The 57671-nt window shown below is 69.3% G+C and carries 46 protein-coding genes, 3 tRNA genes, 2 pseudogenes and 1 riboswitch (1 of these 52 running past the window's edge); of the genes and pseudogenes, 31 read left to right on the top strand and 20 right to left on the bottom strand.

Annotated elements, in window-relative coordinates; genetic code table 11:
• Positions 1–321 precede the first annotated feature (321 nt).
• Positions 322–891, top strand: coding sequence for a cysteine dioxygenase family protein (locus SPK54_RS09215; protein WP_330947651.1), 570 nt, complete (start codon positions 322–324; stop codon positions 889–891).
• A gap of 41 nt (positions 892–932) precedes the next feature.
• Here SPK54_RS09215 and SPK54_RS09220 read toward each other — a convergent pair whose 3' ends face one another.
• Entirely contained in the window at positions 933–2333 is a 1401-nt protein-coding gene (locus tag SPK54_RS09220) for an FAD/NAD(P)-binding protein (RefSeq protein ID WP_330947612.1), read from the bottom strand.
• Positions 2334–2482: 149 nt separating this feature from the next.
• On the opposite strand from SPK54_RS09220, the gene SPK54_RS09225 reads away from it, so the two are divergent.
• From SPK54_RS09225 to SPK54_RS09265, 9 genes and pseudogenes are all read left to right on the top strand, one after another.
• Positions 2483–3631: a glycosyltransferase family 1 protein gene (locus tag SPK54_RS09225; protein WP_330947613.1), complete on the top strand. Its 1149-nt coding sequence runs from the start codon at positions 2483–2485 to the stop codon at positions 3629–3631.
• Positions 3632–3707: 76 nt separating this feature from the next.
• Positions 3708–4163 (top strand): annotated as a pseudogene (locus SPK54_RS09230) (phosphatase PAP2 family protein); the annotation flags it as partial.
• A gap of 69 nt (positions 4164–4232) precedes the next feature.
• Positions 4233–5018, top strand: coding sequence for an SDR family oxidoreductase (locus tag SPK54_RS09235; protein ID WP_330947614.1), 786 nt, complete (start codon positions 4233–4235; stop codon positions 5016–5018).
• Between the two features lie 2 nt (positions 5019–5020).
• Entirely contained in the window at positions 5021–5848 is an 828-nt protein-coding gene (nei, locus tag SPK54_RS09240; protein WP_330947615.1) for an endonuclease VIII, read from the top strand.
• A 9-nt stretch (positions 5849–5857) separates the two neighbouring features.
• Positions 5858–7282, top strand: a complete 1425-nt coding sequence (locus SPK54_RS09245; RefSeq protein WP_330947616.1) for an aldehyde dehydrogenase — start codon at positions 5858–5860, stop codon at positions 7280–7282.
• Positions 7279–8565: a hypothetical protein gene (locus SPK54_RS09250; RefSeq protein ID WP_330947617.1), complete on the top strand. Its 1287-nt coding sequence runs from the start codon at positions 7279–7281 to the stop codon at positions 8563–8565. Before SPK54_RS09245 ends, SPK54_RS09250 begins: the two co-directional genes overlap by 4 nt.
• Complete coding sequence (gene can / locus SPK54_RS09255; protein WP_330947618.1) at positions 8562–9227, top strand: carbonate dehydratase; 666 nt, start codon at positions 8562–8564, stop codon at positions 9225–9227. Before SPK54_RS09250 ends, can begins: the two co-directional genes overlap by 4 nt.
• Positions 9224–9649: a RidA family protein gene (locus SPK54_RS09260; RefSeq protein WP_330947619.1), complete on the top strand. Its 426-nt coding sequence runs from the start codon at positions 9224–9226 to the stop codon at positions 9647–9649. Before can ends, SPK54_RS09260 begins: the two co-directional genes overlap by 4 nt.
• Positions 9650–9651: 2 nt before the next feature.
• The gene (locus SPK54_RS09265) at positions 9652–10197 is read left to right on the top strand and encodes a 3-hydroxyanthranilate 3,4-dioxygenase (protein WP_330947620.1); all 546 of its coding nucleotides are present in this window, start codon (positions 9652–9654) and stop codon (positions 10195–10197) included.
• Between the two features lie 79 nt (positions 10198–10276).
• Here the strand turns inward: SPK54_RS09265 and pnp are convergent, their stop codons facing one another.
• From pnp to ald, 13 genes are all read right to left on the bottom strand, one after another.
• Positions 10277–12382: a polyribonucleotide nucleotidyltransferase gene (gene pnp, locus SPK54_RS09270; RefSeq protein ID WP_330947621.1), complete on the bottom strand. Its 2106-nt coding sequence runs from the start codon at positions 12380–12382 to the stop codon at positions 10277–10279.
• A 161-nt stretch (positions 12383–12543) separates the two neighbouring features.
• Entirely contained in the window at positions 12544–12804 is a 261-nt protein-coding gene (gene rpsO / locus SPK54_RS09275) for a 30S ribosomal protein S15 (protein WP_190281338.1), read from the bottom strand.
• Positions 12805–12938: 134 nt separating this feature from the next.
• A complete protein-coding gene (gene truB, locus SPK54_RS09280; RefSeq protein ID WP_330947622.1) occupies positions 12939–13955 on the bottom strand; it encodes a tRNA pseudouridine(55) synthase TruB in 1017 nt (338 codons plus the stop codon).
• Positions 13939–14310, bottom strand: a complete 372-nt coding sequence (gene rbfA, locus SPK54_RS09285) for a 30S ribosome-binding factor RbfA (RefSeq protein WP_330947623.1) — start codon at positions 14308–14310, stop codon at positions 13939–13941. Before rbfA ends, truB begins: the two co-directional genes overlap by 17 nt.
• 15 nt (positions 14311–14325) lie before the next feature.
• Complete coding sequence (infB, locus tag SPK54_RS09290) at positions 14326–16938, bottom strand: translation initiation factor IF-2 (protein ID WP_330947624.1); 2613 nt, start codon at positions 16936–16938, stop codon at positions 14326–14328.
• A 116-nt stretch (positions 16939–17054) separates the two neighbouring features.
• Complete coding sequence (gene nusA / locus SPK54_RS09295; protein WP_330947625.1) at positions 17055–18542, bottom strand: transcription termination factor NusA; 1488 nt, start codon at positions 18540–18542, stop codon at positions 17055–17057.
• Positions 18543–18548: 6 nt separating this feature from the next.
• Positions 18549–19178 (bottom strand): ribosome maturation factor RimP, encoded by a 630-nt coding sequence (rimP, locus tag SPK54_RS09300; RefSeq protein ID WP_330947626.1) that lies wholly within the window; start codon positions 19176–19178, stop codon positions 18549–18551.
• A 164-nt stretch (positions 19179–19342) separates the two neighbouring features.
• Positions 19343–19419, bottom strand: a tRNA-Met gene (locus SPK54_RS09305).
• A 139-nt stretch (positions 19420–19558) separates the two neighbouring features.
• The gene (gene crcB, locus SPK54_RS09310) at positions 19559–19969 is read right to left on the bottom strand and encodes a fluoride efflux transporter CrcB (RefSeq protein WP_330947627.1); all 411 of its coding nucleotides are present in this window, start codon (positions 19967–19969) and stop codon (positions 19559–19561) included.
• A gap of 46 nt (positions 19970–20015) precedes the next feature.
• Positions 20016–20077, bottom strand: a riboswitch (Fluoride riboswitch).
• 7 nt (positions 20078–20084) lie between these two features.
• Complete coding sequence (locus SPK54_RS09315) at positions 20085–21443, bottom strand: replication-associated recombination protein A (protein WP_330947628.1); 1359 nt, start codon at positions 21441–21443, stop codon at positions 20085–20087.
• Positions 21444–21472: 29 nt separating this feature from the next.
• Entirely contained in the window at positions 21473–22090 is a 618-nt protein-coding gene (lolA, locus tag SPK54_RS09320) for an outer membrane lipoprotein chaperone LolA (RefSeq protein WP_330947629.1), read from the bottom strand.
• 107 nt (positions 22091–22197) lie between these two features.
• Positions 22198–24570: a DNA translocase FtsK 4TM domain-containing protein gene (locus SPK54_RS09325; RefSeq protein WP_330947630.1), complete on the bottom strand. Its 2373-nt coding sequence runs from the start codon at positions 24568–24570 to the stop codon at positions 22198–22200.
• Between the two features lie 45 nt (positions 24571–24615).
• Complete coding sequence (gene ald, locus SPK54_RS09330) at positions 24616–25686, bottom strand: alanine dehydrogenase (protein ID WP_330947631.1); 1071 nt, start codon at positions 25684–25686, stop codon at positions 24616–24618.
• Between the two features lie 144 nt (positions 25687–25830).
• Between ald and trxB the strand changes: the two genes are divergently transcribed.
• From trxB to SPK54_RS09360, 6 genes are all read left to right on the top strand, one after another.
• Complete coding sequence (gene trxB, locus SPK54_RS09335) at positions 25831–26784, top strand: thioredoxin-disulfide reductase (protein WP_330947632.1); 954 nt, start codon at positions 25831–25833, stop codon at positions 26782–26784.
• A gap of 45 nt (positions 26785–26829) precedes the next feature.
• Positions 26830–27978 carry a GNAT family N-acetyltransferase gene (locus SPK54_RS09340; RefSeq protein WP_330947633.1) on the top strand — a complete coding sequence of 383 codons (1149 nt, stop codon included), beginning with the start codon at positions 26830–26832 and terminating at the stop codon, positions 27976–27978.
• Positions 27975–28715, top strand: coding sequence for a leucyl/phenylalanyl-tRNA--protein transferase (gene aat / locus SPK54_RS09345; protein ID WP_330947634.1), 741 nt, complete (start codon positions 27975–27977; stop codon positions 28713–28715). The genes SPK54_RS09340 and aat overlap by 4 nt, the downstream gene beginning before the upstream one ends.
• A 111-nt stretch (positions 28716–28826) precedes the next feature.
• Positions 28827–29045, top strand: coding sequence for a translation initiation factor IF-1 (gene infA, locus SPK54_RS09350; protein ID WP_028839405.1), 219 nt, complete (start codon positions 28827–28829; stop codon positions 29043–29045).
• A gap of 144 nt (positions 29046–29189) precedes the next feature.
• Positions 29190–30218 (top strand): cysteine synthase family protein, encoded by a 1029-nt coding sequence (locus tag SPK54_RS09355; protein ID WP_330947652.1) that lies wholly within the window; start codon positions 29190–29192, stop codon positions 30216–30218.
• A gap of 68 nt (positions 30219–30286) precedes the next feature.
• Positions 30287–33325 carry an EAL domain-containing protein gene (locus tag SPK54_RS09360; protein ID WP_330947635.1) on the top strand — a complete coding sequence of 1013 codons (3039 nt, stop codon included), beginning with the start codon at positions 30287–30289 and terminating at the stop codon, positions 33323–33325.
• A 91-nt stretch (positions 33326–33416) separates the two neighbouring features.
• On the opposite strand, the gene SPK54_RS09365 is transcribed toward SPK54_RS09360, so the two are convergent.
• The 6 genes and pseudogenes from SPK54_RS09365 to SPK54_RS09390 form a co-directional block, all read right to left on the bottom strand.
• A tRNA-Ala gene (locus tag SPK54_RS09365) sits at positions 33417–33492 on the bottom strand.
• Between the two features lie 311 nt (positions 33493–33803).
• The gene (locus SPK54_RS09370) at positions 33804–34814 is read right to left on the bottom strand and encodes a serine hydrolase domain-containing protein (RefSeq protein WP_330947653.1); all 1011 of its coding nucleotides are present in this window, start codon (positions 34812–34814) and stop codon (positions 33804–33806) included.
• A 3-nt stretch (positions 34815–34817) separates the two neighbouring features.
• Positions 34818–35420: pseudogene (locus SPK54_RS09375) on the bottom strand (M15 family metallopeptidase); the annotation flags it as partial.
• Positions 35421–35502: 82 nt separating this feature from the next.
• Entirely contained in the window at positions 35503–37062 is a 1560-nt protein-coding gene (locus SPK54_RS09380; protein ID WP_330947636.1) for a serine hydrolase, read from the bottom strand.
• Complete coding sequence (gene lysA / locus SPK54_RS09385) at positions 37059–38312, bottom strand: diaminopimelate decarboxylase (RefSeq protein WP_330947637.1); 1254 nt, start codon at positions 38310–38312, stop codon at positions 37059–37061. The genes SPK54_RS09380 and lysA overlap by 4 nt, the downstream gene beginning before the upstream one ends.
• Positions 38313–38409: 97 nt before the next feature.
• Positions 38410–41406 (bottom strand): TonB-dependent receptor, encoded by a 2997-nt coding sequence (locus tag SPK54_RS09390; protein WP_330947638.1) that lies wholly within the window; start codon positions 41404–41406, stop codon positions 38410–38412.
• A gap of 236 nt (positions 41407–41642) precedes the next feature.
• Between SPK54_RS09390 and SPK54_RS09395 the strand changes: the two genes are divergently transcribed.
• The 15 genes from SPK54_RS09395 to SPK54_RS09465 all read left to right on the top strand — a co-directional run.
• Positions 41643–43076 (top strand): SH3 domain-containing protein, encoded by a 1434-nt coding sequence (locus SPK54_RS09395; protein ID WP_330947639.1) that lies wholly within the window; start codon positions 41643–41645, stop codon positions 43074–43076.
• A 10-nt stretch (positions 43077–43086) separates the two neighbouring features.
• Positions 43087–44193: a dipeptide epimerase gene (locus tag SPK54_RS09400; protein ID WP_330947640.1), complete on the top strand. Its 1107-nt coding sequence runs from the start codon at positions 43087–43089 to the stop codon at positions 44191–44193.
• A 3-nt stretch (positions 44194–44196) separates the two neighbouring features.
• Positions 44197–45051, top strand: a complete 855-nt coding sequence (locus SPK54_RS09405; RefSeq protein ID WP_330947641.1) for a MurR/RpiR family transcriptional regulator — start codon at positions 44197–44199, stop codon at positions 45049–45051.
• A 103-nt stretch (positions 45052–45154) separates the two neighbouring features.
• The gene (locus SPK54_RS09410) at positions 45155–45952 is read left to right on the top strand and encodes a hypothetical protein (RefSeq protein WP_330947642.1); all 798 of its coding nucleotides are present in this window, start codon (positions 45155–45157) and stop codon (positions 45950–45952) included.
• On the top strand, positions 45949–47205 hold the full coding sequence (locus SPK54_RS09415; protein ID WP_330947643.1) for a dicarboxylate/amino acid:cation symporter: 1257 nt from the start codon (positions 45949–45951) through the stop codon (positions 47203–47205). The genes SPK54_RS09410 and SPK54_RS09415 overlap by 4 nt, the downstream gene beginning before the upstream one ends.
• 195 nt (positions 47206–47400) lie before the next feature.
• On the top strand, positions 47401–49887 hold the full coding sequence (gene thrA, locus SPK54_RS09420; protein WP_330947644.1) for a bifunctional aspartate kinase/homoserine dehydrogenase I: 2487 nt from the start codon (positions 47401–47403) through the stop codon (positions 49885–49887).
• 5 nt (positions 49888–49892) lie between these two features.
• Positions 49893–50816 carry a homoserine kinase gene (locus SPK54_RS09425; protein ID WP_330947654.1) on the top strand — a complete coding sequence of 308 codons (924 nt, stop codon included), beginning with the start codon at positions 49893–49895 and terminating at the stop codon, positions 50814–50816.
• On the top strand, positions 50813–52105 hold the full coding sequence (gene thrC, locus SPK54_RS09430; RefSeq protein ID WP_330947645.1) for a threonine synthase: 1293 nt from the start codon (positions 50813–50815) through the stop codon (positions 52103–52105). Before SPK54_RS09425 ends, thrC begins: the two co-directional genes overlap by 4 nt.
• A gap of 95 nt (positions 52106–52200) precedes the next feature.
• A tRNA-Arg gene (locus tag SPK54_RS09435) sits at positions 52201–52277 on the top strand.
• A gap of 119 nt (positions 52278–52396) precedes the next feature.
• Positions 52397–53929: an aldehyde dehydrogenase family protein gene (locus SPK54_RS09440; protein WP_330947646.1), complete on the top strand. Its 1533-nt coding sequence runs from the start codon at positions 52397–52399 to the stop codon at positions 53927–53929.
• A gap of 9 nt (positions 53930–53938) precedes the next feature.
• Positions 53939–54238: a DUF4190 domain-containing protein gene (locus SPK54_RS09445; RefSeq protein ID WP_330947647.1), complete on the top strand. Its 300-nt coding sequence runs from the start codon at positions 53939–53941 to the stop codon at positions 54236–54238.
• A 10-nt stretch (positions 54239–54248) separates the two neighbouring features.
• Positions 54249–55304, top strand: coding sequence for a quinone-dependent dihydroorotate dehydrogenase (locus SPK54_RS09450; RefSeq protein WP_330947648.1), 1056 nt, complete (start codon positions 54249–54251; stop codon positions 55302–55304).
• The gene (gene murB, locus SPK54_RS09455; RefSeq protein WP_330947649.1) at positions 55301–56356 is read left to right on the top strand and encodes a UDP-N-acetylmuramate dehydrogenase; all 1056 of its coding nucleotides are present in this window, start codon (positions 55301–55303) and stop codon (positions 56354–56356) included. The genes SPK54_RS09450 and murB overlap by 4 nt, the downstream gene beginning before the upstream one ends.
• Before the next feature lie 38 nt (positions 56357–56394).
• Complete coding sequence (locus tag SPK54_RS09460; protein WP_330947655.1) at positions 56395–57294, top strand: DMT family transporter; 900 nt, start codon at positions 56395–56397, stop codon at positions 57292–57294.
• A 78-nt stretch (positions 57295–57372) separates the two neighbouring features.
• Positions 57373–57671, top strand: partial view of a hypothetical protein gene (locus SPK54_RS09465; protein WP_330947650.1) — the 5' portion only. It continues 268 nt past the right edge of the window; 299 of the gene's 567 nt are visible here — the first part of the coding sequence; it begins with the start codon at positions 57373–57375; the stop codon falls past the right edge of the window.

The following is a 57671-nucleotide window of genomic DNA, read 5'->3' on the forward strand; positions in this document are numbered from 1 at the left end:
TCAGCAAGTCTGCCCGGTCGGCCGTGCGCCTTTCCCCTCAGTTGGGAGAAGAACCTTTGTTTTGCCTGCAAATCGCAGGGTGGCAGTGCAGCGGACTGCAAACCCGAGTACGCTGGTTGCGGGATTTCCGCGGGTGCGGATACACACCCATCAGTCGGCATTTGATGGCAGATAATCGGCATTATCAAGTTGATCGCGGCATCCCGCCCCATCCGTCTCCCTTCACATGCCGCGACCAGGGACGGCAGCGACAGGCCTCCGGCCCCTGTGCATTAGACTCGGCGGGTGACCGATTCCCGCCCAACCGCATCCGCCCCGCAGATCGCCTTCCCCGGAAGCGCGCGCTTCCGTGCGCTGCTGGATGCCGCGGTTGCGCTGGGCGAAGTGCAGGCGGCCACTGCGGCGCTGCGCGATGCGCTGCAACAGCTGATTGCCGATCCCGACGTGCGCCTGCCAGAGTGCGTGCACGCGCCGCTGGCCGGGCACTACGCGCGGCGTGAGCTCTACCGCAGCCCCGTGCATGGCTACAGCGTGGTGGCCATGACCTGGGGGCCCGGGCAAGGGACGCCGCTGCACGACCACGACGGCCGCTGGTGCGTGGAAGGGGTATGGCAGGGCCAACTGGACATCGTCCAGTACGAACTGGCGGAACAGGCGGGCGATCGGTTCCGTTTCCGCCTCGCCGGGCGCAGCTGCGCGGGCCCCGGCAGCGCCGGCAGCCTGATCCCGCCGCACGAATATCACACCATCTGCAACGCGGAGCCGGCCGGGATCGCGGTCTCGGTGCATGTCTACCAGGCGCCATTGGAAAGCTGCGCGTGCTTCCGTCCGCAGGAAGACGGCTGGTTCGTGCGCGAATCCACGCAGTTGGCCATCGACGAAGCCGCCTGAGCCGGCCATCGCGTCCCTGGGGCGGGCCGCGCGCGCCGCGCTCAGGCGGGCGAATCCACCGGTTCTTCAAGCATCGCGCGCAGGCATTCGGCGAGCGCTTGCGCCTGTCCGCGCAACTCCGGGATGGCCAGGCTTTCCCACAGGGTGCCGATCCGCATCGCCCCCAGCACCAGCAGCGTCGGATCGGGCTGGCCGCGGGCGTCGATCACCCGGCCGGGCTCCTCGCTGGCGATGCCGATCCCGTGCGGGCCCGGCAGCACGCGACCACGCATGCGCAGCGCCCCCATCAGCGTATCCGGCCGCAGGTCGATGTGGGTTTCGACGCCGGTGGCATTGACCAGCCAGTCGGCGCGGATCGTGCACTCGCCATCGCCGTGGCGTGGCCGGTAGCGGACAGTGATGCCGCCGTCGCCACCCGCCTCGACCGATTGCAGCCGGCCGGCCAGGACTTCCAGCCGATCGCCCGCCCGCAGTGCCTCCAGCGCGTGCGCCACCTGAGGCGCGATGCGGTGCCGGTGGATGTCCCAGTAGCGCACCAGATGGCGCAAGAACCGCTGCTGCTCGACGTGCGTCAGCGAACGCCACAGGGCCTGTCCGTGCGGGCGCAGGCGATCGAACACCCATTGCCAGGGCTCGCCGGCCGCGTCCGCCGCGCGCGTCCACGCCCGGATCAACCGCAGCCGGTCGCGCAGGCCAAGCGCAAGCAGTGCATCGACCGGGGCATTGTTGGCGCCGCTGCTCCCGGCATGCGCCAACGGCATCAGGCCGTGGCGCGACAACACCCGGATGCGTCCACGGTGGCCGCCGTGGACGAGGCTGAGCACGGCATCCACCATGCTCAAGCCGGAGCCGATGATGCAGACATCGGCATCGGCGGGAATGGCAGCCACGCCTTCGTAATCCCAGGCGTCGGCCAGGCGCACGGCGCCGTGCAGCCGCGCGGCGGGAATGCGACGCGGCGTGTTGCCCACGGCCAGCACCACCGCGCGCGCAACCAAAGTGGCGCCGGACGCGAGCGTCAGCAGGTTGTCGCCATCGCGACGTTCGATATCGGTCACCCGTTCGCGCAGCCATTGCAGCGCCGGGTGGCGCGGCTGCGCGTGCAGGGTTTCGCGCAGGTAGCGACCGTATTCGCGGCGCGGCGCGAAACTGCTGGACAGCGCGTCGGCCGCGCCTGCATCGCCACCGGACAGGAAGCGCACGAAATGCCCCGGGTCTTCGGCAAACGCACTCATCCGGCCGGCGGTGACGTTGAGCAGGTGCGCGGGCTGCCCGGTGGCATAGGCGGCGCCGCGGGCCAGTTCCGCGGCGGGCTCGACGATCACGATGCGCAGGTGGCAGTCGGGATCGTCCAGCAGGCGGGTGGCGACCAGCACGCCGGCGGCGCCGCCACCGACGATGGCGACATCGACGCCGGAAGGCCTGGCGGATTCTGGGGACATGGGCAGGCGACGGCAGCTCCGGAACCGGAATTGTAATTGCCGGGCAACGGCGTCGCAGGCCGTCATCCACGGGTCATCCCGGCGACACCGGCCAGTCACCACGGTCGCTGACGCTGTACCGCGACCAGCCCGTGCTGGCGGAGTCGCCCATGCGCTACGGCATCGTCACCGAAACCTATCCGCCCGAAGTCAACGGCGTGGCACTGACCGTGCAGGGGCTGGAACAGGGCCTGCGCCAGCGCGGCCACGAGGTGGCGATGGTGCGCCCGCGCCAGGACGGCGAAACCGAACCGCCGGCGCACACCCTGCTGGTGCGCGGCGCCGCCCTGCCCCGCTATCCTGGCCTGAAGTTCGGCTTGCCCGCCACTCGGCTGCTGCATGCGCACTGGCGGCAGGCGCGTCCCGATGCGATCTACGTGGCCACCGAGGGTCCGCTGGGCTGGTCGGCGCTGCGTGCCGCGCGCAGGCTGGGCATCCCGGCCGCCACCGGCTTCCATACCCGTTTCGACGACTACGTGCGCAGCTACGGCGCACCGTGGCTGGAGGGCACGGCGCTGCGCTGGATGCGGCACTTCCACAACGGCGCGCAGGCCACCCTGGTGCCGACGCGCGAATTGCAGGGATTCCTTCAGGCCCAGCGGTTCCGCAACGTGGTCCAGCTGCCGCGTGCAGTGGACACGGCGGCGTTCCATCCCGATCACCGCGACGAGGCATTGCGACATGCCTGGGGCCTGGATCCGCATGCACTCGCGGTGATCCACGTCGGCCGCGTCGCGCCGGAGAAAAACCTGCCGTTGGCCGTACGCGCGTTCCGCGAACTGCAGCGGGTGCGCCCGGAAGCACGCTTCGTCTGGGTCGGCGACGGCCCCGCGCGCGAGGCCCTGCAACGCGAGAATCCGGATTTCGTCTTCACCGGTGTCCAGCGCGGCGAAGCTCTGGGCCGGCACTTCGCCAGCGGCGACCTGTTCCTGTTCCCCAGCCGCAGCGAAACCTTCGGCAACGTGACCCTGGAAGCGCTGGCCAGCGGCGTCCCGGTGGTTGCATTCGACTACGGCGCGGCGCGGGAATTCCTGCGCGATGGCGTCCACGGCACGGCGGTGGCGCTGCACGACGATGCCGGGTTCGTGGCCGCCGCCCTGCGCCTGGCGGGCGACGACGCGCTGCGCGCGCGCATGCGCCATGCCTGCCGCGATACGGTGGCGGGGCTGCGCCCGACGCGGGTGGCCGAGGCCTTCGACCACATCCTGCAATCGCTGGCCACCGGGAGCGCCCACCATGCTGCAACCGCCGTCTCCTGAGCGACCACTGTCCGTGGAACACGGCTGGTGCCTGCGCGCCAACGCGCTGTGCGCGCGCCGCCTGCCATTCCGCTATTTCGCCACCGTCAGCCGGCTCGGCGACGGCATGTTCTGGTACGCGCTGATGGGGCTGCTGGTGGCGCTGGAAGGGGTGGATGGCCTGCGCGCCTCGGTGCACCTGGCCGCCACCGGTTGCGTCGCGCTGTTGCTGTACCGGCGGCTGAAGCGCTGGACCCGGCGCCCACGCCCCTTCGCCAGCGATCTGCGGATCCGCGCCTGGGTGGCGCCACTGGACGAGTTCAGCTTTCCGTCCGGGCACACCCTGCACGCGGTCGCCTTCAGCGTGGTGGCGGTGGCGCACTACCCGGTGCTGGCCTGGCTGCTGGTGCCGTTCACCGTCAGCGTCGCCGTCTCTCGCGTCGTGCTGGGCCTGCATTATCCCAGCGACGTGCTGGCTGCCACCGGCATCGGCGGATTGCTGGCGGGGGCATCGCTGTGGTTGGCGCAGGTGATCGAGCTGGGTCCACCGTAGTCGCGCCAGCGGCCGTGCACGGCCGCGGCGGGCCCGCCGTTACAATCGGGGCCTGCCCAGGGAGCCCGCATGAACCTCGATCTTTCCGGCAAACACGCGCTGGTCTGCGGCGCCTCAGAAGGCATCGGCCGCGCCGCCGCCCTCGAACTGGCCGGCCTCGGCGCCGCCGTCACCGTGCTGGCACGGCGCGAGGACGTGCTGCGCGACATCGTCGCCACGCTGCCCCGCGCGCCCGGGCAAGCGCACGGCTGCCTCGCCGCCGACGTGGCCGACACCGAGGCGCTGCGCGGCGTGGTGGAGGCGCTGGCGGCCCGCGCGCCGGCGCAGATCCTGGTCAACAACACCGGCGGCCCGCCCGGCGGCACCGCGCACGCCGCGTCCATCGATGCCTACCTCGATGCCTTCCGCAGGCACCTGCTGGCCAACCAGACGCTGGTGCAGGCGCTGCTGCCCGGCATGCGCGCGGCACGCTGGGGCCGCATCGTCAACGTGATCTCGACCTCGGTGTACGAGCCGATCCCCAACCTCGGCGTGTCCAACACCATCCGCGGCGCGGTGGCGAGCTGGGCCAAGACGCTGTCGCGCGAACTCGGCCCGGAGGGCATCACCGTCAACAACGTGCTGCCCGGCTACACCCGCACGCGCCGGCTGGAGCAGATCCTGGCCGACCGCAGCGCCGCCACCGGCAAGCCGCAGGATGAAGTGGCGCGGGCGATGCTGGCGGCGGTGCCCGCAGGCCGCTTTGCCGAAGCCGAAGAACCCGGCGGCGTGATCGCCTTCCTGTGCACGCCGGCGGCGGGCTATGTGAGCGGCCAGTCCATCGCCGTTGACGGCGGCCGCATGCAGTCGATCTGACGATGCCGGAAGGCCCGGAAATCCGTCGCGCCGCCGATCGCCTGGCCGCCGCGGTGACGGGGCAAACGGTGCTGCTCGCCGAGTTCGCGTTCCCCGCGCTGAAGCACTTCGAGCGCGAACTGATCGGCCATCGCATCCTCTCCATCACGCCGCGCGGCAAGGCGCTGCTGACCGCGTTCGACAACGGCTGGACGCTGTACACCCACAACCAGTTGTACGGCGTGTGGAAGGTGACGGAACCGGGCCAGCGCCCGGACGCCACGCGCAGCCTGCGCGTCGCGCTGGAAACCGCGCACGCGGCGATCCTGCTGTACTCGGCCTCCGACATCGAGCTGTGGCGCAGCGACCAGATCGAGGCGCATCCGTTTCTGCAGGGGCTGGGGCCGGACGTGCTCGATCCGGCGCTGGACGAAACCGCCGTGATCGCGCGCCTGCAATCACCGCCGTTCCGCAGCCGCGCGCTGGGCGGATTGCTGCTGGACCAGGGCTTCCTGGCCGGCATGGGCAATTACCTGCGCGCGGAAGTGCTGTTCGACGCCGGCCTGCATCCCTCGCAGCGCCCGCGCGATCTGGATGCGGCGCAAACCGCGCATCTCGCAAAAGCACTGCTGGCGATCCCGCGCCACAGCTATGCCACGCGCGGCATCGAGCCCACGCCCGGCATGCGCGTCGACTACCTGGCGCAGGAGGGCGAACGCTTCCGCTTCCGCGTGTTCAAGCGCGAGGGGCAGCATTGCGAACGTTGTGGCACGCCGATCCTGCGCATCGCCAGCCAGTCGCGGCCGCTGTTCCTGTGCCCGCATTGCCAGCCGGAGCGCCTGCCGCAGTAAACTGGCGGGATGCGACGGTTCGGACATGTCATCGGCACGGCCCGCGGCGAATCGACCAGCACGCGCTGGCTGCCGGTGTTCGATCCCGCCCATGCGCAACCGTATGCACAGGTCGCCGATGGCGATGCGCAAACCGTCGAAGCCGCGGTCGCCGCCGCCAGCGCCGCCGCGCCCGGCTGGGCCGCGCTGCGCAACAGCGAACGCGCGCGCCATCTGGAGCGGCTGGCCGATGCGCTGGAAGCACGCCTCGATGAGTTCGCCCGTGCGGAAAGCCTCGACGCCGGCAAGCCGCTGGCGCTGGCGCGCGACGTCGAGATTCCCCGCGCCGTCGCCAACCTGCGTTTCTTCGCCCACGCGGCCACCCAGTTCGCCAGCGAATCGCACCACTTCGAGGCCGGCCTGAACTACACCCTGCGCCTGCCGCTGGGCGTGGCCGCCTGCATCAGCCCATGGAACCTGCCGCTATACCTGTTCACCTGGAAGATCGCGCCCGCGCTGGCCGCCGGCAACGCGGTGGTGGGCAAGCCTTCCGAGATCACGCCCGCCACCGCGACGATGCTGGGCGAACTGGCGCTGGACGTCGGCCTGCCGCCCGGCGTGCTCAACATCGTCCACGGCCTCGGCCCGAACGTGGGCGAACCGCTGGTCGCGCATCCGCAGGTCAAGGCGGTTTCGTTCACCGGCAGCACCGCCGTGGGCCGACGCATCGCCGGCATCGCGGGGCCGCTGCTGAAGAAGGTGTCGCTGGAACTGGGCGGCAAGAACGCCACGCTGGTATTCGCCGACGGCGACTGGCGCGCGAATCTCGACACGCTGGTGCGCAGCGCATTCCAGAACAGCGGGCAGATTTGCCTGTGCGGCTCGCGGGTGTTGGTCGAACGTGCGATCCATGATGAGTTCCGCGACGCCTTCGTCGAGCGCGCCCGCGCATTGCGCCTTGGTGCGCCACTGGAAAACGGCGTGCAACTCGGCCCGATGGTGTCGCAGGTGCATTTCGACAAGGTGATGGCGGCCATCGACCGCGCGCGCGCCGAAGGCGGCCGCGTGCTGTGCGGCGGCGAGGCAGTGGATCGCCCTGGCTGGTTCATCGCGCCCACCGTGATCGAAGGCCTCGGCCCGGGCTGCGCCACCAACCGCGAGGAAATCTTCGGCCCGGTTGCGACGCTGCAACCCTTCGACGACGACGCCGAGGCGCTGGCCTTGGCCAACGCCTCCGACTACGGCCTGTCCGCCAGCGTGTGGACGCGCGACCTCGCCCGCGCCCACCGCTTCGGCGCGCAGCTGCGGGTGGGCATCGTCTGGATCAACGCCTGGCTGATGCGCGACCTGCGCACGCCGTTCGGCGGCACCGGCAACTCTGGCCTCGGCCGCGAAGGCGGGCTGGAAGCAATGCGGTTCTTCACTGAACCAAAGAACGTGGGGATCAACCTGTGACGAGTGGAAAACAGTTTGCCTGCCTGTTCGTGCTGGCCTTGGCTGCCTGGCCCGCCATTGCCCAGGATGCGGCGGACGATCCATCGTCCACCGAAGCCTTCTTCAAGCAGTTCCATGCGCAAAAGACTGTCTTCAACCAATTCCGCTTCATGTTGAAAGTGGGAACCCCGCAGGACGAAAACCTGCGCAGCACCGTGGCGCAGATGCTGGCCACCGACTACAGCTTTCTCGGCCGCCCTAACGACGCCGTTCGCTCATACCCCTACCGCAGCGACGAAGAAGCGCCAGCCGACCTGCCCGATCCCGCAGACTACAAGGCGATGCCCGCGGCGGAATGGGTCGCCTCGCTGGCCAACGACTACCGCGTCATCATGGTCAACGAAGCCCACCATGTGCCGCAGACCCGCCTGCTGACGCTGGAACTGCTGGCGAAGCTGCGCAGGCAGGGCTACACCCACTTCGCTGCCGAGACCTTCGCGCTCATGGACAACCCGATTGCAGCGGGTTATCCCACGTTGAATACCGGCTACTACACGCGCGAACCGGTGTTCGCCGAACTCGTCCGCGAAGCCAAGCGGCTGGGCTATGTGCTGGTGCCCTACGAGCCGAACGACGACAGCGGGGATCAGTCGCAACAACAGCGTGAAACCGGCATGGCGCAAATCCTTGCCGACCTGGTGAAGAAACAGCCCGCCGCCAAGCTGCTGGTACATGCAGGCTACGGCCATATCGCCAAGAGTGCGGGTACCCAGCCCAATTCGGCCGATCCGATGGCAAGGGAATTCATTCGTCTGACCGGGCTACCAGTTCTGAGCGTCGACCAAACAGGACTGCGCTGGGAGAACGGACAAGCAGCCAAGCGACTCGCACTCGCATTCGGCATAACTGCTCCGAGCGTCCTGCTTTCCCACGACGATCTGCACACATGGAGCGAATCGTCGCGCAAACGCTACGACGCCAGCGTGCTCCTGCCCGCCACCGATGCCTCCGCGCTGCGCCCCGACTGGCTCACCCTCGGCGGCCGACGCCAATCCGTCACCCTCGATCTGACACCCTGCATCGGCCACCTGCCCTGCCTCGCCGAAGCCCGCTACGCCAACGAAGGCGACGACGCCATTCCCGCCGACCAGTTCGTGCTGCTGGCCGATGGCGAAACCGACACCCCGCTCTACCTCGCCCCCGGCCAGTACCGCCTGCGTCTGACCGGCCCCGACGACACCGTCCTCGCGGACCGGACGCTGGACGTCCCCGCGCACCGCCCATCCCCATCGGACACCCCATGAAAAAGCAACTTGAGGCGCTGCTGCGCAACAACCACGACTGGGCAGAACGCGTCACCCATGAAGACCCGACCTTCTTCGAGCGCCTGTCGAAGCAGCAGGCGCCGGAATACCTGTGGATCGGCTGCTCGGATTCGCGGGTGCCTGCCAACCAGATCATGGGACTGGCACCCGGCGAAGTGTTCGTCCACCGCAACATCGCCAACGTGATGGTGCATACCGACCTCAACTGCATGTCCACCATCCAGTTCGCGGTCGACGTGCTCAAGGTCCGGCACATTCTGGTGGTCGGCCATTACGGCTGCGGCGGCGTCGGCGCGGCCCTGCACGGGACGCGCCTTGGCCTGGTGGACAACTGGATCCGCCACGTCGGCGACGTGGCGCAGAAGCACGCCGCGCTGCTCGGCCACCTGCCTGAAGGCGAGCGCCACGACGCGCTGTGCGAACTCAATGCCATCGAACAGGCCGAGAACGTCTGCCTGAGCACGGTGATCCGGGACGCCTGGGCACGCGGCCAGCAACTGGCCGTGCACGGCTGGGTCTACAGCCTGGCCGACGGCAAGGTGCGTGAGCTGGGCATGGACGTGGATTCGGCGGAGGCGCTGGAGCCGGTCTACGCCAGAGCGGTGGCCGGCGTGGGCGGGCGCCGCGGGCAAACCGCATGAGCAGCGGCGTCCACGCCGGCGGCGCACCGAAGGCCGTCGGTCATTACCCGCATGCGCGCCGCGTCGGCGGTCTGCTGTTCCTGTCCGGGATCGGCCCGCGCAATCCCGCCGACGACTCCATTCCCGGCAACGACTACTTCGCCGATGGCCGCGTGCGCAAGTACGACATCGAAGCGCAGGCCCGCGCGGTACTGGCCAACGTGCGCGCGGTGCTGGACGCCAGCGGCGCGCGCTGGGACGACCTGGTCGACATCACCGTCTACCTCACCGACATGGCGCGCGACTTCAAGGCGTACAACGCGGTCTGGGCCGAACATTTCCCCGATGCCGCCAGCGCGCCCTGCCGCACCACCGTCGGCATCACCGCGCTGCCCACGCCGATCGCCATCGAGCTGAAGTGCATCGCCCGCATCGAGGACTGACCATGCTGCCCGCCGCCTTCAACCTGCACGCCTGGATCGAGGAACACCGACACCTGCTGAAGCCGCCGGTGGGCAACAAATGCATCGTGCAGGAGGACTTCATCGTGATGATCGTCGGCGGGCCGAACGCGCGCACCGACTACCACTACGAGGAAGGGCCCGAGTGGTTCTTCCAGCTCGAGGGCGAAATGGTGCTGCGCGTGCAGGAAGACTTCGACGGCGAGCGCGGCACGCTGCGCGACATCCCGATCCGCGCCGGCGAGATCTTCTACCTGCCGCCGCGGGTGCCGCATTCGCCGCAGCGGATGGCGGGTTCGGTGGGGCTGGTGATCGAGCGCAAGCGCCTGCCGCACGAAGACGACGCGCTGATGTGGTTCTGCGTGAACTGCAACCACAAGCTGTACGCGGAGTTCTTCCACCTCGTCGACATCGAGCGGGATTTCTTCCGCGTGTTCGAGGCGTTCTACCGCGACGACCACCTGCGCACCTGCAAGCAGTGCGGCACGCTCAACCCGAGGCCGGGGCGCTACGAGCAACCGGCCGAATAAACAGGCTGGTACGCAGGATGGGCAAACAAAAAGCGGGCCGAAGCCCGCTTTTTCGTTCCCGCTGGGGACGGCGCGGCGATTACTCGCCGGCGCCCTCGCCTTCGGTCACGGCCTTGATCGACAGGCGGATGCGGCCCTGCTTGTCGACTTCCAGCACCTTGACCTTGACCAGGTCGCCTTCCTTCAGCTTGTCGGAGACCTTCTCCACGCGCTCGCTGGAGATCTGCGAGACGTGGACCAGGCCGTCCTTGCCCGGGGCGATGGTCACGAACGCACCGAAGTCCATGATCTTGGCGACCTTGCCTTCGTAGATCCGGCCCGGCTCGACGTCCGAGGTGATCTGCTCGATGCGCGACTTCGCGGCCTGGCCGGCGGCGGCGTTCACCGAAGCAATGGTGATGGTGCCGTCGTCCTGGATGTCGATCTGGGTGCCGGTTTCCTTGGTGATCGCCTGGATCACCGAACCGCCCTTGCCGATCACTTCGCGGATCTTGTCCGGGTGGATCTTGATGGTCAGCAGGCGCGGCGCGAACTCGGACAGCTCGCCGCGCGGCGCGGTCAGCGCATTGGCCATCTCGCCGAGGATGTGCAGGCGGCCGGCCTTGGCCTGCGCCAGCGCCACCTTCATGATCTCCTCGGTGATGCCCTGGATCTTGATGTCCATCTGCAGGGCCGAGATGCCGTTGCTGGTGCCGGCCACCTTGAAGTCCATGTCGCCGAGGTGGTCCTCGTCGCCCAGGATGTCGGACAGGACGACGAAGTTGTCGCCTTCCTTGACCAGGCCCATCGCGATGCCCGCGACCGGCGCCTTGACCGGCACGCCAGCGTCCATCAGCGCCAGCGAGCTGCCGCAGACCGAGGCCATCGAGGAGGAGCCGTTCGACTCGGTGATCTCGGAGACCACGCGGATGGTGTACGGGAAGGCTTCCATGGTCGGCATCACCGCCAGCACGCCGCGCTTGGCGAGGCGGCCGTGGCCGATTTCGCGGCGCTTCGGGCCCATCATGCGGCCGGCTTCGCCCACCGAGTACGGGGGGAAGTTGTAGTGGAACAGGAAGTGTTCCTTGTACTCGCCGGCGACGGCGTCGATGACCTGGCCGTCACGGGCGGTGCCGAGGGTCACGGCCACGATCGCCTGGGTCTCGCCGCGGGTGAACAGCGACGAGCCGTGCACGCGCGGCAGCACGCCGACCTTGGAGGTGATCGGGCGCACGGTGTCGAGCGCGCGACCGTCGATGCGGACCTTGGTGTCCAGCACCGAGCCGCGCATCGTCTGGTATTCCAGCTCGCCGAATTCCTTCGAGGCTTCGGCGGCGTTCCAGCCGTTGGCTTCGATCTGCGGGGCGATCTCGGCCAGCACGGCCTTCTTCAGCGCCGAGATGGCGTCCTTGCGCTCCAGCTTGTCGCGCACCTGGAAGGCGGCCGACAGCTTGTCGCCGATGGCGGCCTTCAGCGCGCCGATCAGCGCGTCGTTCTTGGCCGGTGCCTGCCAGTCCCACTTCGGCTTGCCGGCCTCGGCGACCAGCGCGTTGATGGTGTCGATGGCCACCTGCATCTGCTGGTGGCCGAACATCACCGCGCCCAGCATCACGTCTTCGGACAGCTCGGCGGCTTCGGATTCCACCATCAGCACGGCGTCCTTGGTGCCGGCGACCACCAGCTCGAGCTGGGAGTCCTTCAGCTGGCTGACGGTCGGGTTGAGGATGTAGTTGCCGTTGCTGTAACCGACCTTGGCGGCGCCGATCGGGCCCTGGAACGGGGCCCCGGTCAGGGCGACCGCGGCGGAGCAGCCGATGAGGGCCAGGATGTCGCCGTCGACTTCCGGGTTCAGCGACATGACCGTCGCGATGACCTGGACTTCGTTCCTGAACTCTTCCGGGAACAGCGGGCGCAGCGGGCGGTCGATCAGGCGGCTGGTCAACGTTTCCTTCTCGGTGGCGCGACCTTCGCGCTTGAAGAAGCCACCCGGAATGCGGCCACCGGCGTAGAACTTCTCCTGGTAGTCAACGGTCAGCGGGAAGAAATCCTGCCCTTCGCGCTGGGTCTTGGCCGCCACGGCCGTGCACAGCACCACGGTGCCGTCGCACGACACCATCACCGCGCCGCCAGCCTGGCGCGCGATTTCGCCGGTTTCGAGGGTGACGGTCTGGTTGCCGTACTGGAAGGTCTTGCTGATCTTCGCCACTTGGGAATCCTTGGTTTGACTGGTTCATCGACGCCGCAAGCCCCGCTTGCCGCGCTGCATCGCGCCATGCGATGCGGAATATGCGGACTGGCCGCGGTCGGGTGGAACGGGTACCGCAGAAACGAACCGCGGCGCATTCCTGCGCCGCGGTGGGTGTTCGATCAGCGACGCAGGCCGAGCTTGCCGATCAGCGCCTTGTAGCGTTCCGCATCCTTCTGGTGCAGATAGTCGAGCAGGCTGCGGCGGCGGTTGACCATCATCAGCAGGCCGCGGCGGCTGTGGTGGTCCTGCTTGTGCGCCTTGAAGTGCTCGGTGAGCTGCTCGATGCGGGCGGTGAGCAGGGCGACCTGGACTTCGGTGGAGCCGGTGTCGTTGTCGCCGCGCTTGTGTTCGTTGATGACTTTCTGGGTATCGATGGACATGGTTGCCTCGTAGTCGCGTGGCCGGCAGGAACGGGCGAAAAGCACGTCGCCCGCACCGCACGGCTCGCCGTGATGATGCGGATGGAAAGGAGATTTGCCCGGATGAGCAACGGGATTATAGCCCGGGCGGGGAGTCACCGGCAATGCGGGGCGTCGGCCTGCCCGCCGGCGAAGGCCGCCCAGCGGAACAGCCGGGCCGGGCGCAGCCCGCCCTCGGCATCGACATCGCCCAGGCCCAGGCCGCGCCCCTGTTCGTCGAGGATCGCCACCTGCAGGCCGCGCGGCGGATAGGGGCCGCGCAGGCCCTGCCCGCGCCCCAGCCGCTGCGCCTGCGCCGCGTTGACCCGAACCTCCGGCCACGAGGTCATGCCGGCCTCGACCGGCAGCAGGCAGGCATCGAGCACGCGCTCCCCGGCCTGTTCGCGCAGTTCCTCCAGTGCCTTCAGCGTCCACATGCGCGGCTCGCGGAAGGGGTCCACCCACAGCCGGCGCAGTTGCGCCACGTGGGCGCCGCAGCCCAGCAGCTCGCCGAGGTCGCGCACCAGGCTGCGCACGTAGGTGCCGGAGCCGCATTCCACGTGCAGTCGCAGGTTCGGCGAAGCGCCGTTCTCCAGCTGGCCGTCCAGGAGATCGGCGGCGTTGAGCAGATCGAAGGCGTGGACATCGACCTCGCGCGGGTCCACCTGGATCACCTCGCCGCGCCGCGCCTTCGCGTACAGCGGTTCGCCGCCACGCTTGAGCGCCGAATAGATCGGCGGGCGCTGCTGGATGCGGCCGGTGAGTGTCTTCAGCGCGGCGTCGATGGCATCGATGGCGAGCGGCGGCACCGGACGCTCGCGCAGCACCTGGCCCTCTGCGTCGTCGGTATCGGTGACCACGCCCAGCCGGGCCACGGTTTCATAAGCTTTGCGCGCGCCCAGCAGGCCGCCGGCGATCTTGGTGGCCTCGCCGAAGCAGACCGGCAGCAGGCCGGTGGCCAGCGGATCGAGGCTGCCGGTATGGCCGCCCTTCTCGGCGCGGAACAGGTGGCGCACGCGCTGCAGGGCCTGGTTGGACGACAGCCCCTGCGGCTTGTCCAGCAGCAGGATGCCGTCCAGGCGGCGGAACACGGTGCGCGGGCGGCGCTCGCGCGGGCTATTCGGCGTCGCCACTGCCGCGCAGGTCAGGCAGGTCGCGCAGCAGATTCTCGATGCGTTCGCCGCGATCCACCGATTCGTCGTAGTGGAAGTGCAGCTCCGGCACGTGCCGCATCTTCACCGCCCGCGCCAGCTGGTAGCGGATCTCGGGCGCCAGCGCCTTCAGCGCCTTGACCGTCTCCCTGGCCTTGTCCGCCTGCAGGACGGTCACGAACACCTTGGCGTGCGCCATGTCGCGGGTCACCTCCACGTCGGACACACTGGAGGACGCCAGCCCGTGCTCGCGCACGGCGGCGTGCACCAGGGTGCCCAGCTCGCGGCGGAGCTGGGCGGACACGCGGTCGGTGCGATGGAAGGATTTCTGCGCCATGGCCGGAGGCACGCCTTACAGCGTGCGCTGCACCTCGATGCGCTCGAAGCATTCGATCTGGTCGCCGGGCTTGACGTCGTTGTACGCCTTCACGCCGATGCCGCACTCGGTGTTGACGCGGACTTCGTCCACGTTCTCCTTGAAGCGGCGCAGCGACTCCAGCTCGCCCTCGAAGATGACCACGCTGTCGCGCAGCACGCGGATCGGCTTGGACTTCTTGACCACGCCTTCCACCACCATGCAGCCGGCGACCGCGCCGAACTTGGAGCTGCGGAACACGTCGCGGACCTCGGCGATGCCGATGATCTCCTCGCGGATCTCCTTGCCCAGCACGTTCGACGCAACCTGCTTCACCTGGTCGATGACGTCGTAGATGATCGAGAAGTAGCGCAGGTCGATGCCGTTGCCCTCGATCACCTTGCGGGCGGAGGCGTCGGCGCGCACGTTGAAGCCGATCACGGTGGCCTTGGAGGTCACCGCCAGCTGCGCATCGGACTCGGTGATGCCGCCCACGCCCGAGCCGATCACGTTGATGCGGATCTGGTCGTTGGACAGGCCGGTCAGCGCCTCGCGCAGCGCCTGCATGGTGCCGTGCACGTCGGCCTTGACCACCAGGTTGAGCGTCTGCTGGGTCGAACCTTCGCCCATCTGCGCCATGATGTCTTCCATGCGGTTGCCCGCCGAAGCCACCAGCCGCATCTCGCGGCGCTTGGTGTCGCGCTGCTGGGCCACGTCCTTGGCCAGGCGCTCGTCGGCGACGACGACGAAGTCGTCGCCCGCCTCCGGCACGCCGGACAGGCCAAGGATCTGCACCGGGATCGACGGGCCGGCGCTGGGCACCTGGCTGCCGGTCTCGTCGAACAGCGCGCGCACGCGGCCGTACTGGATGCCGCAGACCAGGTAGTCGCCCTTGGACAGCAGGCCCTGCTGGACCAGCACCGTGGCGACCGGGCCGCGGCCCTTGTCGAGCGCGGATTCGATGACCACGCCGGTGGCGCGGCCTTCCGGCACCGCCTGCAGGTCGAGCACTTCGGCCTGCAGGCTGATCGCATCCAGCAGGTCGTCCACGCCCAGGCCGGTCTTGGCCGACAGTTCCACCATCTGCACGTCGCCGCCGAAGTCCTCGGCGACCACGTCGTGGGCGAGCAGGTCGTTCTTGACGCGCGACGGATCGGCGTCGGACTTGTCGATCTTGTTGATGGCGACGATCAGCGGCACCTTGGCCGCCTTCGCGTGCTGGATCGCCTCCACCGTCTGCGGCATCACGCCGTCGTCCGCCGCGACCACCAGGATCACGATGTCGGTCAGCCTGGCGCCGCGCTGGCGCATGTGGGTGAACGCCGCGTGGCCGGGGGTGTCGAGGAAGCTGATCACGCCCTTCGGCGTGGTCACGTGGTAGGCGCCGATGTGCTGGGTGATGCCGCCGGCCTCGCCGGTGGCGACCTTGGTGCGGCGGATGTAGTCCAGCAGCGAGGTCTTGCCGTGGTCGACGTGGCCCATGATGGTGACCACCGGCGGACGCGGGGCCTTGTCGCCCTGCACTTCCTCCGCGTGCGCCAACAGCTCGGACTCGGCGTCGCCCGCGTCGGCATGCACGGCCTTGTGGCCGAGCTCCTCGGTGACCAGCACCGCGGTGTCGTGGTCGATGGTCTGGGTGATGGTGGCCATCACGCCCATCTTGAACAGCGCCTTCACCACTTCGCCGCCCTTCAGCGCCAGCTTCTGGGCGAGGTCGCCGACGGTGATCGCGTCGCCGATGGCGATCTCGCGGACCACCGGCGCGGTCGGCTTGTTGAAGCCGGTACCCGTGCGCGACTGGTCCAGCGAGCGCTTGGCCGGCTTGCCGCGGCCACGCGGCGCATTGCTGCGACGCGCGCGGTCGGACGGGGACAGGTGCAGCTGGCCGGCGAAGCGCGCGGTGCTGTCGTCGTCCTCGACGCCGGCCTGCATGACGTGGGAGCCGCGGTGCACGGGCTTGCCCTTGGCATGCGCGGCGGCCTTGTCCGCTTCGCGCGCCGGCGCGGCGGGTTTGGCGGCATGGCCGTGGCCGTGCCCATGGCCCTTGGCCTTGCCGGTTTCCTCCAGCGCGACTTCCGCCGCGGCGGTGGCTTCGGCGGCGGCGCGCTCGGCCTCCTCCTGCTCGCGGCGGCGGATCTCGGCCAGTTCCTCGGCGCGCTGGCGGTCCTTCTCGGCCAGCGCCTGCTGCTCGGCGAGGTTGCGCGCGCGGGATTCCTCCAGCTTGCGCAGCGCATCGGCGCGCTCGGCGTCAAGCTTCTCGTTCGCGCTCAGCGGGCGGCCTTCGCCCGGCTTCAGGGTGATCTTCTTGCGGGTCACCACCTCCACGGTGCTGGCGCCGCGGCCGGTCTTGCCGCCGCCGCCGACGGTGATCTCCTGCTTGCGGCTGCGGCTCAGGGTGATCTTGCCGGGCGCGATGACTTCCTCGACCGGCTTGTCGGCCTTGCCGTGCGCGCGGCGCAGGAAGCCGTGCAGCTTGAGTTTCTCGGCGCTGGTGATGACCTGGTCGGGACCGCTGAACTTCATGCCGGCCTCGGCCAGCTGTTCCAGCAGTTTATCGACCGGCGTATTCACCAGTTCGGCCAGCTTGCGGATGGTGGTTTGCTGCGACATTCGGTTTCCGGTGTCTTTGGCCGCCACGCGGGCGACCGAATCTGTGGATTGTAGGGCGGGCCCGGGCCCACCGGCCAATCAGGCAGCGCGGGCCGGGGCCAGCGCTGTGCCAGGCATCATTCGAACCAGTGCTTGCGCGCTTCCATGATCAGGACCGCGGCGCGTTCATCGCCCAGGCCCTCGATATCGGAAATTTCGTCGGTGGCGGCCTCGGCCAGGTCCTCGCGGGTGCGCACGCCGCGTTCGGCGAGCGCATAGGCGGTGGCCTCGTCCATGCCGTCGAGCGAGAGCAGGTCCTCGGCCGGCTGGTGGCCTTCCAGGGTCTCCTCCGCCGCCAGCGCCTCGTTGAGCAGGGCGTCGCGGGCGCGCGAGCGCAGTTCCTCGACGATGTCCTCGTCGAAGCCCTCGACCGCCAGCAGCTCCGCCACCGGCACGTAGGCCACTTCCTCGACGGTGCTGAAGCCTTCGCTGACCAGGATGCCGGCGATCTCCTCGTCCACTTCCAGCTTGTCCATGAACAGCTGGCGGGCGGCGGCCTGCTCGGCCTCGGACTTGGCCTGCACCTGGTCGGCGGTCATCACGTTGAGCTGCCAGCCGGTCAGGCGGCTGGCCAGGCGCACGTTCTGGCCACCGCGGCCGATTGCTTTCGCGAGGTTCTCCTCGGCCACGGCCAGGTCCATCGAATGCTTGTCCTCGTCGACGATGATCGACTGCACCTCGGCCGGCGCCATCGCATTGATGACGAACTGGGCCGGGTTGTCGCTCCACAGGATGATGTCCACGCGCTCGCCGTTGAGCTCGTTGGTCACCGCCTGCACGCGCGAGCCGCGCATGCCGATGCAGGCGCCGATCGGATCGGTGCGGTTGTCGTGGGCAAGCACCGCGATCTTGGCGCGGTCGCCCGGATCGCGGGCGCAGCCCATGATCGAGACCAGGCCCTGGCCGACTTCCGGCACTTCGAGCTTGAACAGCTCGATCATGAATTCCGGGGCGGCGCGGCTGATGAACAGCTGCGGGCCGCGCGGCTCGCTGCGGACGTCGAACAGGTAGCCGCGCACGCGGTCGCCGGTGCGCAGCACGTCGCGCGGGATGCCCTTGTCCTTGGAGATGATCGCCTCGGCGTTGCCACCCAGGTCGACATAGACGTTGCCGCGCTCCACGCGCTTGACCACGCCGGTGACCAGCTCGCCCACGCGGTCCTTCCAGGCATCGACCACCTGCTGGCGCTCGGCCTCGCGCACGCGCTGCACGATCACCTGCTTGGCGGCCTGCGCGGCGATGCGGCCGAATTCCGGGTTCTCGATCTGCTCCTCGATGTAGTCGCCGACCTCGACCTCGTCGCTCTCGTCCAGCGCGTCCATCAGGCGCACCTGGCGGTCCGGCGACTCCATCACCACGTCGTCGGCCACCACCTCCCAGCGACGGAAGGTCTCGTAGCTGCCGTCCTTGGGATCGATCTGCACGCGCACCAGCACGTCCTGGTCGACGTAGCGCTTCTTCGCGGCCGAGGCCAGCGCGGCTTCGATGGCCTCGAGGATCACCGATTCCGGCACGCCCTTCTCGGCCGCGACCGCATCGACGACCAGCAACAGTTCCTTGCTCATGCCCGCTTACTCCGCATCGGGCGACCCGCTGGCCGCCGGCTTGTTGGTTGGATTCTTGTTCGCCGCGGGCTTGCCCGCCGCGCCTTGTTTCTTGCCCGGCTTCTGCTTGCCCGGCCGCGCATCGCGCCCGGACTTGTCCTGCGCCGGCGCCAGGCCCAGCGCCACCCAATCGGGGACCAGCCGGGCCTTCTCGATATTGACCGCGGCGACCGCGAACTCCGCGCCATCCACGTCGAACACCACGGTATCGCCCTCCACGCGCAGGATCGCGCCCTGCAACCGGCGGCGACCGTCCTGCGGCAGCTTCAGGGTGACCTTGGCGCTCTCGCCGACGAAGCGCGCGAACTGCGCCGCGCCGAACAGCGGCCGGTCGATCCCGGGCGAGGACACCTCGAGGGTGTAGTTGCCGGTGATCGGGTCCTCGACGTCCAGCTGCGCCGACACCTCGCGGCTCACCGCCTCGCAGTCCTCGATGCCGACCATGCGCGCATCGGCCTCGGCCTGCGGCACGTCGATGTAGAGACGCACGGTGGCGCCGCCCGGTGCGGGCAGGTATTCGATGCCCAGCAACTCCAGCCCCATCGATGCGACGGTGGGCGAAAGCAGCGCAGCGATGTCGTCGGCCTTGTCTGTCACGTCTTCCTGCCGGAAATCCTGGAGGATGGGAGCCGGAACCGCCGGCCAACACCCGGAAACGAAAAAAGGGCCCTCTGGGCCCTTTTCCGATGACGCTGGATTGCGAAAGCCCTGGAGATGCTTTCGCGAGCCCGAGCCTAGTGTCGAAACGCAACACTGAAACTTGGTAGCGGGGGCAGGATTTGAACCTGCGACCTTCGGGTTATGAGCCCGACGAGCTGCCAGACTGCTCCACCCCGCAGCAGAGTCGCACATTGTAGGGAAGCCGTAGCATCGATGCAAGCACTCTCAACGAAGTCATCGCCTGCCGAGCGCACGCCACGGGCGGCAACTGCCGGTGAACCGCGACCGGCATGACTTGGGTGGCCTGCGGCAGAACGTCACGCCAGCGGAAATGGCGGCCGGATCAGCGCCGCGACCCGCGTCCCCAGCCAGACCAGCAGCAATCCGGCTACCAGCGTCGTTGTGAGGTAAGTCAGCGCCATGCCCGCGCGCGGCGAGCGCGCCAGCAGCAGGCACTCCAGCATCAGCGAAGAGTAGGTAGTCAGGCCGCCGAGCAGGCCGACGATCAGGAAGGCGCGCCAGTACAGCGCCTGCGGGCCGCGGCCCTCCAGCCAGACGGCGAGGAAGCCGACCGCGAACGATCCGATCAGGTTCGCCGACAGCGTGCCCCACGGGATGCCGTCGCCCAGCCGCCGCAGCAGCGCGCCGCCCAGCCAGAACCGGCCGGCCGCGCCCAGCGCGCCACCGCACATCGCCAAGCCCAGCTGCTGCCACCAGATCGTCGCCATCGTTCGCTCCTGCTTGCATCCGGAGCGCGACTGCCGCCCGGTCGTGGGATTGGCAGGCATCATCAGCCGGGACGGCGGTTCGGGGAGGATGCCATCTCCCGTGTACGGGACATGCCTAGCCGCCGCCCTCGCCGCGAGCGCGGGCGCGCGCCTCGCGCAGGGCGTCGAGCTTCTCCTTGAGCCTGATCTCCAGGCCGCGGGCGACGGGCTGGTAATAGACGCGCTCGCCCATGGCCTCCGGGAACGCCGTCTGGCCGAGCGCAATGCCGCCGTCGACATCGTGGTCGTACTGGTAGCCGATGCCGTGGCCCAGCGACTGCATCAGCCGGGTCGGGGCGTTGCGCAGGTGCATCGGCACCGGCTGCGTGCCCAGCGCGGCGATGTCCGCGCGGGCGGCCTTCAGCGCCATGTAGCTGGCGTTGGACTTGGCGGTGCTGGCCAGGTAGATGGCGAGGTTGGACAGCGCGATGTCGCCCTCGGGTGGACCGATGCGGTCGTAGGCGTTCCACACGTTCAGCGCCATCTCCAGCGCGCGCGGATCGGCCAGGCCGATGTCCTCCACCGCCATGATGGTCATGCGGCGCAGCAGGTAGGACGGATCGCAGCCGCCGTCCAGCATGCGCGCCAGCCAGTAGATCGCGCCGTCGGGGTTGGAGCTGCGCACCGACTTGTGCAGCGCCGAGATCTGGTCGTAGAACTGGTCGCCGCCCTTGTCGAAGCGGCGGGTGCGGTCGGCCAGCACCTGGTGCAGGGTCGCTTCCGTGATCGTGCCGCCCTCGCCCTCCGCGATATCCGCCGCGATCTCCAGCAGGGTCAGCGCGCGTCGCACGTCGCCGTCGGCGGCGCCGGCAATTTCACCCAGCGCGGCGTCGTCGATGCGCAGGCCGCGCCCGCCCAGCCCGCGATCCTCGTCGTCCAGCGCCTGTCGCAACGCATGCGCGATGTCCGGCGCCGATACCGCCTCCAGCACGTGTACCCGGCAGCGGGACAGCAGCGCGGAATTGAGTTCGAAGGAAGGATTCTCGGTGGTGGCGCCGACGAACAGGATGGTGCCGCGCTCGATATGCGGCAGGAACGCATCCTGCTGCACCTTGTTGAAGCGATGCACCTCGTCGACGAACAGCAGCGTGCGGCGGCCGGCATCGAAGCGGGCCTGCGCCTGCGCCAGCACCTCGCGCACCTGCGGCAGGCCGGACAGCACCGCCGAGATCGCCACGAATTCGGCGTCGGCATGCTGCGCCAGCAGCAGCGCCAGGGTGGTCTTTCCGCAGCCCGGCGGGCCCCACAGGATCATCGAATGCAGCCGGCCGGCCTGGATCGCCCGGCGCAGCGCGGAGCCCGGTGCCAGCAGGCGGCGCTGGCCCACCATCTCGTCCAGCGTGCGCGGACGCATGCGCTCAGCCAGCGGGCGCAACGCCTCGTGCTGGGCAGCCAACAGGTCGGGAATGGCAGCGGGCGGGCGCGAACGCGACATCGTGCGATTCTACCCGCCGCTGCCTCGGCTCAATTGCCGATCACGTCCACGCCCTTGCCCGGGACATAGGCGAACGTGCCGGCGGCAAACGACGGATTCCGCTTCCAGCCGGAGAACGCGATGGCGGTGCGCTGGCCCAGGGCGTCCACGTACTCCAGCCGCGACAACTGGCCTGCGGAAAAACCCAGGCGCGCGGTCTTGAAGCCGGCGTCGGCGCTGCGCGGCGCGATGTCGAGCCAGCTGACGCCGTTGCGCGTGCCGCCATCCTTCACCGTGAAATCGCGCTCCAGCCGGGCCGGCTCCAGCAGGATCGCCAGCGGGCTGTTCGCCTCCTCCGGGCCCTGCGGGCGGCGGGTGGCCTGGTCGAGGTCCGGATCGACCACCCAGACGGTCTTGCCGTCGGCGACGATCAGCTGGACGTAGGGCCTGGTGTACTCCCAGCGGAACAGCCGCGGCGTCGACACCGCCACGCGGCCGCTCGACGCTTCCTTCTGCTTGCCGCGCACGTCGAACACCTGCTGGCTGAACTGTCCGTCCAGGCCCTTGAGGCCCTTGGTGAACGCGGCAAGGTCGTCGCGCGCGCCGGCGACGGCGAGTTGGCTGGCCAGCAGCAGCGCGGTGGCAAGGGCGGCGGGGACGATGCGCATCGGGAATCTCCTGACGGGATGCGGTGCAGTGTCGCGCGGACAAGCTGAATGAGCCGCGAGGATCGACCGGATGTCCGGCCGTCCCGCGGTGCCGGGTTGCCGCGGGCTCAGGGCCGCGGCGGCGGCGGCGCCAGCACCGTGCGGTCGCCGTTGTGCTCGGGCGTACTGACGATGCCGGCCGCCTCCATCGCCTCGATCAGGCGCGCGGCGCGGTTGTAGCCGATCTTCAGCCGGCGCTGCACGCCGGAGATCGACGCGCGGCGGGTTTCGGTGACGATCTGCACCGCCTGGTCGTACAGCGGATCGGCCTCGGGATCATCGCTGGCGGCCGCCTCGGGCAGCCCGTTCGCGCCCACGCTGCTGCCGTCGTACAGGGTCTGCGCCTCTTCCAGCACGCCTTCGATGTAGTCCGGCCCGCCGACCTGCTTCAGGTGCTCGACCACGCGATGCACTTCCTCGTCGGACACGAACGCACCGTGCACGCGCTCGGGCATCGCGGTACCCGGCGGCAGGTACAACATGTCGCCGTGGCCCAGCAGGGTTTCCGCGCCACTCTGGTCGAGGATGGTGCGGGAATCGATCTTGCTGGACACCTGGAAGGCGATGCGGGTGGGGATATTGGCCTTGATCAGGCCGGTGATCACGTCCACCGACGGCCGCTGGGTGGCCAGGATCAGGTGCACGCCGGCGGCGCGCGCCTTCTGCGCCAGCCGCGCGATGAGCTCCTCGACCTTCTTGCCGACGATCATCATCATGTCGGCGAATTCGTCGATGAACACGACGATGAACGGCAGCGGCTCCAGCGTCGGCGGCGCCTCGTCCATGCCCGGCGTGGGCTTGAACAGCGGGTCCAGCAGCGGCTGGCCGGCGTCGGCCGCGTCCTTCACTTTCTTGTTGAAGCCGGCCAGGTTGCGCACGCCCACCGCGCTCATCAGCTTGTAGCGGCGCTCCATCTCCGCCACGCACCAGCGAAGACCATTCGCGGCCTCCTTCATGTCGGTGACCACCGGCGCCAGCAGGTGCGGGATGCCCTGGTAGACCGACAGCTCCAGCATCTTCGGGTCGATCATCAGCATCCGCACGTCCTTGGCGGAGGCCTTGTAGAGCAGCGACAGCACCATCGCGTTGACCGCCACCGACTTGCCGGAACCGGTGGTGCCGGCCACCAGCAGATGCGGCATGCGCGCCAGGTCCGCCACGATCGGCTTGCCGGCGATGTCCTTGCCCAGCGCCAGCGTCAGCGGGCTGCCGGCCTTGTCGTATTCCTTCGACCGCAGCAGCTCGCTGAGATAGATCATCTCGCGATGGGTGTTCGGCGTTTCCAGGCCGATCACCGACTTGCCCGGGATCACGTCCACCACGCGCACCGACTTCACCGACAGGCCGCGGGCGATGTCCTTGTCCAGCGAGGAAATCTGGCTGACCTTCACGCCCGGCGCCGGCTGCACCTCGAAGCGGGTGATCACCGGGCCCGGATAGGCACCCACCACCTCGGCGTCGATGCGGAAGTCCTTGAGCTTGAACTCGATCTGCCGCGACAGCGTTTCCAGCGTCTGCGCGTCGTAGCCCTTCGGCTGCGGCTTGGGGTCGTCCAGCAGCGCCAGCGGCGGGATGCCGGAGCCGTCGTCGGCGTGGAACAGCGGGATCTGCTGTTCCCGCTTGGCGCGCTCGCTCTTCTCCACGGCGGGCGCCGCCGGCGGCTCGATCTTCACCTTCTCGCGGCGCAGGCGGATCTCGCTGTCCGCCTTGCGCGCGACCTCGCGCTCCTCGCGCAGCGCGCGCGCGTCGTTCCATTCGCTGGCCTGCTTGACGCCCTGCCGCGCACTGCGGTCCAGCAGGCCGGGCAAAGCCAGCACCCAGCCGCCCAGGCGATCCATCACCGCCAGCCACGACAGCCCGGTGGCCAGCGTGACCGAGACCAGCAGCAGCGTGATCAGGAACAGGTTGGACCCCAGCGGACCGAAGCCGCGCTGCAGCGAACGCCCGGTGAGCTCGCCCAGGATGCCGCCGCTGCCGGCGGAGAAATCGTTGCCGCCACCCACCCGCAGGTACAGCAGCCCGCAGGCCGCGACCAGGAAACCGACGATGCCGACCAGCCGCAGCGCCGGCCCCAGGTCCGCTTCGCCATCGCCATCCGTGTCCATGCCGAACAACGCGATCCAGGCGATCGCCCCCAGCACCACCGGCAGCAGGAAGGCGACATAGCCGCACAGGAACAGCAGGAAGCTGGCGATCCACGCGCCGGCCACGCCGCCCACGTTGTGGATTGGCGTCAGCAGGCTGGAGTCCCGGTCGAAGCCGGGGTCGGCCGGCGAATAGGTGAACAGGCAGGCCAGCAGGTACAGCAGCAGCGGCGCAATCACGATCAGGGCGAGATCGCGCCACAGGCGCTGTCGGCGCGGGCTTTCCGCCGCGCGCGCACCGCCCGTCTTCGCCGTCGCTTTGCGGCTGCCACCGACCTCGGATACCGCTTTCGCCACCTGCGATCAGACCTCAGGAAATCCCCATAGGCCTTTGATAATACGTCAAAGAACCATGTCCCGCAGCGCCGGATGCACGATCTTGCCCGCATCCACGTTGATGCCCTTGGCCAGCGCCGGATCGTTGCGCCAGGCAGCGTCTGAGGCCAGCCGGTTCACCCACGGCAGGATCGCCGCGCAGATCGCCTGCGAGGACGTCTGCGGCACCGCGCCCGGCATGTTGGTCACGCAAAAATGGGTCACGCCGCCCTCGACATAGGTCGGGTCCTTCCAGGTGGTCGGGCGCGAGGTCTCGAAGCAGCCGCCCTGGTCGATGGCGATGTCCACCACCACGCTGCCGGGCTCCATGCCCGCCAGCATCTCGCGGGTCATCACGTGCGGCGCGCGCGCGCCGGTGACCAGCACCGCACCGACCACCAGGTCGGCCGCCGCCACCTCGCGCGCCACCACGTCGTGGTACGGGTACAGCGCAGTCACGTTGTGACCCAGCCGCATCATCTCGTCCATGCGGTCGTGGCGCATCTCGAACACGGTGACGTTGGCGCCTTCCGCGGCGGCCAGCGCCGCGGCGGTGCCACCGGCCTTGCCGGCGCCGAACACCACTACCCGCCCGCGCTCGGTGGCGGGCAGCCCGCCCAGCAGCTTGCCCTTGCCGCCCAGCGGCTGGTGCAGCAGGTGGGTGCCCACCTGCACCGCCAGCTTGCCGGCGATCACCGACATCGGCGCCAGCAGCGGCAGGTCGCCGTTGGGCAGCTCCACCGTCTCGAAGGCCACGCCGGTCAGGCCGATCTCCAGCAGGCGACGGGTCAGCGCCGGCTCGGCGGCCAGATGCAGGTAACAGAACAGCAGATGATCCCTGCGCAGATGGGCGAGGTCGCCGGCGATCGGCTCCTTCACCTTCACGATCAGTTCGCCCCGGTCGTACAGCGCCGCGGCATCCGGGGCAATCCGCACGCCCAGCCGGGTGTACTGCTCGTCGCCGAAGCCACTGCTGGCGCCGGCGCCGGTTTCCAGCCAGACTTCGTGGCCGCGCTTGACCAGGTCGCCGGCGGCGGCGGGCACGAGCGCAACGCGCCCTTCAAGGGTCTTGGTTTCCCGGGGTACACCGATGCGCATGCTTCGCTCCTGGGCGGAATGGTCGTGGATGGACGACAGCGTTGCGGCGTTCGCGGCTTGTGTCGCGGCGCTACCGCCGCCAAGCTAGTGGCGAACGACGCCCCGCGCGAATTCCGACCGATTATAGGGAACCCGCTTCAAGCCATGACCACGACCAAGCACACCCGCCTCCTGATCCTCGGCTCCGGCCCCGCCGGCTGGACCGCGGCCGTCTATGCCGCCCGCGCCAACCTCAAACCGGTGGTCGTCACCGGCCTGCAGATGGGCGGCCAGCTGATGACCACCACCGAAGTGGACAACTGGCCGGGCGACGCCCACGGCCTGATGGGCCCGGACCTGATGGCGCGCCTGCAGGCGCATGCCGAGCGCTTCGACACCGAAACCGTGTTCGACCACATCCACACCGCCGATCTGTCCAGGCGCCCGTTCCGGCTGGTGGGCGACTCCGGCGAATACACCTGCGATGCCCTCATCATCGCCACCGGCGCCACCGCCAAGTACCTCGGCCTGCCCTCGGAAGAGGCCTACAAGGGCCGCGGCGTCTCCGCCTGCGCCACCTGCGACGGGTTCTTCTACAAGGACCAGGACGTGGCGGTGATCGGCGGCGGCAACACCGCCGTGGAAGAAGCGCTGTACCTGTCCAACATCGCCCGCAAGGTCTACCTGGTGCACCGCCGGGACACCCTGCGCGCGGAGAAGATCATGCAGGACAAGCTGTTCGCCAAGGTCGCCGCCGGCAAGATCGAGACCGTCTGGCACCACACCGTGGACGAAGTGCTGGGCAACGACGCCGGCGTCACCGGCATGCGCCTGAAATCGGTGCAGGACGGCAGCACCCGCGACATCGACGTGCAGGGCTTCTTCGTCGCCATCGGCCACAGCCCAAACACTTCGCTGTTCGAGGGCCAGCTGGAGATGAAGAACGGCTACCTGAAGATCCAGACCGGCCTGGACGGCAACGCCACCCAGACCAGCGTGCCCGGCGTGTTCGCCGCTGGCGACGTGGCCGACCAGGTGTACCGCCAGGCGATCACCTCGGCCGGCTTCGGCTGCATGGCCGCGCTGGACGCGGAGAAATTCCTCGACGAAGGCCTTTGAGTATCCGCCAGCGATTCCCGCGAACGTGGGCATGGCGACGGACAGATGACCGACTTCCGGGTTCATCGCCGGCTTGCCGAAGTCCCTGCCGCCGCCTGGGACGCGCTGCACGACGGCCGCAATCCCTTCGTCGCGCATGATTTCCTGTGCGGGCTGGAGGCCACCGGCTGCCTGCGCGAGGACTGGGGCTGGACGCCGCTCCATCTTGGCCTGTGGGACGGCGAAACGCTGATCGCCGCCGCGCCCGGCTATCTCAAGGGCAACTCGCACGGCGAGTTCGTGTTCGACCAGGCCTGGGCGCAGGCGTATGCGCAGCACGGCCTGGACTACTACCCGAAATGGCTGTGCGCGGTGCCCTACTCGCCGGTGACCGGGCCGCGGCTGCTGGCGCGCGACCAGGGGGCGAAGCGGCGATTGCTCGACGCCATTCCCCGTTTCATCGAACAGGCCGGACTGTCCTCGGCGCACTTCAACTTCCATGGCGACGTCGACGAGGCCCTGTTTGGCGACGACGGACTGGATGCCAACTGGCTGCTGCGCGAGGACATCCAGTACCACTGGCGCAACGACGCCGGCTGGGCGGCCTTCGAGGACTACCTCGGCGCGATGGACAGGAAGCACCGCAAGAACATCCGCCAGGAACGGCGCAAGGTGCATGACACCGGGATTTCCTTCCGCATCGTCCACGGCGATGAAGCGCTGGGGAGCGACCTTGCGGCGATGCACCGCTTCTACCTGCAGACGTTCGCGGAATACGGCAACTGGCCGGCGCTGACGCTCGACTTCCTGCACCACCTCGCACGGGCAATGCCCCGACAGCTGGTCATCGTGCTTGCCGAACGCGATGGCAAGGCGATTGCCGGCGCACTGTGCCTGCGCGGCAGCGACACCCTGTACGGACGCTACTGGGGGGCCGCGGAACTGCACCCGGGCCTGCATTTCGAGACCTGCTATTACCAGGGCATCGACTACTGCCTGCGCGAAGGCCTGGCCCGTTTCGAGCCGGGTGCGCAGGGGCGCCACAAGATCGCCCGCGGCTTCCTGCCGACGCCGGTGCGCAGCCGCCACCACGTCGTCGACCCACGCTTTGCCCGCGCCCTGCGCGACTGGTGCGTGGAAGAACGCAACGAGGTGTGGCGCCATCTGCAACAGTTGCGGAGCCATTCGCCATTCCGCGACGGGACGGCAGGATGAGCCTGCACCTGTTCGAGCTGGACGCAAACCCGGCCTCGCCGTTCCCGCCGGTCGGGCTGGCGCTGGACGACCCCGACGGCCTGCTCGCATTCGGTGGCGACCTGTCTCCCACGCGTTTCCTCAACGCCTACCGCGGCGGCATCTTCCCGTGGTTCTCCGAGGGCGAGCCGATCCTGTGGTGGAGTCCCTCGCGGCGGGCGGTGTTCCGCACCGACGGCGTACGCCTGCCCTCTCGGCTGCGCCGGCGGCTGCGCAACAGCGGCTGGACGGTGCGCGCCGACAGCGTTTTCGCGCAGGTCGTTGCCGGCTGCGCCGCCCCGCGCGAAGGCCAGGGTGGCGGCACGTGGATCACCGCCGGCATGCAGGCGGCCTATCTCGCCCTGCATCGCCTCGGCCATGCGCACAGCATCGAAGTCTTCGATGGCGAAGACCATCTGGTCGGCGGCCTGTTCGGCCTGTCGTTCGGGCACATGTTCTGCGGCGACAGCATGTATTCGGTCGAATCCGGCGCATCCTCGCTGGCCCTGGCGGCATTGGCGCGGCGGCTGCGCGACTGGGGTTGGCCGCTGCTGGATGCGCAGGTTCCCAACCCGCATACCCGCCGGCTGGGCGTGGAGATCTGGCCGCGCGCCGGCTACCTGGCCGCGCTGGAAGAGCTGCGCGATCTGCCCGCCGCGCCCGGAAACTGGCGCGAACGCTTCGGGAAATGGCCCGCTTCGGCGCTGGCCGCCGCTTGAACGATTAACGGGATTTTTGCAAGACCCGCCATGACGTGGCAGAATATCGGACTTTCGGGCCCCATTTCCCATGGCGCCCTCCCCAGATACAGGACACGCTCCGGCAGACACATGGCGAAAGACGACGTCATCGAATTCGAAGGCACGATCTCCGAAACCCTCCCGAACACCATGTTCCGGGTGAAGCTGGAGAACGGCCACGAGATCATCGCCCACATCTCCGGCCGCATGCGCAAGAACTACATCCGCATCCTGACCGGCGACCGGGTCAAGGTCGAAATGACCCCCTACGACCTGACCAAGGGCCGGATCACCTACCGCCACCGCTGAACCCCACCGGTTCGCCCGGCGACACCTCCTGAAACGCCCCGCAAGGGGCGTTTTCCATTGGCGCCGGCGTTGACCTGCATCATGGGGCGGCGACGGCCGCCGGGGCAGACTGCAGGCAACCCGCAGCGGAGTCCGCCCGTGTCCATGCGCCATCCCGGCATCGCCTCCAGCATCCTCGACGCCATCGGGGACACCCCGCTGCTGGAGATCGACGGCGTCCTCGCCAAGTGCGAATTCCTCAATCCGTCCGGCTCGATCAAGGCGCGCATCGCCCGTTACATCGTCGAGCGCGCGGAACAGGAAGGCCTGCTCAAGCCCGGCGACACCATCGTCGAGGCCACCAGCGGCAACACCGGCAACGCGTTCTCGATGGTCGCGGCGGTCAAGGGCTACCGGATGCTGGTGGTGATGCCGGAAGGCCTGTCCAGCGAACGGGTGGCGATCTCGCGCGCCTTCGGCGCCGAGGTGCGCTTCTGCGGCAACTTCCACGTCAACGCCGCACTGGAGCTTGCGCGCGAGCTCGGCCGCCAGCCCGGCCATTTTTTCCCCGGCCAGTTCGAGAACGAATGGAACGTGGAGGAGAACCGCGGCTGGCTGGGCCAGGAACTCCTTGCCCAGCTGGGCGGACGGGTGCCGGATGCCTTCGTGCACGGGGTCGGCACCGGCGGCACCCTGATCGGCGTCGGTCAGGCGCTGCGCGCCGTGAACCCGGACGTGCGCCTGTTCGCGATGGAGCCGGCGGAATCGCGCACCATCCTGTGCGGAGAGGTGGCACTGCACAGGATCGAGGGCATCTCCGACGGCTTCATCCCGGCCATCTATGCCCGCCACCGCACATTGGTGGACGCCACCATCAGCATTTCCAGCGAGGACGCGGTGGCGCAGATGCGTGCGCTGGCACGCGAACACGGCCTGCTGTGCGGCCCCAGCTCCGGCGCCCACCTGCTGGCGGCCCGCCGCATCAGGTCGCAGTACCCGGAACTGCAGACCGTGCTCACCATCCTCGACGACGAAGGCGAGAAATACCTGCACGATTTCCACATGCAGCGGGTGCCCCCCAGTCCGCGCGTGAACGCCGTCGGGCGCGGTTCCGCCCGGCGCGGCGACGGCCGGGAAACGCCGCCGCCCGGCCATCGGCGTGCGCGGCCGGTTGCCAATCCAGAGCCCGTCTAGTATGAAGAACCGGCACCGTGACCGATCCACCTCGGCTGTCCAGCGCCTCATCCCCGACGAGACCCCACGTGCTGCACAACCGGTCGCGCACATCGCTGATCCAACGGCTGTCCCTCAGCATCTGGGGGCTGTTCCTCGCGCTGCTGCTGCTGCTTGCCGCGCTGGGTTACCTGGCCATGCGGATGGCCGCGGACAGGATCGTGCCGATGGTCGCCCTGCACACGGTCGAGCTGCGCGCCAGCGCCAGCGAAGGCCTGTTCGTACAGGCAGAGCAGAGCGTCCTGCGGCTGCAGCAGGAACTGGTCCGGCGGCTCTCGCAGGCTGACCACGACGCCACCCTGGCCCGCTTCGACGCGCTGTTCGCCCGCAGCGCCGACGGGCTGTGGCGGCTGCGCCCCGAGCTGGTGGACGCCGAGCGCGCGCCCACGCTCTACCTCCACCAGCCGCCGCAGGGACTGGGCGATTCCGCGCGCCTGCGCGCCGTGGTGGCCTACGACCTGCTGCGCGAGCAGGGGCCGGCGCTGGCGCCGCCGTTCTTCTCGGTCTACATGGACTTCGTGGAAGACGGGCTGATGGTCTACGCCCGTGGCGTGGACTGGGGCAGCGGCGCCGACGCCGCCGCGACCAATACCGGCTATCCGACCATGCAGGGCTCGGAACCGCGCCGCAACCCCGGGCGCAAGGTGTTCTGGACGCCGGTCTACTTCGACCGGCAGGCCGCCACCTGGATGGTCTCGGTGATCAAGCCGCTGGACTGGCAGAACCAGTGGGTGGGCACGCTCGGGCACGATGTCTCGGTGCAGACCCTGATCGACCGCACCATCGCGAGCCAGGAGGACGAGGGCATCCAGCTGGTCATGAGCGCCAACGGCGACCTGATCGCACATCCGCAGCTGGCCCGGCGGATCGCCGCCGCCGATGGCCAGCTGAAGGTCGCCACGCTGCGTGATCCGCTGCTGGAGCAGGTGCACCGCATGATTGCCCGGGCCGGCACCGATACCGGCGCCGGCCGCACCCCCGATGGCAGCCAGTGGGTGGCGTGGTCGAAGATCCACGGGCCGGGCTGGTTCCAGGTCTACCTGTTGCCGCAGTCGCGGGTCAATCACCTGCTGATGTGGGGCCTGGCCGCGCTGTTCTGCATCGGCATTGCCGGCCTGCTGCCGGCGATGTGGCTGCTGCGGCGCCGCGTCCGGCGGCTGTTCGCCATCCCGCTGAGGCGGCTGGCGGTTGCGGTGGACGAGCTGAGCCAGGGCCGGGAGCCGCAGCCCATCGCCATGCACAGCAGGGACGAGCTGGGCCGGCTGGCGGACGCCTTCGACGACATGGTGGAGGAACTCGTCCAGCAGCGCGCCCTGCAGTTCGCCCACGCGCAGGCCCTGCAGACCGAAGTCGACGAACGCCGCCAGTTCATGACCCGGCTGGAGGAGGAACGCGCGCGGCTGCTGGCGCTGCTGGGCGCGATGAACCTGGGCATCGTGTTCGTCAGCAGCGGCAACCACGTGACTTACTGCAACGCGGCGTTCCTGTCGATCTGGGAACTGCCCGAGGGCACCACGGTGGTGGGCCGCACCACCCGCGAAGGCCTGGAGGTCGCGAAGACGCTGATGGTGGACCCGCAGGCGGCGCTGGCGCACCTGGAGGACTCCCTCGCCAACCGCGAACGGCCCAGGCAGTTCGAGATCCCGCTGCTGGATGGCCGGGTGATCATGCACAGCACCTATCCGGTGCACGACGCCCACGGCCACTTCATCGGCCGCCTGTGGGTGCAGGAAGACGTGACCCGGGAACGGCAGACCGCGGAGCAGCTGGTCCGCCTCGCCGAACACGATGCGCTGACCAACCTGTACAACCGGCGCCGCTTCGAGGACGAGCTGGCCCGCTTCTTCCATGATGCCGAACGGACCCCGGTCCAGGCCGCGCTGCTGTTCTTCGACCTGGACGAGTTCAAGTACGTCAACGACACCTTCGGACACCGCGCCGGCGACGCGGTGCTCAACCGGGTGGCGATCGAACTGCGCACGCTCATCCGCGAAGGCGACATCCTGTTCCGCCTTGGCGGCGACGAGTTCGCCGTGCTGATGCCGCATGCCAGCCAGGACGACGCCGAACACCTGGCCGAACGGATCGTGCGGCGGATCTCGCAGACGCCGATGGCCTTGCAGGAACAGACCCTGCGCCTGACCACCAGCCTCGGGATCGCGCACTATCCCACCCACGCCGGCGACGCGGAGGAATTCGTCGCCCATGCCGATGCGGCCATGTACCAGGCCAAGCACACCGGCAAGAACTGCTGGAAGGTGTATCGCATGGATCGCGACACCTCCCGCGAAATGGCGACCAGGCTGGCATGGAACGACCGCATCGCGCGCGCACTGGAGAACGGCCTCCTGCGGCTGCATTTTCAGGGCGTCTATCGGGCCGACAACGGCCACCTCGCCCATCTGGAAGCGTTGATCCGGATGGAGGACGAAACCGCGCCGGGCCAGCTGATCATGCCCGGGCAGTTCATCGACCAGGCCGAAAAGAGCGGCAAGATCCTGGAAATCGACCGCTGGGTCATCAACGAGGCCATCCGCCTGCTGGCCGCCCATCCGCACCTGCCGGCGATGGCCATCAACATTTCCGGCCGCTCGTTCGACGACCCGGACCTGCCCGCCTACATCACCGCCCAGCTGCAGCGGCAGCACGTCTCGCCCAAGCGGCTGCTGGTGGAGCTGACCGAGACCTCGGCGGTGTCCGACATGGGCGATGCCGCACGCTTCATCGCCGCGCTGCGCCGCACCGGCTGCCCGATCTGCCTGGACGACTTCGGCACCGGGTTCGCGTCGTTCGCCTACCTCAAGCACCTGCAGGCCGACGTGCTCAAGATCGACGGCATGTTCATCCGCGACCTGCCGCTGGAGCGCGACAATCAGGTGTTCGTGCGCGCCATCATCGAAGTGGCGCACGGCATGGGCAAGCAGGCGGTTGCCGAGTTCGTCGAAGACGGCAAGACCCTGCTGATGCTGCGGGAAATGGGCGTGGACATGGTCCAGGGCTACCACCTGGACCGCCCCAAGGCCGACCACCCGGCGTTCCGCCAGCAGGGAGCCGCGCAGCGTTCCTGACCCCGGGACCCCCCCGTCGATGAGGCTTGCCGGGCCATCATCCGCACCCGGCAACAAAAAACCCCAGCCGCAGACGGCTGGGGTTCGGATTTGGTGGAGCCAGGGAGGATCGAACTCCCGACCTCGTCATTGCGAACGACGCGCTCTCCCAGCTGAGCTATGGCCCCACGAGGGAATCGCGATTATACGGATGCCATCGCGCCCTGCCAACTCCCCGCCATGGCGGGTCCCAGCCCCCCACCGGAGATGGCGGGGACGCTCAAGATCCCGTCCAGGCTGGCGATATCGTGGTCGAGGACGTGCCACGCCCGCGGCGCCCTGCCCGGGATCTTCTGGCCTGCAGGGGGCGACATCATGACGTTCGGTGCGGGAATGCGTTCGGTCAGGGCGCGTGCTGCAGGAACAGGCCGACGACCTGGCGGAAGTGGTGGCGGTGTTCCGGATGCGGTGACGCCGGACGCCCGCCGGGCGCGCCGCCTCAGTCCTCCAGGAAAAGCGCGCCGACCGCCAGCGCGGTCTGGTATGGCTCCGGATCGTTGCGGTTGGTGAGCAGCACCACGGTAAGCCGCTGCGCGGGCCAGCGCACGATGACGTTGCGGAAGCCGATGGTTTCGCCGGAATGCCACAAGGTGTCGCCGGTGATGCGCCAGCCGAAGCCGTAGTGCGCATCAAAGCCCTCCCCGGTCACTTTCACGTGCGGCGCGAACGCATGCGCGCGCGAGGCGTCCGACAACAGGCGGTCGTCGTACAGCGCCGCATCCCAGCGCGCCAGATCGTCGATGCTCGAGTAGATGCCGCCATCGCCCAGCACCGCGCTGGTCGAGCTCTGGTCGGTGCGCTCCCAGCGGCCGTTGATTTCGCTGTGGCCGAACGCACGCTGCGGCACCTCCGGTCCCCCGGCCACATAGGCCAGGCTGCCGTCCATGCCCAGCGGCCGGAAGATCCGGCTGCGCAGGAAGTCTTGATAGGCCATGCCGGAGGCGCGTTCCACCACCAGCGCCAGCAGCGCATAGCCGCTGTTGCTGTAGCGGTAGGCGCTGCCCGGCGCGAAGTACAGGCGGTTTTCCTTCTCCAGCAGGGCCAATACGCCGGCGTCCCGGATCTGCCCGTCGTAAGGCTCCTGCATCAGGTCTTCGTAGTCCACCAGACCCGAGGTGTGGGCCAGCAGCTGGCGCAACGTGATCGCAGCGGCGGCGTCCGGCAGCGATGGCAACCATTTGCGCGCCGGGTCATCGATCGACAGGCTGCCGTCCTGCGCCAGCAGCAGGATCGCTGCGGCGGTGAACTGCTTGCTGACCGAGGCCAAACGGTAGGCGGTGGCGGGGCCGGCTTCGATGTCCCGCGCCAGATCGGCGCGGCCGTAACCGCGCGCCACCACGGCGGCACCGTCCTTCAGCACCAGCAGGGATGCGCCCGGCGCCTCGCCCTCGTAGCGTTGCATCAGCGTATCGATGGCGGCATCGCGGGTCGGGGGCGCGGTCACGGGCACGTCGTAATACCGGTCGGGGGAAGGTTCGGGGTCGAGGCGGAAATGCCACCACTCCTCGGGCAGGTTGACGAAGCCTTCGGCAGCCATCGCATCGCGCAGCCGGTGGCGGTTGGCGCGCTGGGCGGGACTGGCCTCGGGATTGTCGGTATTGGCAAGGGTGCCGAAGAAATCGAAGGCGGTGCCCATGTCCAGCGGCGTGCACGCGGCGCCCCGGGCATCGCATTGCAGCAGGGTCAGGTCGACGGTGCTGCCGCGGCTGTGGCCGGAGACCGGGGCGATGTAGACGCCGCGCAGCTGCGGCTTGTCGAGGTCCGGATAGAACTCGGCCTTGGTGCGGAGATCGGCGGGGTCGTCCATCCAGCGCACGAACTGCGCCACCGCGCGTGCCGGGCGATAGCAGTCGTACACGCGCAGGCGCTGGTGCCGCTTGCGCAGCGACGCCTCCACCCGCGCCAGCGCCTGCGCCGCCTCGGACTTGAGCCAGCAGCGCGGCGCCAGGTAGCCGTCGATGGGCACGCCGACGAAGTTGTGGCTGCCGGCGTAGCGGATCTCCTGCGACAGGTCCGGCACCAGCGTGCGGACGTCCACCAGGCCCGCCTCGTCCATGCTGCGCGCGGGCGACAGCACCGGCGGTTCGCCGGCATGCAGCGGGGCGACGCAGGCCAGCAGCGCCGCCAGCAGCAGCGCCCTACTCACAGCCGCGCTCCCGCACGAAGGCCAGGTCCTCGTAATCGGAGCTGAAATCGCCGTCCGGATTGAACTTGGCCATGCGCAGCCGGGCCTTGCCGCCCTCGCGGGAGAACGCCAGCCAGGCATTCTCGTCCACCGCCTCGTCGTCCCAGACCAGCAGATGGCGGCCGTCCAGGCGGCTGATTCGGCCGTGCATCTTCGGCGACTTGGCCGCGCGCCACTCCACGCCCTCGCCGACCGCGCAGATCCGCACTTCGCCGAACCACGGGTCGCGCCACACGCCCAGCCATTCGCGCAACTCCGCCACGGGGACGGGCTGGCGCCGGGCGATGTCAGGCAGGGCAGGCTTCGACGCCGCGGCCGGCGGCGGCGTGGCCAGCGCGTCGGCATAGCCTTCCACGCCCAGGGATTTTTCCGGCGCGGTGAACAGCTTCAGCAGCGCGGTGCCCAGCACCGTGCGCGCGCTGCCGCCATCGCCGTTGATCATGAACACGAAGCCGGCGCGGCGGTCCGGCAACAGCATCATCATCGAATACATGCCGCCCAGCGTGCCGGTGTGCGAGACCGTCCACTCGCCGTCCACGTCGGCCAGGCGGAAGCCATAGGCATAGGCGTAGTAATGGGTATCGTCCCACTGCCGCTTGAGGCGCGAGATCGGCATCGGCGTGCGCGCCTTCCACATCTCGGCGCGCTGCGCGTCGCCCAGCCACGCCTTCTGCGCGTCCGTAGGCGCCAGCCAGCTGTTGGCCCAGACCAGCATGTCGCCCAGCGTGCAGCGGATGCCGCCGGCGGGCGCGGAGGCAATCGCCGGGACGATGTCGGCATCGCCCCGGGTGCGCACGATCGCATCGCCATCGCGCCCGTGCGGCTGCGCCACGCTGCCGGCATCCTTCAGCGCGAACTCGCCGACGCGGCAGCCTTGCAGCCCCAGCGGGGCGAACAGCTCGCGCCGCACCAGCTCTTCGTAGGAAGCGCCGCCTGCCGCGGCAGCCACCTGCCCGGCCACCACGTACAGCAGGTTGTCGTAGGCATAGCCGGCGCGGAACCCGTAGGCCGGCTTGATGTGGCGCAGCCCGCGCACGATGTCGTCGCGGGTGAACAGGTTGGGCTCGGGCCACAGCATCAGGTCACCGCCGCCTTCAGGCAGGCCGCTGTTGTGCACCAGCAGGTCGCTGACCGTCATGTGCGCGGTCACCCACGGATCGTGCATGGCGAACGCCGGCAGGTGCTTCACCACCGGGTCGTCCCACTCCAGCTTGCCCTGCTGCACCAGTCGCGCCAGCACCGCCGCGGTCATCGCCTTGCTGTTGGAGGCGATCTTGAACAGGGTCTTCTCCGTCACCGGGTCGCCACTGCCATGCACGGTTTCGCCGTAGCCGCGGGCGAAGACCACCTTGCCGTCTTCGATCACGCCCACCGCGATGCCCGGCAGGCGGTAGCGGGCGACGACCTGGCGCACGGTGGCGTCGATCGCCTGCGGATCAGGTCCGGCAGGCGTTGCGGCAGATGCGGTGGCCGGCAGCAGCAGGGCCAGCAACAGGACAAGGGCGGGCTTCATGCGCTTCTCCATTCGTTCGCGGGGCGTTCGTCGGCGGTCATGGCATCGAAGTCCTGGCGCTTGCGGATCAGCGCGTAGCGTCCATCCTCCACCAGCACTTCCGCCGCCAGCGGGCGCGAGTTGTAGGTCGATGCCATCGACGCGCCATAGGCGCCCGCGCCGAGGATGGCGACCAGGTCGCCGGCCTCGCAGCGCGGCATGTCGCGCTGCCGGGCGAAGGTGTCGCCGGTTTCGCAGACCGGCCCGACCACGTCGTAGGCGACGCGCTCGCGGCCGGCCTCGCCACCGACCCGCACGATGTCGTGCCAGGCCTCGTACAGGCTGGGCCGCAGCAGGTCGTTCATGCCTGCGTCCAGCATCAGGAAGCGTCGCGCACGGCCCTGCTTTTCCAGCACCACGCGGGTCAGCAGCAGCCCGGCTTCGGCCATCAGCCAGCGGCCCGGCTCCACCAGGATGCGGCCGCCGAAACCGGCCAGCGCTTCGCGGATCGCGGCCGCGTACTCGGCCGCATCCGGCGCCACCTCGCCGTCGCGATAGCGCACGCCCAGGCCGCCACCGACATCGATACTGGCGATCACATGGCCGGCGGCATCGAGCTCCCGCCAGAACGCCGCCATCCGCTGCAGCGCCTCGCGCACCGGCTGCAGGCTGAGCAGCTGCGAGCCGATGTGCATGTGCAGGCCGTCCAGGCGCAGGTTCGGCCACTGCGCGGCGCCATCGAACCACGCCCGCGCCTCGTCCGTGGGCACGCCGAACTTGTTCTCCGCCTTGCCGGTGGAGATCTTGGCGTGGGTCAGCGCGTCCACGTCGGGGTTGATGCGCACCGAAGCGACCGCGACGCATCCGCGCGCGGCGGCGATGCGCTGGATCGCATCGAGCTCCGCGCGCGATTCCACGTTGAAGCGGCCGATGCCCGCCGCCAGCGCCACGTCGATCTCGGCGTCGGTCTTGCCGACCCCGGAAAACACGATGTCGGCCGCCGCGATGCCAGCACGCAACGCGCGCTCAAGCTCGCCACCGGAGACGATGTCCGCACCCGCGCCCTCCGCCGCCAGCAACCGCAGGATCGCGCCGTTGCCGTTGGCCTTGACCGCGTAGCGGATACCCGCGTCCAGCCCTTCCAGCGCCGCGCGCAAGGCCCGGATGCGCCCGCGGATGGCGGGCGCGGAATACACGTAGAGCGGCGTGCCCTCGCGTGCGGCCAGCGCGGCCAGGTCCACGCCCGCGAAGCTGCCCGTTGTCGCGTCCATCCGTCGTATTTCCGTCCCGATCTAAAAAAAAATGGCGGCCCGGCAAGGGCCGCCTCCAGGGGGAACCGCTAACTCATGCCGTTTTCCGAAGCGCGAATCAGAAGTTGTAGGTCACCACCAGGTTCGCGTAGCGCGGCGACTGCCAGGCGCGGGCCTGGCCGAAGTACGGCATCTTCACGCCCGGCGCGCCCTCGTAGCGGGAGTGCACGTTGATTTCGGTCTCGCTGTTCAACAGGTTGTAGACCGACAGCCGCGCCTTGAGGTCGACGCCTTCCACCGGCAGCGTCCAGGTGACGTTGGCACCGAGGTTGGTGACCCACGGCATCCGCCCGAACGCGCCCTTTTCCGTGTAGACCAGCTCGCGGTCGATGCTGGAGCAGTTGGCCACGCACAGCCAGCCGGAGCCGCCGCCCCTGCCTTCGCTGGGGCCACCCGCGCTGCGGTTGTCGTTGGGCCAGCGCACGCCGAAGGCGGTGATGGGCCCGCCCGAGCGCGCCGACAGCGTGGCGCCGAAGCTCCATACCTCGTTGAGCTTGAAGCTGCCGCGCAGCTTGATCTGGTGGCGGTAGTCGTTGAAGGTGACGCCGAAACGCTCGTTCACCGCCGGGTGGTCGTAGTACTGCACCAGGTTGGTGTCGGCATAGCCGGTATCCGAGTTGACCGGGCCTTCCATGTTGCCTTCCGACTTCGACCACAGGTACGAGGCGTTGAACGCCCAGCGGTCGTCCCAGGCGCGATCGACCTGGAACTCCACCGCCTTGTAGGTGCGGCGCGGCCTCTTGTAGCCCATCACGATGTTGCTGCCCAAGGTGATGTAGCCGTCCTTGGAACTGTCGAACGTCACCCAGTCGTTGGTCGTGGGGCACCACAGGGTGTTGGTTTCGCCCGGATTGATGATCGGCCAGTCGATGATGCCGGGGCAGCCTTCCACGTGGTTGATCTTGGCGTCTTCCACCGTGCGGGTCATCCTGCGGTAGGTCGCATTGATGCCATAGGACCACTCGCGGTTGATCGACTGCTGGAAACCGAGGATGAACTCGTCCTGGAACACCTGCTTCAGGTCGCGCGCCACTGCGGTGCGCATGTCCGAGGGCGCCGGCACGTTGCCTTCGGTATTGACCGGCCCGATCTGTGCACCGACGATCGGCGACAGATAAGGCGTCCCGCTGACCGGGTTCACCTTGGTTTCCCAGCCGTTGAACACGTAATAGGTGGCTTCGTCGGTGGTGCCGCCGCCGAAGTAGTCGGTCAGCTTGTTGGTCAGCGGCAGGTAGTAGCGGCCGGCGTTGCCGAACAGCTTGGTGCTGCCGTCGCCCTTCATGTCCCAGCTGAAACCGAGCCGCGGCGACACCATGTCGCTGAAACCGGCTTCCGCGAAGGTCGCCCCGGAGGCCAGGGTGTTCTTGAAATTGTCGAAACGCACGCCGAGGTTGAGCAGCAGGTTGTCGGTGACGTTCCAGTTGTCCTCGATGTAGAACGCCTGCGCCTTGGTCGAGACCGGTGCGCCGGTGATGTAGTAGCGCGTTTCGACGATCGCCTGGACCCCGGCCGGCACGATCGCGCCGTTGGCCAGCTGCGCGCCAGCGCCCAGCCCCTGGATCGAATAGCTGCGTCCGTCGCCCGGATAGACCACCGAGCTTTCCGAATCCATCTTCTCGTGGTCCATGCCGAAGCGCAGCAGATGGCTGCCCAGCGTCCACTCGAAGTCGATCCGCGCCGCCTGGCGCTCGTCCTGGCGCCCGCTGATGCTGGTGTTGTCGGCGTGGCAGCCCACCCGCGTATCCGGGCGGCCGAACTTGCTGACGTAGTTGCCGGCCAGGCTGACGATGCTGCACAGCGAATCGGTGGGGCTGGCGCCGGTGGAACTGCGCTGGTTGATGCCGTACATCGCCTTGGCGACGAAGTTGTCGCCGAAATGGCCGGTGTAGGTCAGCGACCAGTTGTCGCCACCGGAGCCGTCGGTGCTCTCGCCGCCCGCCGGCCCGAGGTATTCGGCATCCCAATCGTAGCCATGGGTGGTGGTGGTGGATTCCGCCTTGTCGGAGAACGCCAGGAACTCCAGCAGGTGGTTGTCGGTGATGTGCCAGTCCAGCTTGCCGCCCCAGAACCCGTTGTCGCCGCGGGTGATCCACGCCGCGTTGGTGTCGATGTCCTTGGAATTGCTGTCGCGCTGCTCGTACATCGCGAAGAAGAACAGCCGGTCCTTCACGATCGGGCCGGAGGCCCACAGGTTGGTCTTGAAGAAGGCGCTGTCGTCGCGGCTGGTGCGGTCGCGACCGACCAGCTTGCCGTCGTCGTAGTACTGGTCGGAAGGCGACGTGACCCACGCTGCCGGCTCCAGCGTGACCTCCACGCCGGCCTTGAACTCGTTGCCGCCGGAGCGGGTGACGGCGTTGATGACGCCGCCGGTGCTGCGGCCGAACTCGGCCGAGTAGCCGCCGGTCTTGACCTGGAACTCCTGGTAGAACGAGAACGGTACCGACGAGAAGCCCTGCCGGCGGTACGGGTCGGTGACGTTGAGACCGTTGATGTAGACCACGTTCTCGGCCACCGACGAGCCGCCGAAGCTCAGGCCGCCGAAGCCGGCCGCGGATGCCTGCACGCCCGGCGCGATCAGCGCCACAGCTCCCAGGCTCTGGTCGACCGGCAGTCGGGTCAGTTCTTCGCGGCTGATATTGGTTGCGCTCTCGGTCGAATAGACATCCACCCGGTTGACCACGCGGTCGCCGACCACGGTGACCGCGTCGAGGTTGGCGATGCCGCCTTCGCTGGCAAGGTTGACCGTAGCGGTGCCGCCCAGCGGCACGTTCACGGTCAGCTGCTGCCCCACCGGCGCGCCGCCGCGGAGCAGCAGCAGGGTGTAGTCGCCCACCGGCAGCTGGGCCAGGCGGTAGGTGCCGTCACTGCCCACGGTGACCGTGCGGGTGGCGCCGGTGGCGGCATTCACCAGGGTCACCTGGTCGCCAGCGCTGGCGCGGCCCGCAACGGCGCCGGTGGCGCTCTGCGCGAAGACCGGCGAAGCCGCGAGCGACGTGAGGCACAGGCCCATGGCGATATTGAGTAAGGACTTGCGCAACTTGCGGGTGCTGCTCATAACCTCTCCCCGGTCGATGATTGAGATTGTTCCGGTTGCCGCGGCGCGCGGGATTCCCGCCCCTCGTCCGCCATCGGCAGCGACTGTCTTGGCTGTGTAACACGCAGGGAAAATATGGTCAATAATTTATTCTTGACGTATAACATTCTCGAATCACATATTCCGCAGTGCACAATCCGCAACATCGCCCGCCGCGGCCTTCCATCCGGCGGCGGACACCCTTTGAAGGAGCCGGAATGACACCCACGCGATCCCCGCAACCCCGCCTGCCGGTCCTGCGCACGCTGGCGCTGGCGCTGGCATTGGCGGCCATGCCGGGCATGGCACGCACACCGCAGGCCAACCCGCTGCCGACGCCTGCGCACGGCGTGATCGGCGTGGCGGACGCCCAGCTCAGCCCGGATTTCTGGATCGCCCGCACCCAGGCGCCGGAGGCGCCGCTGATGGCGCGCGCCGCCATCGAGGCCCGCAACGCCCGCCTGCTGCGGGAAGACCCGTCGATGCACGAGCTGGCCGCGTTGCCGGCGACGCTGGCGCGCGCCCAGGTGGCCGGCTGGATCACCGCCCTGGCCTCGCCGCCGACGCGGCCACTGTGGGACGAAGCCGGCAGGCCGGTGGCGAAGGCCGTGCTGGATGCCCTGGCGGCCAACCGCGCACTCGAGGCCATTCCGGCCAGCCAGCCCACCCGCTTCGGCATGGCCGTGAAACGCACCGCGATGCGCACCTTCCCGACCGAGCTGCGGACCTTCAGCGCGAAGGGTGAAACCGACATCGACCGCTTCCAGGAAAGCGCGCTGTTCCCGGGCGATCCGGTGGTGGTCGCGCATGCCAGCCGCGACGGCAGGTGGCTGTTCGTGGTCAGCCCGCGCTACGCCGCCTGGGTGGAAGCCGGCGCGATCGCCGCGGGCAGCCGCGATGCCGTGCTGGGCTACGGCCAGCGCACGCCCTACCGGATCATCACCGGGGCCAAGCCACGCACCGTGTTCACCCGCGAGGAGCCGCGCCTGTCGGAGCTGCAGCTGGACATGGGCACCCGCGTGCCGCTGGCGCGGCTGGCGCCCGACCAGCCGGTCAACGGCCAGCACCCCTACAGCGCGTGGACGCTGGAGCTGCCGGTGCGCAACGCCGACGGCAGCCTGGCGTTCGCGCCGGCGCTGCTGCCGCGCATCGAGGACAGCCGCGCCGACTACCTGCCGCTGACCCGCGCCAACCTGATCCGGCAGGCGTTCAAGTTCCTCGGCGAACGCTACGGCTGGGGCCATGCCTACAACGCGCGCGATTGCAGCGGCTTCGTCTCCGAGGTCTACCGCAGCATGGGCGTGCAGCTGCCGCGCAACACCAGTGCGCAGGCGGTCAGCCCGGTGTTCGCGCGCACCAGTTTCGCAGCGGACGCAACCCGCGGCACGCGCATGGCCGCGGTCGGGGCGTTGGAGGTGGGCGACCTGATCTACATCCCCGGCCACGTGATGATGTACATCGGCGACATCGACGGCATGCCCTACGTGATCCACGACACCAACGGCGGCACCGTGCTCGGCGCGGACGGCCAGCCGCATTCGCTGCGCCTCAACGGGGTTTCGGTCACCCCGCTGCTGCCGCTGCGCTTCGGCAAGGACCACGACTACGTCGACCGCATCACCCACATCGTCCGGGTGGCCGCCGCCCAATGAAGGCTCACGCATGAAAATCACCGACATCCGCTTCGGCATGCTGCGCGTGCCGCTGAAGACCCCGTTCAAGACCGCGCTGCGCACCGTCGAGCAGGTCGAGGACGTGGTGGTCATGGTGCATACCGACAGCGGCCACGTGGGCTACGGCAGCGCACCGGCCACCGCGGTCATCACCGGCGATACCCACGGCTCGATCGTCGAGGCGATCCGCTACTACATCGCGCCGCGCCTGATCGGTCAGGAAATCGCAAATCTCAACCACCTCACCAACCTGGTGCAGGGCGCGATGGAGAAGAACACCAGCGCCAAGGCCGCGGTGGAGATCGCGCTCTACGACCTGTGGGGCCAGCTCTATCGCGCGCCGCTGTACCAGCTGCTGGGCGGCGGCGACCCGGCCATCACCACCGACATCACCATCAGCGTGGACTACATCGACAAGATGGTGGCGGACTCGCTGGCGGCGGTAGAGCGCGGCTTCGAGTCGCTGAAAATCAAGGTGGGCAAGGACATCGGGCTGGACATCGAGCGCACCAAGGCGATCCATGCCGCGGTGGAGGGCCGCGCGCTGCTGCGCCTGGACGCCAACCAGGGCTGGACCGCCAAGCAGGCGGTGTACGCGCTGCAGACGCTGGAGGACGCCGGGGTCAAGCTCGAGCTGGTCGAACAGCCGGTCAAGGCGCACGACCTGGCCGGACTGCGGTACGTGACCGAGCGCGTGCACACCCCGGTGATGGCCGACGAAAGCGTGTTCGGCCCGCGCGAGGTGGTGGAGTTGATCCGCATGCGCGCCGCCGACATCGTCAACATCAAGCTGATGAAGACCGGCGGCATCTCCAACGCGGTCAAGATCGCCGACATTTGCAGCCTGTACGGCATCGACTGCATGATCGGCTGCATGCTGGAATCCAGCATCGGCGTGGCCGCCGCGGTGCACTTGGCGGTGGCCAAGTCCGACGTGATCAGCAAGGTGGACCTGGACGGGCCGTCGCTGTGCCGGTTCGACCCGGTGCAGAGCGGCGTGGTGTTCAACGAATCGGAGATCAGCGTGACCGACGCGCCGGGCCTCGGCATCCGCCACATCGAGGGCCTCGCGCCCGCGCACGAACTGGCGGCCTGAGGGATGCCGGTGGGGACGGCGCTGGTCAAGATCCGCTCCGAGCGCGACCGCATGTCGGCGATCGAGCGGCGCATCGCCGACTTCATCGTCGAGAACGCCCAGCTGATGCGCGACTACTCCTCGCAGCAGCTGGCCAACGCGCTGGGCATCAGCCAGTCCAGCGTGGTGAAGTTCTGCCAGAAGCTGGGGTTCAAGGGCTATCCGGACCTCAAGCTTGCGATCAGCGAGGCGGTGATCCGCGCCGACAGCAACGGCAGCGCGTTGCCGCAGCCGCAGGACGCCTCCAACGCCGCCGCGCAGGGCTACGGCCTGTGGCTGCGGAAATCCGAAGCCGAGGAAGCCACCCGCCTCATCAATCCCCCGGGCACCCTGACCGCGGTGGCCGAAGCGATCGGGCGCGCCAGCACGGTGTTCATCATCGGCCTGGGCGAAGACGACCTGCACGCGCGCACGCTGGCGCTGCGGCTGGCCCAGCTCGGCATCCTCACCGTGCACAATTTCGACGCCGCGCACATGACCGCCAGCCTGTCCGCCGCCAAGCCCGACGACGTGCTGCTGGCGTTCTCCGAGCACGGCCAGCAGCCCGCCCTTGGCCAGCTGGCGCGGCACATGCGCAGCCAGCGCGGCAAGGTGGTCACCATCACTCGCCACAGCGCCAACGCGCTGCGCGCGCAGGCCGACCTCGCGATGCTGGTGTCCGCCCACGACGAGCGCCCGCATATCGAACCCCTGCTCTACCATTCCGCGCTGCAGCACCTGCTCGACCGGCTGTTCATCCGCCTCTACGAAGCCGACGGCGCGCGCCGCGCCCGCCTGCGGGAGACGCTGGGGCGCATCCAGCCGCTGCTGGAACCGTGATGGCCGTGGCGCGTCCGCGGCGGGCGATACCGTCATTCCCGCGCCTCCGGAAACCAGCCTCCAAACCCCGCTACGATTCACCCATTTGCCGGACCTTCCGACGATGCCGATACGCCGCACCGCCACCGCCCTGCTCGCCCTGCTCGCCCTCTCACTTGCCGCCTGCGCCCATCGCAGCGGACTGCCTTCCGCGGATGCCCGGCACTGGGCGGATGCGCAGCAGATGGTGCTGGTCACCGCCGCGGACTGGGACGCCAGCGGCGGCGAGTTGCGCCGCTTCGATCGCAGCGGCGACGGCTGGAGGCAGGTCGGCGAGGCGGTACCGGTCACGCTGGGCCGCAACGGCAGCGGCTGGGGCCTGGGCCTCAACCCACAGCGCGGCGACGGCCCGGTCAAGCGCGAAGGCGACGGCAAGGCGCCGGCCGGCGTGTTCGCCATCGGCACCGCGTTCGGCTACGCCGACCAGGCGACGACCGGCTTGCGCTACCAGGCGATGACCACCAACGACTGGTGCATCGACGTGCCGGCGTCGAACTACTACAACAAGATCATCGACCGCAGCACGGTCAAGGCGCCCTACCTCGACCAGTCCAGCGAGCCGATGCGCCGCGACCTGCACGCCGATGGCGACCAGCGTTATCGCGAAGGCTTTGTGATCGAGCACAACCAAAGCGGCACGGCGCGCCAGGGCGGCAGCTGCATCTTCGCCCACCTGTGGAAGGCACCGGGCGAAACCACCGCCGGCTGCACCGCGATGGCACCGGACAGCATGGACGCGCTGCTGGCGTGGCTGGACGCGCGCCGCAAGCCGGTGTTCGTGCTGCTGCCGAAGGCGCAGTACGCCGCGCTGAAGCGGGACTGGAAGCTGCCGGAAATCACCGCATCGGAGGGCAGCCCGTGAGCCAGACCGCGCGCGTGCTCACCGGCCTCGTCGCCGGCATCGTCCTCGGCATCCTGCTGGCGTGGCAGGCACCGGAAACCGGGCTACGGATCGCCGCCGTGGTCGAGCCGTTCGGCAAGCTGTGGCTCAATGCCCTGCAGATGACCGTGGTGCCGCTGGTGTTCGCGCTGGTGGTGGTGGGCATCAACCAGGCCAGCGACGCCGCGCATTCCGGGCGGGTTGCACGGCAGGCGATCGTGTCGTTCGTGATCCTGCTGACCGCCGCCGCGGCGATGACCGCCGTGCTGGCACCGCTGGCGCTGTCGATGCTGCAACCGGATCCCGCCGTGGCCGCCGCCCTGCGCGGCCACGCGGAGGACATCGCCACGCCGTCCGGCGGCTGGGCCGATGCGCTTGTCGCCCTCGTCCCCAGCAACGCCTTCGCCGCCGCCGCGGCCTCGGCGATGTTGCCGCTGGTGACCTTCGCGCTGTTCTTCGGCTTTGCCCTGACCCGCATCGACGCCGCCCCGCGCGCGCAGGTGGTCGGCTTCCTCAAGGCGATCAGCGACGCGATGATCGTGATCGTGCACTGGGTGCTGTGGGCCGCGCCGGTGGGCATCTTCGCGCTGGTGCTGGCGCTGACCGCGCGCGCCGGCCTCGGCATGCTGCAGGCGCTGGGCATCTACATCCTGCTGGAGTGCGCGCTGTACGTGTTGGCGGTGGCGCTGCTGATCGCGGTGGCGGTCACCGTGGGCAAGCGCCGCTTCCGCCATTTCGTGGCGGGGCTGGTGCCGGTGCAGGCGGTGGCGGCCAGCACGCAGTCCTCGCTGGCGACGCTGCCGGCGATGCTGGACAGCGCGCAGAACCGGCTCGGCATCCCCGCCCGCGTGTCCGGACTGGTACTGCCGATGGCGGTGTCGCTGTTTCGCATCACCTCGCCAATCCAGTACCTCGCCACCGCCTGCTTCATCGCCTGGGCGCTGGGCGTCACGCTCACCCCGGCCCAGCTCGCCACCGGCGTCGCGCTGTCGGTGCTGGTCAGCATGGGCTCGGTGGGCCTGCCCGGCCAGGCGATCTTCCTCGCCACCAACCTGCCGGTCACTTCCGCGATGGGCCTGCCGATCGCCCCGCTGCCGGTGCTGATGGCGGTGGATGCGATCCCCGACGTGCTGGCCACGGTCGGCAACGTCACCGGCGACATGACCGCGACGGCGGTGGTGGCGGCGCGCAGCGGAGAGCCGGAGTCGACCGTTCCATCCGCAACCACCGCTTGACAGCCCTCGCTGCAGTGCAGCAGAGTCGACCCATGTCCTTCCGCATGACCACCACCACGACCATTACCACCGGTACCACGCCGGTGCGGTCGGTCATGCCTGGATAAGACACCATCCCAGACAACGGCCCCCGCAGCGATGAGGCGGGGCGCGAATCCCGACTCCACGCGACGCAGGGCTTCCACCGGAGGCTCCATGGAATCGTCGCAGTCCGCTCCCCCCAAACCCGTCTGTCGCGCGCACAAGTTCGGCGGCAGCTCGCTGGCCGATGCCAGCCGCATCCGGCACGTCGCCGGCCTGCTGCTGGCCGACGACGCGCCGCGCCAGGTCGCGGTGTCCTCGGCCATGCACGGCACCACCAATGCACTGGTCGCGCTGGGTGCAGCGGCCACCGCCGGCGACGAATGGAAGCCTGCACTGGAAGCGCTGCGCCAGCGCCATCGCGAGGCGGCGTGCGCGCTGCTGGCGCAGCCCGACGCCCTGCTGGCCCGGATCGACGCACTGTGCGGCGAGCTGGCCGACCTCCTGCAGGCCGCCTCGCTGCTGCGCCAGCCGGGGCGCACCGCGATCGAGCGCATCCACGGCATGGGCGAACTGCTCTCGACCGCGCTGCTGCATGCGCACCTGCGCGAGCGCGGCGGCGACTACGCCCTGCTCGACGCGCGCGAGGTACTGGTGGTGCGCCATACCGACCTCGGCGCGGTGGTCGACTGGGATGCCAGCGCGGCGCTGCTGGCCGACTGGCGCGCGCGCCACCCACAGTCGCGTGTCAACGTGACCGGCTATGTCGCCCGCGACGAACACGGCCTGCCCACCACGCTGGGCCGCAACGGCAGCGACTATTCCGCGGCGATCTTCGCCAGCCTGTTCAACGCCGACGAGCTGCACATCTGGAGCGATGTCGATGGCGTGCTTTCGGCCGATCCGCGGATCGTGCCGGAAGCGGTGCCGCTGACCGCGATGAGCTATCGCGAGGCCTGCGAGCTGGCCTACTTCGGCGCCAAAGTCATCCACCCGCAGACGATGACGCCGGCCATCGCGCGCGGCCTGCCGATCCTGATGCGCAACACCTTCCGTCCCGATTTCCCCGGCACCCGCATCGACGCCGATGGCGACCGCAGCGCCGCCGGCCCGGTGAAGGGACTCACCCTGGGCGGCGACCTGGCGCTGGTGTGCCTGGAAGGCGCGGGCCTGATCGGCGTGCCCGGTACCGCCGAGCGCGTGTTCGCGGCGCTGCATGCCGCGCACATCTCGGTGGTGATGATCTCGCAGGGCAGTTCCGAGCATTCGATCTGCTGCGTCGTCCACCAGCGGGAAGCGGCAGCCGCGCGCGATGCGCTGCGCGAGGCGTTCGCCCGCGAACTGGCCGGGGCACAGGTGCAGGGCGTGACGATGCTGGCCGGCGTCAGCGTGCTCGCCGCGGTGGGCGACGGCATGGCCGGCACGCCGGGCGTGGCGGCGCGCATGTTCGAGGCGCTGGCACGCGCCCGGGTCAATATCCGCGCGATCGCCCAGGGCGCGTCCGAGCGCAACATCTCGGTGGCGATCGATTCCGCCGACGCCGCGCGCGCGCTGCGCGCCGTGCACGCCGCGTTCTGGCTGTCGCCGCAGACCATGGCCCTGGCGGTGATCGGCCCCGGCAAGGTCGGCAGCGCCCTGCTCGACCAGTTGCAGGCGGCGCTGCCGAGGCTGCGCGAACGGCACAACATCGACCTGCGCCTGCGCGCGCTGGCCAGCCGCAACTCGCTGTGGCTGTGCGATCACGGCGACGAAGCTGACTGGCGCGCGCGGATGCAGGCCGCGCCGTCCGCGGATGGCCTCGACCTGCTGGCCACGCACCTGCTGGACGCACACCTGCCCCACGCCGTGATCATCGACTGCAGTGCCAGCGACGCCGTCGCGCAGCGCTACCCCGGCTGGCTGGCCGCCGGCATCCACGTCATCACCCCGAACAAGCAGGCCGGCGCCGGGCCGCTGGAACGCTACGAAGCGATCCGGGAAGCACAGACGAAAAGCGGCGCGCGCTTCCGCTACGAGGCCACGGTCGGCGCCGGGCTGCCGGTGATCTCCACCCTGCGCGATCTGCTGGACACCGGCGACGAACTGCTGGCCATCGAGGGCATCTTCTCCGGCACGCTGGCCTGGCTGTTCAACATGTTCGACGGCAGCAAGCCCTTCTCCACGCTGGTACGCGAGGCGCATGCGCTGGGGTATACCGAACCAGATCCCCGCGACGACCTGTCGGGTACCGACGTGGCCCGCAAGCTCGTGATCCTGGCGCGCGAATCCGGCATGCCGCTGTCACTGGCCGACGTGCAGGTGGAAAGCCTGGTGCCGGAAGCCCTGCGCGGCGCCGACCGCGACGCCTTCATGGCCGGGCTGGAAACGCTGGACGCGCCGATGCGGGCCCGGCTGGACGCCGCCCACGCCAAGGGCTGCGTGCTTCGATATGTCGCCCGATTGGAGCGTAATGGCCAGGCATCCGTTGCGCTGCGCGAACTTCCCGCCGACCATGCCTTCGCCCACCTGCGCCTGACGGACAACTGCGTGTCGTTCACCACCCGCCGCTACTGCGACAACCCGCTGGTCGTGCAAGGCCCCGGCGCCGGGCCGGAAGTCACCGCCGCCGGCGTGTTCTCCGACCTGCTGCGGCTGGCCGCAGCGCTGGGAGCCAGGCTGTGAGCGCCGTGCGATACGAGGCGCGGGCGTTCGCACCGGGCTCGGTCGGCAACGTCGGCGTCGGCTTCGACGTACTCGGCCACAGCATCGCCGGCATCGGCGATGTCGCCACCGTGCGCCGCATCGAGGCGCCGACGGTGCGGATCAGTGCCATCCGCGGCGCCGTCACCGACCTGCCGCTGGAGGCCGCGCGCAATACCGCCGGGATGGCGCTGATCGCCCTGCGCGAGTCGCTGGCGCTGCCGTTCGGCTTCGAGATCGAGATCGACAAGGGCATCCCGCTGGGCTCCGGGCTGGGCGGCTCGGCTGCATCCTGCGTGGCCGCGCTGGTGGCGGCGAACGCGCTGTTGGAGGCGCCGCTGTCGTCGCACGCCCTGTATCCGCATGCGCTGGCCGGCGAAGCCGTCGCCAGCGGCGGCCGCCACGGCGACAACGTCGGACCGATGCTGCTCGGCGGGCTGGTGCTGGCCACCGCCGACCGGCTGACCAAGGTCGAAGTGCCGGCCAGCTGGCACGCGGCGGTGGTGCATCCGCACGCCGTGCTGGAAACCCGCCGTGCGCGCGAAGCGCTGGCCGGAGCCTATGCGCTGAAGGAATTCGTGGCGCAAAGCGCGAACCTGGCGCAGGTGCTGCTGGGCTGCGAGCGTGGCGACGCGTCGCTGGTGCGCGCGGGCCTTGCGGACGTGCTGGTGGAACCGCGCCGCGCGCCGCTGATCGCGGGTTTCGCGGCAGTGAAGCAGGCCGCACTGGATGCCGATGCCATGGGCGCCAGCATTTCCGGTGCGGGGCCCAGCGTGTTCGCCTGGTGCGAAGATGAAAACACCGCACGGCGCGCGGGCGTCGCGATGACGGCTGCATTCGCCGCCGCCGGCATCGACAGCGACCTGCACCTCACCGCCATCGCCGGACCGGCCGCACGGGTGCTGGCATGAACGCATACAGCACACGCGGCCGCGCGCCGGCGGTTTCGATCGCGGATGCCATCGCAGCCGGCCTCGCGCCGGATGGCGGCCTGTACATGCCCGCAACATGGCCGTCGTTCACTGCCGCTCAGTTCGAAGGCGCGGACACGCTGGCCGACGTCGCCACCCGATTCCTCGCCCCGTTCTTCACCGGCGGCGCGCTGGAATCCGCCCTGCCCCGCATCTGCGGCGACGCGTTCGCCATCGAGCCGCCGCTGGCGGATTTCGGCGGACCCGGCGACTTCCTGCTGGAGCTGTTCCACGGGCCCACCGCCGCGTTCAAGGACTACGGGGCGGCCTTCCTCGCCGGCTGCCTGGCGGCGCTGCCGCGCGGTAACAAGCCGCTCACCATTGTCGTGGCCACCTCCGGCGACACCGGCGCAGCGGTGGCCGCCGCCTTCGACGGTCGGCCCGGGTTCCGCGTCGCCATCCTCTATCCCGATGGCCGCGTCTCGCCTCGGCAGGCGCACCAGCTGGGCTGCTTCGGCGACAACATCAGCGCGTTCCGCGTGGACGGCAGCTTCGACGACTGCCAGCGCCTCGCCAAGACCCTGCTTGCCGATGCCGCCTACCGCGCCGAAGTGCCGCTGGGTTCGGCCAACAGCATCAGCCTCGGCCGGCTGCTGCCGCAGGCGGCCTATTACGCGCATACCGCCCTGCGGCACTGGCGCACCACCGGTCGCACGCTGAACTTCGTGGTGCCCACCGGCAACCTCGGCAATGCGCTGGCCTGCCTGCTGGCGAAGCGCATGGGCCTGCCCATCGGCGAAGTGGTACTGGCCAGCAATGCCAATACCGTGCTGCCGGACTTCTTCGCCGGCGGCGACTACGCACCACGGCCCAGCATCGCCACGCTGGCCAACGCGATGGATGTGGGTGCGCCCAGCAACTTCGAGCGCCTGCAATCCCTGTATCCCGACAACGCGGAACTGCGCGCCACCCTGCGCGCCGAAGCGGTCAGCGATGCGGAGATCCGTGCCGCTATCGTGCGCACCCGCAAAGAACGCGGCCACGTGGTCTGCCCGCACACCGCCTGCGCCGCCGACGTGCTGGACCGTCTGCGCGCAAGCGGCGTGGCCGGCGACTGGGCCGCGGTCGCCACCGCCCATCCGGCCAAATTCCCGGAAGTGGTGGAACCACTGCTGGGCGAAACCATCGCGCCGCCGCCGGCGCTGGCGGCGATGCTGGCGCGGACAAGCCACGCGCAGGCGCTGGCCAACGATGCGGACCTGCTGAAGAAACGCCTGCAAAACGCCTGAACAAAATCGGCATTTAGAACAACTCATTCGGACGAATCAACATATTTGCCGGCGGACTGGCGAATTCCGCTGTGATTGCGATAATGGCCGGTCAAGGCCCCGTAGCTCAGCTGGATAGAGCGTCCCCCTCCTAAGGGGAAGGTCGCCCGTTCGAATCGGGCCGGGGTCGCCAGCAGGGAAGGAACCGGGGAAAGGCGTGCGAAACGAGTGGGGATTTCCCGCCGCTGCGCGTCTTTTCATTCGTTTCCCACCCCCGCGCCTGTTTCCCGCTTTTCCTATCGGAGTCCCGCCATGTCCCATCCCGTCCTCACCGCACTCGGCCTGAACGCCGTCGAATCCGGCACCTATCTCGGCAACGGCGAGTGGTCGAAGACCAGCGACGCCGGCGTGATCGAGCCGGTCAACCCGAGCAACGGCGAGGTGCTGGGCCGCGTGCATGCGTCCTCGCAGGCCGACTACGACCTGATCGTCGAGCGCGCGCAGGCCGCCTACAAGGTGTGGCGCACCACCCCGGCGCCCCGCCGCGGCGAGGCGATCCGCCTGTGCGCCGACGCGCTGCGCACGCACAAGGACGCGCTGGGTTCGCTGGTCGCGCTGGAAATGGGCAAGTCGAAGCCGGAAGGCGACGGCGAAGTGCAGGAGATGATCGACATCGGCGAGTTCGCCGTGGGCCTGTCGCGCCAGCTGTACGGCCTGACCATGCACAGCGAACGCCCCGGCCACCGCATGTACGAGCAGTGGCATCCGATCGGCCTGGTGGGGATCATCAGCGCGTTCAACTTCCCGGTGGCGGTGTGGGCGTGGAACAGCTTCGTCGCGGCCGTCTGCGGCGACATCTGCATCTGGAAGCCCTCGCCCAAGACCCCGCTGTCGGCCATCGCGTCGATGAAGATCTGCAACGAGGCGCTGCGCAAGGGCGGCTTCCCCGACATCTTCTTCCTGTTCAACGACGCCGGCAGCGACCTGGCCCAGGCATTCGTGGACGACAAGCGCATCCCGCTGATCAGCTTCACCGGCAGCACCAAGGTCGGCCGCATGGTCGGCGAGCGCTGCGCGCGCCGCATGGGCCGCAGCCTGCTGGAACTGGGCGGCAACAACGCGATCATCGTCGATGAAACCGCCGACCTGAAGCTTGCGATCCCGGCCATCGCGTTCGGCGCGGTCGGCACCGCCGGCCAGCGCTGCACCACCACCCGCCGGCTGATCGTGCACGAATCCATCTACGCCGACGTGCTGGCCAAGCTGGTCACCGCCTACAAGCAGGTGGAGAAGAAGATCGGCGATCCCACCGACCCGGCCAACCTGATGGGCCCGCTCAACAGCAAGGACGCGGTGGACGCCTACCTCGACGCCATCGCCAAGGCCAAGGCCGCCGGCGGCAAGGTGGAAACCGGCGGCGCGGCGATCGACCGCCCGGGCAACTTCGTGCTGCCCACGATCATCACCGGCCTGAGCAACGACGCCGAGATCGTCCAGCACGAGACCTTCGCGCCGATCCTGTACGTGATGCAGTACAAGGAGCTGGACGAGGCGATCGAGATGCAGAACGCCGTGCCGCAGGGCCTGAGCTCGTCGATCTTCACCACCAACCTCAAGCGCGCCGAGGCGTTCCTGTCGGCGGCCGGCAGCGACTGCGGCATCGCCAACGTCAACATCGGCACCAGCGGCGCCGAGATCGGTGGCGCGTTCGGTGGCGAGAAGGAGACCGGCGGCGGCCGCGAGTCCGGCAGCGACGCGTGGAAGGCCTACATGCGCCGGCAAACGAATACCATCAACTACTCCGACGCGCTGCCGCTGGCCCAGGGCATCAAGTTCGACCTCTGAGGAACGCCGATGAACGCACCCATGCGCCAAACCAGCACGCTCGCCGTGGTGAGCCTCGTCTTCGGCATCCTCGGCTGGACCCTGCTGCCGTTCCTCGGCAGTCTGGTCGCGGTGGTGTGCGGCCACATGGCGCGCGGCGAGATCCGCCGTGCGCAGGGCGCGCTGGAGGGCGACGGCATGGCCGTCGCCGGGCTGGTGCTCGGCTACCTGGTTGTCGGGCTGAGCGTGCTGGCGGTGCTGGCGGCCATCCTGTTCTTCGGCGGGCTGGCCGCGCTGATCGGCCTGGCCGGCATGAACGGATCGTTCTGACCGGCCGCGCGTGTACGGACTCGCCCGCCCGCTCCTGTTCGCCTTCGACGCCGAGCGCGCGCATGGCCTCGGGCTGGCGTCGCTGGAAGCGGCCTACCGCTGCGGCCTGTCGCCGCTGGTAGCTACGCCGCCGCGGCCACTGCCGACCAAAGCGCTGGGGCTGACCTTCCCCAACCCGGTGGGCCTGGCCGCCGGGTTGGACAAGAACGGCGCCCACGTCGACGCATTGCTGTCGCTGGGCTTCGGTTTCGTCGAGGTCGGCACGGTCACTCCGCTGCCGCAGCCGGGCAACCCGCGCCCCCGCATGTTCCGCCTGCCCCAGCAGCAGGCGGTCATCAACCGCCTGGGCTTCAACAACCTCGGCGTGGACGTGCTGGTGCGCAACGTCGAACGCGCCAAGCGCAGGAACGGGCTGCTGGGCATCAACATCGGCAAGAACAAGGACACCCCGAACGAGGACGCAGTGGCCGACTACATGGTCTGCCTGCGCCGGGTGTATCCGCTGGCCGACTACGTGACGGTCAACATCTCCTCGCCCAATACCGCCGGCCTGCGCGAACTGCAGGAAGAACAGGCCCTGCGCAAGCTGGTCGGCACCCTGCGCGAAGAACAGGAAAAACTGGCCGCGCGCCACGGCAAGCGGGTGCCGCTGCTGGTGAAGATCGCGCCCGACCTGTCGGAGAACGATATCGATGCCGCCGCCCGCGTGCTGGGGGATCTGGCGGTGGACGGCGTGATCGCCACCAACACCACGATCTCGCGCGAAGGGGTCGAGGGCGCGCGCCATGCGCAGCAGGCCGGCGGCCTGTCCGGCGCGCCGCTGATGGGCCAGGCCACCACCGTGCTGCGCATGCTGCGCACGCGCCTGCCCGACACCATCCCGCTGGTCGGCGTGGGCGGCATCCTGCACGGCGCCGACGCGGCCACCAAGCAGGCCGCCGGCGCGTTGCTGGTGCAGACCTACACCGGCCTGGTCTACCGCGGCCCGGCGCTGATCGCGGAATGCGTGGATGCGCTGCGCCGGCGCAAGGAAGCCCCCAGCCGCGGCACCCTGCCGCCGGAATGAACGTGGCCCGCGGCTCCGGCTATCGCATCGCCGAAAACGCCCGGCTGGACGCGCGCAACACCTTCGGCGTGCGTGCCGTGGCGCCGATGCTGGTGGAGGCCACCGACACCGCCGCGCTGCCGGAACTGTTCGGCTACGCCATGCTGCGCGAGTCCTCCACGCTGGTATTGGGCGGGGGCAGCAACCTGCTGTTCGCCGGCGATCCGCCGGGCGCGGTGCTGGCGCTGGAGACGCGCCGCATCGATCTGGTCGAGGACCAGGGCGACGCCGCCATCGTCCGCGCCGAGGCCGGCGTGGGCTGGCACGACTGCGTGCTGTGGACGCTGGGTCACGGCCTGGCCGGACTGGAAAACCTGGCGCTGATCCCCGGCACGGTTGGCGCCGCGCCGATCCAGAACATCGGCGCCTACGGCGTGGAGGTGTGCGAGCACGTGCACGCGGTGGAAGCCTTCGACCGCGACAGCGGCGGATTCGTGCGGCTGGCCGCGGCCGACTGCGCCTTCGCCTACCGCGATTCGCTGTTCAAGCACGTCCCCCACCGCTACGTGGTGAGCGCGGTGGAGTTCGCGCTGCCGCGCACGTTCCAGCCGCGGCTGGGCTACGCCGGCATCGAGGACGAACTGCGGGCGATGGGCGTGGACGGCGCCCCGCGCGCCGCGCAGGTGGCCGAGGCGGTGATCCGCATCCGCCGCCGCAAGCTGCCCGATCCGGCCGTGGTCGGCAATGCCGGCAGCTTCTTCAAGAATCCGATCGTGCCGGCCGTGCAGGCCGAGGCGCTGCTGGCGGCGCATCCGGCGCTGCCGGTGTTCCGCGCCGCCGACGCCGGCTTGCGCAAGCTCTCCGCCGCCTGGCTGATCGACCAGTGCGGCTGGAAGGGCCACCGCGACGGCGACGCCGGCGTGTCCGCGACCCATGCGCTGGTGCTGGTCAACCACGGCGCCGCCACCGGCGTGCAGCTGCTGGCGCTTGCGCGCAGGATCGCCCAGTCCGTGCAGGCCCGCTTCGGCGTGGCCATCGAGCCGGAGCCACGCATCATCGGGGCAAGCTGGTGACGGCACCGCGCAGCGCCCACGCGCGTGCCGCCCTGCTGATGCTGGGCAGCACGCTGGGCTTCGGCCTGATGGCGATCTTCATCCGGCTGGCCTCGAAGACCATCCCGACCTGGGAAGTGGCGTTCTTCCGCAACGCTTTCGGTTTCCTCACCCTGCTGCCGATGCTGGTGCTGCCGGCCATGCGCCAGCCGCGGCCGGCGGCGGCCTTCGCCGCCAGCGTGCGCACCGACCAGCTGCCGCGCTACGTGGTGCGCACCGCAATCGGCATCGCCAGCATGTTCTGCGGGTTCTGGGCGATCGCCCACCTGCCGCTGGCACAGGCGATCTCGCTGGCCTATTCCTCGCCGATCTTCGTCACCATCGCCGCCATCCTGATGCTGGGCGAACGCGTGCGCGCACGCCGCTGGACCGCGGTGGCGCTGGGTTTCCTCGGCGTGCTGGTGATCGTGCGGCCGTGGTCGCATGCGTTCAGCCTGGGCTCGCTGGTGGCGGTGGCCGCGGCGGTGCTGAGCGCGCTGGTGGCGATCCAGATCAAGCAGCTCTCGCAGGTGGACAAGGCCGACACCATCGTGTTCTGGACCTATGCGCTGTGGGTGCCGATGTCGCTGCTGCCGGCGCTGTTCGTATGGGTCTGGCCCAGCGGCAGCACCTGGCTGTGGCTGCTGGCCACCGGCCTGATGGGCACGGTGGGCCAGTTGCTGTGGACGCGCGCGCTGAAGCTGGGCGATGTTTCCGCGCTCACGCCGATCAGTTTCACCCAGCTGCCGGTGGTCACCTTCGCCGGCTGGGTGCTGTTCGACGAAGCGGTGGATGCCGCCACCCTGCTGGGGGCCGGCATCATCCTCGGCTCCACCTTCTATATCGCCCACCGCGAAGCCAAGCTGGCGCGCCAGCAGCGCAGCAACGCGCCCAGCGAAGCGGTCGAGCCCGGCAACTAGTCGACCGTGCATTCCGGCACGGGTGGCCGCCCGCGCCCGGTGCTATTCCTGCAGGGTCTTCCTGTCGGATGAACCACGATGCGCCCTGCCCTGCTGCTCCTGCTCGTCGCGCTGGCCGTGCCGGCCGCCGCCCAGACCCCGCCGACCCCTGCCGCGCCCCCCGCCCAGCCGGTGAACTTCGCCGTGCCCACCGCGGCGGCGCAGGACGTGGCCAGCATCGATGCCATCATCAGGACGCTGTACGAGGTGATCTCCGGCCCGGCCGGCCAGGCGCGGGACTGGAACCGGTTGCGCTCGCTGTTCGTGCCCGAGGCCAAGATGATGCCGGTCGGCGTGCGCGCCGATGAGAGTGCCGGCCTGCGCATGCTGCGGGTCAA

This window comes from Thermomonas sp. LB-4, assembly GCF_036409385.1.
In the GTDB taxonomy this organism is placed as follows: Bacteria; Pseudomonadota; Gammaproteobacteria; order Xanthomonadales; family Xanthomonadaceae; genus Thermomonas.

Bases quoted from the DNA above. Each gene is read 5' to 3' on its own strand.
- SPK54_RS09220 (WP_330947612.1), bottom strand. From the start codon at position 2,333: ATGTCCCCAGAATCCGCCAGGCCTTCCGGCGTCGATGTCGCCATCGTC.
- SPK54_RS09225 (WP_330947613.1), top strand. From the start codon at position 2,483: ATGCGCTACGGCATCGTCACCGAAACCTATCCGCCCGAAGTCAACGGC.
- SPK54_RS09235 (WP_330947614.1), top strand. From the start codon at position 4,233: ATGAACCTCGATCTTTCCGGCAAACACGCGCTGGTCTGCGGCGCCTCA.
- nei (WP_330947615.1), top strand. From the start codon at position 5,021: ATGCCGGAAGGCCCGGAAATCCGTCGCGCCGCCGATCGCCTGGCCGCC.
- SPK54_RS09245 (WP_330947616.1), top strand. From the start codon at position 5,858: ATGCGACGGTTCGGACATGTCATCGGCACGGCCCGCGGCGAATCGACC.
- can (WP_330947618.1), top strand. From the start codon at position 8,562: ATGAAAAAGCAACTTGAGGCGCTGCTGCGCAACAACCACGACTGGGCA.
- SPK54_RS09260 (WP_330947619.1), top strand. From the start codon at position 9,224: ATGAGCAGCGGCGTCCACGCCGGCGGCGCACCGAAGGCCGTCGGTCAT.
- SPK54_RS09265 (WP_330947620.1), top strand. From the start codon at position 9,652: ATGCTGCCCGCCGCCTTCAACCTGCACGCCTGGATCGAGGAACACCGA.
- rpsO (WP_190281338.1), bottom strand. From the start codon at position 12,804: ATGTCCATCGATACCCAGAAAGTCATCAACGAACACAAGCGCGGCGAC.
- rbfA (WP_330947623.1), bottom strand. From the start codon at position 14,310: ATGGCGCAGAAATCCTTCCATCGCACCGACCGCGTGTCCGCCCAGCTC.
- infB (WP_330947624.1), bottom strand. From the start codon at position 16,938: ATGTCGCAGCAAACCACCATCCGCAAGCTGGCCGAACTGGTGAATACG.
- nusA (WP_330947625.1), bottom strand. From the start codon at position 18,542: ATGAGCAAGGAACTGTTGCTGGTCGTCGATGCGGTCGCGGCCGAGAAG.
- crcB (WP_330947627.1), bottom strand. From the start codon at position 19,969: ATGGCGACGATCTGGTGGCAGCAGCTGGGCTTGGCGATGTGCGGTGGC.
- SPK54_RS09315 (WP_330947628.1), bottom strand. From the start codon at position 21,443: ATGTCGCGTTCGCGCCCGCCCGCTGCCATTCCCGACCTGTTGGCTGCC.
- lolA (WP_330947629.1), bottom strand. From the start codon at position 22,090: ATGCGCATCGTCCCCGCCGCCCTTGCCACCGCGCTGCTGCTGGCCAGC.
- ald (WP_330947631.1), bottom strand. From the start codon at position 25,686: ATGCGCATCGGTGTACCCCGGGAAACCAAGACCCTTGAAGGGCGCGTT.
- trxB (WP_330947632.1), top strand. From the start codon at position 25,831: ATGACCACGACCAAGCACACCCGCCTCCTGATCCTCGGCTCCGGCCCC.
- SPK54_RS09340 (WP_330947633.1), top strand. From the start codon at position 26,830: ATGACCGACTTCCGGGTTCATCGCCGGCTTGCCGAAGTCCCTGCCGCC.
- aat (WP_330947634.1), top strand. From the start codon at position 27,975: ATGAGCCTGCACCTGTTCGAGCTGGACGCAAACCCGGCCTCGCCGTTC.
- infA (WP_028839405.1), top strand. From the start codon at position 28,827: ATGGCGAAAGACGACGTCATCGAATTCGAAGGCACGATCTCCGAAACC.
- SPK54_RS09355 (WP_330947652.1), top strand. From the start codon at position 29,190: ATGCGCCATCCCGGCATCGCCTCCAGCATCCTCGACGCCATCGGGGAC.
- SPK54_RS09380 (WP_330947636.1), bottom strand. From the start codon at position 37,062: ATGAAGCCCGCCCTTGTCCTGTTGCTGGCCCTGCTGCTGCCGGCCACC.
- lysA (WP_330947637.1), bottom strand. From the start codon at position 38,312: ATGGACGCGACAACGGGCAGCTTCGCGGGCGTGGACCTGGCCGCGCTG.
- SPK54_RS09390 (WP_330947638.1), bottom strand. From the start codon at position 41,406: ATGAGCAGCACCCGCAAGTTGCGCAAGTCCTTACTCAATATCGCCATG.
- SPK54_RS09395 (WP_330947639.1), top strand. From the start codon at position 41,643: ATGACACCCACGCGATCCCCGCAACCCCGCCTGCCGGTCCTGCGCACG.
- SPK54_RS09400 (WP_330947640.1), top strand. From the start codon at position 43,087: ATGAAAATCACCGACATCCGCTTCGGCATGCTGCGCGTGCCGCTGAAG.
- SPK54_RS09405 (WP_330947641.1), top strand. From the start codon at position 44,197: ATGCCGGTGGGGACGGCGCTGGTCAAGATCCGCTCCGAGCGCGACCGC.
- SPK54_RS09410 (WP_330947642.1), top strand. From the start codon at position 45,155: ATGCCGATACGCCGCACCGCCACCGCCCTGCTCGCCCTGCTCGCCCTC.
- thrA (WP_330947644.1), top strand. From the start codon at position 47,401: ATGGAATCGTCGCAGTCCGCTCCCCCCAAACCCGTCTGTCGCGCGCAC.
- thrC (WP_330947645.1), top strand. From the start codon at position 50,813: ATGAACGCATACAGCACACGCGGCCGCGCGCCGGCGGTTTCGATCGCG.
- SPK54_RS09440 (WP_330947646.1), top strand. From the start codon at position 52,397: ATGTCCCATCCCGTCCTCACCGCACTCGGCCTGAACGCCGTCGAATCC.
- SPK54_RS09445 (WP_330947647.1), top strand. From the start codon at position 53,939: ATGAACGCACCCATGCGCCAAACCAGCACGCTCGCCGTGGTGAGCCTC.
- murB (WP_330947649.1), top strand. From the start codon at position 55,301: ATGAACGTGGCCCGCGGCTCCGGCTATCGCATCGCCGAAAACGCCCGG.
- SPK54_RS09460 (WP_330947655.1), top strand. From the start codon at position 56,395: ATGCTGGGCAGCACGCTGGGCTTCGGCCTGATGGCGATCTTCATCCGG.